Source organism: Amycolatopsis pithecellobii (assembly GCF_009707865.1).
Lineage (GTDB): Bacteria > Actinomycetota > Actinomycetes > Mycobacteriales > Pseudonocardiaceae > Amycolatopsis_E > Amycolatopsis_E pithecellobii.
The window spans coordinates 1-55,557 of sequence record NZ_WMBA01000040.1; the positions used below are offsets into that span (position 1 = coordinate 1).

The 55,557-nt window shown below is 67.0% G+C and carries 63 protein-coding genes and 2 tRNA genes (1 of these 65 only partly in view); 47 read left to right on the forward strand and 18 right to left on the reverse strand.

From position 1 onward, the window contains the following. Nucleotides 1-140 precede the first annotated feature (140 nt). From GKO32_RS40225 to GKO32_RS23165, 4 genes are all read left to right on the forward strand, one after another. Nucleotides 141-719, forward strand: coding sequence for a hypothetical protein (locus tag GKO32_RS40225; protein WP_154758996.1), 579 nt, complete (start codon nt 141-143; stop codon nt 717-719). A gap of 217 nt (nt 720-936) precedes the next feature. After that, a complete protein-coding gene (locus GKO32_RS23155) occupies nt 937-5,871 on the forward strand; it encodes an NAD-glutamate dehydrogenase (protein WP_154758997.1) in 4,935 nt (1,644 codons plus the stop codon). 4 nt (nt 5,872-5,875) lie between these two features. Next, nucleotides 5,876-6,292 (forward strand): acyl-CoA thioesterase, encoded by a 417-nt coding sequence (locus tag GKO32_RS23160; protein WP_312868404.1) that lies wholly within the window; start codon nt 5,876-5,878, stop codon nt 6,290-6,292. Continuing rightward, the gene (locus GKO32_RS23165; protein ID WP_154758998.1) at nt 6,285-6,944 is read left to right on the forward strand and encodes a DUF8010 domain-containing protein; all 660 of its coding nucleotides are present in this window, start codon (nt 6,285-6,287) and stop codon (nt 6,942-6,944) included. Before GKO32_RS23160 ends, GKO32_RS23165 begins: the two co-directional genes overlap by 8 nt. An 8-nt stretch (nt 6,945-6,952) precedes the next feature. Here GKO32_RS23165 and GKO32_RS23170 read toward each other — a convergent pair whose 3' ends face one another. Further along, on the reverse strand, nt 6,953-7,342 hold the full coding sequence (locus tag GKO32_RS23170) for a globin (RefSeq protein ID WP_312868405.1): 390 nt from the start codon (nt 7,340-7,342) through the stop codon (nt 6,953-6,955). Nucleotides 7,343-7,347: 5 nt separating this feature from the next. Then, nucleotides 7,348-8,328, reverse strand: coding sequence for a mechanosensitive ion channel family protein (locus tag GKO32_RS23175; protein ID WP_312868406.1), 981 nt, complete (start codon nt 8,326-8,328; stop codon nt 7,348-7,350). Nucleotides 8,329-8,701: 373 nt separating this feature from the next. Here GKO32_RS23175 and GKO32_RS23180 point away from each other — a divergent pair, with 373 nt between their 5' ends. Beyond that, on the forward strand, nt 8,702-9,199 hold the full coding sequence (locus tag GKO32_RS23180; protein ID WP_312868431.1) for an HNH endonuclease: 498 nt from the start codon (nt 8,702-8,704) through the stop codon (nt 9,197-9,199). Nucleotides 9,200-9,261: 62 nt separating this feature from the next. Here GKO32_RS23180 and GKO32_RS40780 read toward each other — a convergent pair whose 3' ends face one another. Beyond that, on the reverse strand, nt 9,262-9,558 hold the full coding sequence (locus GKO32_RS40780) for a hypothetical protein (RefSeq protein ID WP_154759000.1): 297 nt from the start codon (nt 9,556-9,558) through the stop codon (nt 9,262-9,264). A 264-nt stretch (nt 9,559-9,822) separates the two neighbouring features. Between GKO32_RS40780 and ctaJ the strand changes: the two genes are divergently transcribed. Both ctaJ and GKO32_RS23195 read left to right on the forward strand, forming a co-directional pair. Further along, nucleotides 9,823-10,062, forward strand: a complete 240-nt coding sequence (ctaJ, locus tag GKO32_RS23190; RefSeq protein ID WP_312868407.1) for an aa3-type cytochrome oxidase subunit CtaJ — start codon at nt 9,823-9,825, stop codon at nt 10,060-10,062. Then, nucleotides 10,049-10,543 carry a DUF5130 family protein gene (locus GKO32_RS23195; protein WP_312868408.1) on the forward strand — a complete coding sequence of 165 codons (495 nt, stop codon included), beginning with the start codon at nt 10,049-10,051 and terminating at the stop codon, nt 10,541-10,543. Before ctaJ ends, GKO32_RS23195 begins: the two co-directional genes overlap by 14 nt. Nucleotides 10,544-10,595: 52 nt before the next feature. Here GKO32_RS23195 and pepN read toward each other — a convergent pair whose 3' ends face one another. Next, nucleotides 10,596-13,160, reverse strand: a complete 2,565-nt coding sequence (gene pepN, locus GKO32_RS23200; RefSeq protein WP_312868409.1) for an aminopeptidase N — start codon at nt 13,158-13,160, stop codon at nt 10,596-10,598. A 128-nt stretch (nt 13,161-13,288) separates the two neighbouring features. Between pepN and GKO32_RS23205 the strand changes: the two genes are divergently transcribed. Then, a complete protein-coding gene (locus GKO32_RS23205) occupies nt 13,289-13,897 on the forward strand; it encodes a mycothiol-dependent nitroreductase Rv2466c family protein (protein ID WP_154759001.1) in 609 nt (202 codons plus the stop codon). On the opposite strand, the gene GKO32_RS23210 is transcribed toward GKO32_RS23205, so the two are convergent. After that, nucleotides 13,884-14,546, reverse strand: a complete 663-nt coding sequence (locus GKO32_RS23210; RefSeq protein WP_154759002.1) for an MBL fold metallo-hydrolase — start codon at nt 14,544-14,546, stop codon at nt 13,884-13,886. The genes GKO32_RS23205 and GKO32_RS23210 overlap by 14 nt on opposite strands. A 45-nt stretch (nt 14,547-14,591) precedes the next feature. Here GKO32_RS23210 and GKO32_RS23215 point away from each other — a divergent pair, with 45 nt between their 5' ends. Together GKO32_RS23215 and GKO32_RS23220 are read left to right on the forward strand one after the other, a co-directional pair. Next, nucleotides 14,592-15,062 carry a ribose-5-phosphate isomerase gene (locus GKO32_RS23215; RefSeq protein WP_312868411.1) on the forward strand — a complete coding sequence of 157 codons (471 nt, stop codon included), beginning with the start codon at nt 14,592-14,594 and terminating at the stop codon, nt 15,060-15,062. Further along, a complete protein-coding gene (locus GKO32_RS23220; RefSeq protein WP_154759004.1) occupies nt 15,062-15,865 on the forward strand; it encodes an Fpg/Nei family DNA glycosylase in 804 nt (267 codons plus the stop codon). The genes GKO32_RS23215 and GKO32_RS23220 overlap by 1 nt, the downstream gene beginning before the upstream one ends. 4 nt (nt 15,866-15,869) lie before the next feature. Here GKO32_RS23220 and GKO32_RS23225 read toward each other — a convergent pair whose 3' ends face one another. The 3 genes from GKO32_RS23225 to GKO32_RS23235 all read right to left on the reverse strand — a co-directional run bounded on the left by GKO32_RS23225 (nt 15,870) and on the right by GKO32_RS23235 (nt 17,665). Further along, nucleotides 15,870-16,646, reverse strand: a complete 777-nt coding sequence (locus tag GKO32_RS23225; protein WP_154759005.1) for a hypothetical protein — start codon at nt 16,644-16,646, stop codon at nt 15,870-15,872. 80 nt (nt 16,647-16,726) lie between these two features. After that, the gene (locus GKO32_RS23230) at nt 16,727-17,206 is read right to left on the reverse strand and encodes a VOC family protein (RefSeq protein WP_154759006.1); all 480 of its coding nucleotides are present in this window, start codon (nt 17,204-17,206) and stop codon (nt 16,727-16,729) included. Nucleotides 17,207-17,290: 84 nt separating this feature from the next. Beyond that, complete coding sequence (locus GKO32_RS23235) at nt 17,291-17,665, reverse strand: hypothetical protein (protein ID WP_154759007.1); 375 nt, start codon at nt 17,663-17,665, stop codon at nt 17,291-17,293. Nucleotides 17,666-18,365: 700 nt separating this feature from the next. Here GKO32_RS23235 and GKO32_RS23240 point away from each other — a divergent pair. After that, a complete protein-coding gene (locus GKO32_RS23240) occupies nt 18,366-19,430 on the forward strand; it encodes a Shedu anti-phage system protein SduA domain-containing protein (RefSeq protein ID WP_154759008.1) in 1,065 nt (354 codons plus the stop codon). Between the two features lie 622 nt (nt 19,431-20,052). Further along, nucleotides 20,053-20,940: a hypothetical protein gene (locus tag GKO32_RS23250; protein ID WP_154759010.1), complete on the forward strand. Its 888-nt coding sequence runs from the start codon at nt 20,053-20,055 to the stop codon at nt 20,938-20,940. A 12-nt stretch (nt 20,941-20,952) separates the two neighbouring features. Here the strand turns inward: GKO32_RS23250 and GKO32_RS39925 are convergent, their stop codons facing one another. Further along, nucleotides 20,953-21,204 (reverse strand): helix-turn-helix domain-containing protein, encoded by a 252-nt coding sequence (locus tag GKO32_RS39925; protein WP_312868412.1) that lies wholly within the window; start codon nt 21,202-21,204, stop codon nt 20,953-20,955. Nucleotides 21,205-21,448: 244 nt separating this feature from the next. Between GKO32_RS39925 and GKO32_RS23260 the strand changes: the two genes are divergently transcribed. The 3 genes from GKO32_RS23260 to GKO32_RS23270 all read left to right on the forward strand — a co-directional run bounded on the left by GKO32_RS23260 (nt 21,449) and on the right by GKO32_RS23270 (nt 23,050). Then, nucleotides 21,449-21,751, forward strand: coding sequence for a winged helix-turn-helix domain-containing protein (locus GKO32_RS23260; protein ID WP_154759011.1), 303 nt, complete (start codon nt 21,449-21,451; stop codon nt 21,749-21,751). An 81-nt stretch (nt 21,752-21,832) separates the two neighbouring features. Then, nucleotides 21,833-22,468 carry a hypothetical protein gene (locus GKO32_RS23265; protein WP_154759012.1) on the forward strand — a complete coding sequence of 212 codons (636 nt, stop codon included), beginning with the start codon at nt 21,833-21,835 and terminating at the stop codon, nt 22,466-22,468. Nucleotides 22,469-22,492: 24 nt separating this feature from the next. Beyond that, nucleotides 22,493-23,050, forward strand: a complete 558-nt coding sequence (locus GKO32_RS23270; RefSeq protein WP_154759013.1) for an HD domain-containing protein — start codon at nt 22,493-22,495, stop codon at nt 23,048-23,050. On the opposite strand, the gene GKO32_RS23275 is transcribed toward GKO32_RS23270, so the two are convergent. Beyond that, nucleotides 23,029-23,499, reverse strand: a complete 471-nt coding sequence (locus tag GKO32_RS23275) for an NUDIX hydrolase (protein ID WP_154759014.1) — start codon at nt 23,497-23,499, stop codon at nt 23,029-23,031. The genes GKO32_RS23270 and GKO32_RS23275 overlap by 22 nt on opposite strands. Then, nucleotides 23,486-24,253 carry a DUF5919 domain-containing protein gene (locus GKO32_RS23280; RefSeq protein ID WP_154759055.1) on the reverse strand — a complete coding sequence of 256 codons (768 nt, stop codon included), beginning with the start codon at nt 24,251-24,253 and terminating at the stop codon, nt 23,486-23,488. The genes GKO32_RS23275 and GKO32_RS23280 overlap by 14 nt, the downstream gene beginning before the upstream one ends. 166 nt (nt 24,254-24,419) lie before the next feature. Between GKO32_RS23280 and GKO32_RS23285 the strand changes: the two genes are divergently transcribed. The 7 genes from GKO32_RS23285 to GKO32_RS23310 all read left to right on the forward strand — a co-directional run bounded on the left by GKO32_RS23285 (nt 24,420) and on the right by GKO32_RS23310 (nt 29,096). Beyond that, on the forward strand, nt 24,420-24,749 hold the full coding sequence (locus GKO32_RS23285) for a hypothetical protein (protein ID WP_246244478.1): 330 nt from the start codon (nt 24,420-24,422) through the stop codon (nt 24,747-24,749). A 385-nt stretch (nt 24,750-25,134) separates the two neighbouring features. Beyond that, nucleotides 25,135-25,884 carry an FtsK/SpoIIIE domain-containing protein gene (locus GKO32_RS23290; RefSeq protein WP_312868413.1) on the forward strand — a complete coding sequence of 250 codons (750 nt, stop codon included), beginning with the start codon at nt 25,135-25,137 and terminating at the stop codon, nt 25,882-25,884. Nucleotides 25,885-25,925: 41 nt separating this feature from the next. Next, nucleotides 25,926-26,177, forward strand: a complete 252-nt coding sequence (locus GKO32_RS23295) for a hypothetical protein (protein WP_246244481.1) — start codon at nt 25,926-25,928, stop codon at nt 26,175-26,177. Nucleotides 26,178-26,199: 22 nt separating this feature from the next. Then, the gene (locus GKO32_RS39265) at nt 26,200-26,376 is read left to right on the forward strand and encodes a hypothetical protein (protein WP_246244484.1); all 177 of its coding nucleotides are present in this window, start codon (nt 26,200-26,202) and stop codon (nt 26,374-26,376) included. Then, nucleotides 26,373-27,686, forward strand: a complete 1,314-nt coding sequence (locus tag GKO32_RS23300; protein ID WP_246244486.1) for a replication initiator — start codon at nt 26,373-26,375, stop codon at nt 27,684-27,686. The genes GKO32_RS39265 and GKO32_RS23300 overlap by 4 nt, the downstream gene beginning before the upstream one ends. A 4-nt stretch (nt 27,687-27,690) precedes the next feature. Beyond that, nucleotides 27,691-27,915 carry an excisionase family DNA-binding protein gene (locus GKO32_RS23305; protein ID WP_376765992.1) on the forward strand — a complete coding sequence of 75 codons (225 nt, stop codon included), beginning with the start codon at nt 27,691-27,693 and terminating at the stop codon, nt 27,913-27,915. Next, nucleotides 27,915-29,096 carry a tyrosine-type recombinase/integrase gene (locus GKO32_RS23310; RefSeq protein ID WP_154759016.1) on the forward strand — a complete coding sequence of 394 codons (1,182 nt, stop codon included), beginning with the start codon at nt 27,915-27,917 and terminating at the stop codon, nt 29,094-29,096. Before GKO32_RS23305 ends, GKO32_RS23310 begins: the two co-directional genes overlap by 1 nt. Before the next feature lie 90 nt (nt 29,097-29,186). On the opposite strand, the gene GKO32_RS23315 is transcribed toward GKO32_RS23310, so the two are convergent. After that, nucleotides 29,187-29,260, reverse strand: a tRNA-Gly gene (locus tag GKO32_RS23315). A gap of 79 nt (nt 29,261-29,339) precedes the next feature. Between GKO32_RS23315 and GKO32_RS23320 the strand changes: the two genes are divergently transcribed. The 14 genes from GKO32_RS23320 (at nt 29,340) to GKO32_RS40240 (ending at nt 40,221) form a co-directional block, all read left to right on the forward strand. Then, nucleotides 29,340-29,413 (forward strand) — tRNA-Pro (locus GKO32_RS23320). Between the two features lie 438 nt (nt 29,414-29,851). Continuing rightward, nucleotides 29,852-30,952 carry an acyl-CoA synthetase family protein gene (locus GKO32_RS23330; protein ID WP_166459701.1) on the forward strand — a complete coding sequence of 367 codons (1,101 nt, stop codon included), beginning with the start codon at nt 29,852-29,854 and terminating at the stop codon, nt 30,950-30,952. Continuing rightward, nucleotides 30,942-32,303, forward strand: coding sequence for an aldehyde dehydrogenase family protein (locus GKO32_RS23335; protein ID WP_312868416.1), 1,362 nt, complete (start codon nt 30,942-30,944; stop codon nt 32,301-32,303). The genes GKO32_RS23330 and GKO32_RS23335 overlap by 11 nt, the downstream gene beginning before the upstream one ends. Before the next feature lie 93 nt (nt 32,304-32,396). After that, entirely contained in the window at nt 32,397-33,197 is an 801-nt protein-coding gene (locus GKO32_RS23340; RefSeq protein ID WP_154759017.1) for a GntR family transcriptional regulator, read from the forward strand. Nucleotides 33,198-33,393: 196 nt separating this feature from the next. Beyond that, nucleotides 33,394-34,305 carry a VOC family protein gene (locus GKO32_RS40235; protein ID WP_312868418.1) on the forward strand — a complete coding sequence of 304 codons (912 nt, stop codon included), beginning with the start codon at nt 33,394-33,396 and terminating at the stop codon, nt 34,303-34,305. A gap of 23 nt (nt 34,306-34,328) precedes the next feature. Further along, nucleotides 34,329-35,225: a fumarylacetoacetate hydrolase family protein gene (locus GKO32_RS23350; RefSeq protein ID WP_208024518.1), complete on the forward strand. Its 897-nt coding sequence runs from the start codon at nt 34,329-34,331 to the stop codon at nt 35,223-35,225. A gap of 44 nt (nt 35,226-35,269) precedes the next feature. Beyond that, nucleotides 35,270-36,160, forward strand: a complete 891-nt coding sequence (locus GKO32_RS23355; RefSeq protein WP_154759019.1) for a VOC family protein — start codon at nt 35,270-35,272, stop codon at nt 36,158-36,160. Nucleotides 36,161-36,169: 9 nt separating this feature from the next. Continuing rightward, nucleotides 36,170-36,637: an SRPBCC family protein gene (locus GKO32_RS23360; protein ID WP_154759020.1), complete on the forward strand. Its 468-nt coding sequence runs from the start codon at nt 36,170-36,172 to the stop codon at nt 36,635-36,637. Nucleotides 36,638-36,657: 20 nt separating this feature from the next. After that, nucleotides 36,658-37,050: a nuclear transport factor 2 family protein gene (locus GKO32_RS23365; protein WP_154759021.1), complete on the forward strand. Its 393-nt coding sequence runs from the start codon at nt 36,658-36,660 to the stop codon at nt 37,048-37,050. Continuing rightward, complete coding sequence (locus GKO32_RS23370; RefSeq protein WP_154759022.1) at nt 37,050-37,781, forward strand: SDR family NAD(P)-dependent oxidoreductase; 732 nt, start codon at nt 37,050-37,052, stop codon at nt 37,779-37,781. The genes GKO32_RS23365 and GKO32_RS23370 overlap by 1 nt, the downstream gene beginning before the upstream one ends. Then, the gene (locus GKO32_RS23375) at nt 37,778-38,425 is read left to right on the forward strand and encodes a class II aldolase/adducin family protein (RefSeq protein ID WP_154759023.1); all 648 of its coding nucleotides are present in this window, start codon (nt 37,778-37,780) and stop codon (nt 38,423-38,425) included. The genes GKO32_RS23370 and GKO32_RS23375 overlap by 4 nt, the downstream gene beginning before the upstream one ends. Before the next feature lie 13 nt (nt 38,426-38,438). Continuing rightward, nucleotides 38,439-39,257, forward strand: coding sequence for an alpha/beta fold hydrolase (locus GKO32_RS23380; RefSeq protein ID WP_154759024.1), 819 nt, complete (start codon nt 38,439-38,441; stop codon nt 39,255-39,257). Then, nucleotides 39,254-40,030: a 2-keto-4-pentenoate hydratase gene (locus tag GKO32_RS23385; RefSeq protein ID WP_376765993.1), complete on the forward strand. Its 777-nt coding sequence runs from the start codon at nt 39,254-39,256 to the stop codon at nt 40,028-40,030. The genes GKO32_RS23380 and GKO32_RS23385 overlap by 4 nt, the downstream gene beginning before the upstream one ends. Nucleotides 40,031-40,032: 2 nt before the next feature. Next, the gene (locus GKO32_RS40240) at nt 40,033-40,221 is read left to right on the forward strand and encodes a tautomerase family protein (protein WP_312868419.1); all 189 of its coding nucleotides are present in this window, start codon (nt 40,033-40,035) and stop codon (nt 40,219-40,221) included. 91 nt (nt 40,222-40,312) lie between these two features. On the opposite strand, the gene katG is transcribed toward GKO32_RS40240, so the two are convergent. From katG to GKO32_RS23420, 6 genes are all read right to left on the reverse strand, one after another. After that, complete coding sequence (gene katG, locus GKO32_RS23395; protein WP_312868421.1) at nt 40,313-42,538, reverse strand: catalase/peroxidase HPI; 2,226 nt, start codon at nt 42,536-42,538, stop codon at nt 40,313-40,315. After that, on the reverse strand, nt 42,531-42,983 hold the full coding sequence (locus GKO32_RS23400; RefSeq protein WP_312868422.1) for a Fur family transcriptional regulator: 453 nt from the start codon (nt 42,981-42,983) through the stop codon (nt 42,531-42,533). The genes katG and GKO32_RS23400 overlap by 8 nt, the downstream gene beginning before the upstream one ends. Nucleotides 42,984-43,089: 106 nt before the next feature. Further along, nucleotides 43,090-43,332 carry a DUF2630 family protein gene (locus GKO32_RS23405; RefSeq protein ID WP_312868423.1) on the reverse strand — a complete coding sequence of 81 codons (243 nt, stop codon included), beginning with the start codon at nt 43,330-43,332 and terminating at the stop codon, nt 43,090-43,092. A 39-nt stretch (nt 43,333-43,371) separates the two neighbouring features. After that, nucleotides 43,372-44,079, reverse strand: coding sequence for a PP2C family protein-serine/threonine phosphatase (locus GKO32_RS23410; RefSeq protein WP_154759027.1), 708 nt, complete (start codon nt 44,077-44,079; stop codon nt 43,372-43,374). Nucleotides 44,080-44,175: 96 nt separating this feature from the next. Further along, complete coding sequence (locus GKO32_RS23415) at nt 44,176-46,023, reverse strand: glycosyltransferase family 39 protein (protein ID WP_154759028.1); 1,848 nt, start codon at nt 46,021-46,023, stop codon at nt 44,176-44,178. Beyond that, complete coding sequence (locus tag GKO32_RS23420; protein ID WP_312868424.1) at nt 46,020-46,973, reverse strand: histidine kinase dimerization/phospho-acceptor domain-containing protein; 954 nt, start codon at nt 46,971-46,973, stop codon at nt 46,020-46,022. The genes GKO32_RS23415 and GKO32_RS23420 overlap by 4 nt, the downstream gene beginning before the upstream one ends. Nucleotides 46,974-47,115: 142 nt before the next feature. On the opposite strand from GKO32_RS23420, the gene GKO32_RS23425 reads away from it, so the two are divergent. From GKO32_RS23425 to GKO32_RS23475, 11 genes are all read left to right on the forward strand, one after another. Beyond that, the gene (locus GKO32_RS23425; protein ID WP_154759029.1) at nt 47,116-47,340 is read left to right on the forward strand and encodes a hypothetical protein; all 225 of its coding nucleotides are present in this window, start codon (nt 47,116-47,118) and stop codon (nt 47,338-47,340) included. Then, a complete protein-coding gene (locus GKO32_RS23430; RefSeq protein ID WP_154759065.1) occupies nt 47,340-48,269 on the forward strand; it encodes an FAD:protein FMN transferase in 930 nt (309 codons plus the stop codon). The genes GKO32_RS23425 and GKO32_RS23430 overlap by 1 nt, the downstream gene beginning before the upstream one ends. Continuing rightward, entirely contained in the window at nt 48,266-48,808 is a 543-nt protein-coding gene (locus GKO32_RS23435) for a ferric reductase-like transmembrane domain-containing protein (protein ID WP_154759030.1), read from the forward strand. The genes GKO32_RS23430 and GKO32_RS23435 overlap by 4 nt, the downstream gene beginning before the upstream one ends. Beyond that, nucleotides 48,805-49,989, forward strand: coding sequence for an NADH-ubiquinone oxidoreductase-F iron-sulfur binding region domain-containing protein (locus GKO32_RS23440; protein WP_154759031.1), 1,185 nt, complete (start codon nt 48,805-48,807; stop codon nt 49,987-49,989). Before GKO32_RS23435 ends, GKO32_RS23440 begins: the two co-directional genes overlap by 4 nt. Next, nucleotides 49,986-50,189, forward strand: a complete 204-nt coding sequence (locus tag GKO32_RS23445) for a ferredoxin (protein WP_312868425.1) — start codon at nt 49,986-49,988, stop codon at nt 50,187-50,189. The genes GKO32_RS23440 and GKO32_RS23445 overlap by 4 nt, the downstream gene beginning before the upstream one ends. A gap of 105 nt (nt 50,190-50,294) precedes the next feature. Continuing rightward, nucleotides 50,295-51,710 carry a trigger factor gene (gene tig, locus GKO32_RS23450; RefSeq protein WP_154759033.1) on the forward strand — a complete coding sequence of 472 codons (1,416 nt, stop codon included), beginning with the start codon at nt 50,295-50,297 and terminating at the stop codon, nt 51,708-51,710. Nucleotides 51,711-51,853: 143 nt separating this feature from the next. Beyond that, nucleotides 51,854-52,468, forward strand: a complete 615-nt coding sequence (locus GKO32_RS23455; protein ID WP_312868426.1) for a ClpP family protease — start codon at nt 51,854-51,856, stop codon at nt 52,466-52,468. Nucleotides 52,469-52,495: 27 nt separating this feature from the next. Then, entirely contained in the window at nt 52,496-53,122 is a 627-nt protein-coding gene (locus tag GKO32_RS23460) for an ATP-dependent Clp protease proteolytic subunit (protein ID WP_154759034.1), read from the forward strand. A 194-nt stretch (nt 53,123-53,316) separates the two neighbouring features. Continuing rightward, complete coding sequence (clpX, locus tag GKO32_RS23465) at nt 53,317-54,612, forward strand: ATP-dependent Clp protease ATP-binding subunit ClpX (protein WP_154759035.1); 1,296 nt, start codon at nt 53,317-53,319, stop codon at nt 54,610-54,612. Nucleotides 54,613-54,682: 70 nt separating this feature from the next. Further along, the gene (locus GKO32_RS23470; RefSeq protein WP_154759036.1) at nt 54,683-55,075 is read left to right on the forward strand and encodes a hypothetical protein; all 393 of its coding nucleotides are present in this window, start codon (nt 54,683-54,685) and stop codon (nt 55,073-55,075) included. A 115-nt stretch (nt 55,076-55,190) separates the two neighbouring features. Beyond that, nucleotides 55,191-55,557, forward strand: the 5' portion of a protein-coding gene (locus tag GKO32_RS23475; RefSeq protein ID WP_154759037.1) for a tryptophan dimethylallyltransferase family protein. Its footprint extends 689 nt past the window's final position; only the first 367 of its 1,056 coding nucleotides appear in the window; its start codon is at nt 55,191-55,193; its stop codon lies beyond the right edge, outside the window.

Consider the following 55,557-nt stretch of genomic DNA (forward strand, 5'->3'; position numbering starts at 1 on the left):
GGAGCGAGAGTGGTGGCGCGGTGGACACCGGGGCTGGGCTTGGCGCGGCGGCGCGGGGCAGCAGTGAGACTGGCGCCGCGGCTGGTCGTGGGGCCCTAGCGCATGGCGGCGGGGCTGACACCACGGCTGGCGATGGCGCGGTGAGGCACGCTGGGCGTGGCATCGCACCTGGGGACGAAACGCTTACGCACCCCGGAGAGTCGGGCACCGCGACCGGGCGTGGTGGCCGGACAGCTGACCAGGACAGCCGGCGAGATGAGCTCGGCGAGGCGAAGTCCGGGCCGGAAGCGGACGGCGACGATCAGGGGAGCAACACCGAGCCGACGACTCGCGCTGCCGCGGGTGGCAATTCGCTTGCGGTCAACGATCCTTGGCTGCCACGGCTGAAACTCCCGCCGTCGCTGGAGCCGTTCGAGGAGTACACCGACCAGGCGCTGGCGTCGGCGTCCGCGACGCCGTTCACCAGTAAGCCGGTCATTGAGGACGGTGACCTCGGTGAGCCGTTCCGCAGCGAGTACCCCGACGACCTTCCTCCCGACGCCGGGTTGGCCGATCTCCTCGCGCGTGCACTCGCGGAGCACCAAGCCGGCACGTCCAGCGCAGCCGCCCTGGTGAAGCGGCTCGGCAGCAACTCCACCGACGACCGCCGCACTGTCAACGGGCATGGACGCAACGGGGAGCCACCGGCGAACGGGCGGCACCGTGGTGGTGACCACTGACTCCGCGGAGGTACTGCTGGGCGCAGTCGAGCAGCCCAACAGAACCCAGTACCGATCTCCGCCGGGAGGGACCGCCGCGACCATGCGGAAGTTCGTGAGGGTTAGCACCTGTGCGGGCCACGATGTGTGCCCGTACGGGAATGTCCCCCGAAACACCGCACTATGGTGGGTCTGTTCGGCGTGATCGCGTGATCAAGGCTCAGTGGAGTTGCTTGAAATGAGCTCGACCAGTGTTTCGTCCCGTCCCGGCACCGGCGCCGCGCGGGAAGATCTTCAACGGCGGCCTGCCAGCCCGGAGCAGATCCGGGACGAACTGATCGAGGCCGCCGCCGCCAACGCACCCGACATCGCCGAGCTCATCCGCCTCTACTACCGCCACCTGCCTGCCGAGGAAGTCGTCGGCGACGACCCCGTCGACCTCGTCGGCGCCGTGCGCTCCCACAGCCAGTTCGCCGCCCAGCGCATACCCGGCCGCCCGGGCGTGCGCCTGCTCAACCCCACCACCACCGAGGACGGCTGGACCCGCGAAGCCACCGTCGTCCAGATCGTCACCGACGACATGCCGTACCTGGTCGACTCGGTCACCGCCAAGCTCGCCCGTGACGGCAGCCAAGTGCACCGCCTGGTCCACCCCATCGTCGTCGTCAGTCGCGACCTCACCGGCAAGCTGCTCGACATCCACCCGGACGCCGACGTCGCCGAGCCACCCGAAGGCGCGGCCGCCGAGTCGTGGATGTACGTCGAGATCGATTTGATCACCGACCCGAACCGGGCCCGCGAACTCGAAACCCACCTCACATCCGTCCTCGGCGACGTCCGCGAGGTCGTCGAGGACACCGACAAGATGGTGCGCGCCGCACGGGACGTCGCCACCGAGGTGAGCGAAAAAACCAGCGGCGAACTCCTCGAATGGCTTGCCTCGGGACACTTCACGTTCCTCGGCTACCGCTACTACCAGTTGGCCGAAGGCGAACCGGGTGACGACGGCCCCGCCCTGCGCCCGTCACTCGCGTCCGGCCTCGGGGTGCTCAGGCACGACAACCTCGCCGCCCGCAGCCTCACCAAAGGCCCGGACGCCACGTTCGACACCCGCGAGCCCCAGCCACTCGTGCTGACCCAGGCCAGCGCCCCCTCGACGGTGCACCGCCCGGTGTACCCGTACTACGTCGGCGTCCGCACGTTCGACGAGCACGGCACGGTCACCGGGGAGCACCGCTTCCTCGGCATGTTCACCACCAGCGCGCTGCACGAAGACGTCCTGGACATCCCGGTCGTCGCGCAAAAGGTGCGTGAGGTCATCCACCGCGCCGGTTACCCCATGGAATCGTTCTCCGGCCAGCGGATGCTCGAAGTCCTGCAGAACTGGCCGCGCGCCGACCTGTTCTCCGCCGACTCCGATTCGCTGTACTCCACCGCCATCGGGGCCATCACGCTGTCGGACCGCCGTCGCCTGCGCCTGTTCCTGCGCCGCGACCCCTACGGCCGCTTCTACTCGTGCCTGGTGTTCCTGCCGCGCGACCGGTACACCACCCGCTCCCGCCTGGCGATGCAGGAGGTGCTGCTCGCCGAACTCGAAGGCACCCACCTGGAGTACGCCACCCGCGTCGGCGAGACCGCGCTCGCGCAGATCCACTTCACCGTGCACACCGCACCGGGCAGCAGCCTCGAACCGGACACCCTGCGCATCCAGGAACACCTCAACTCCGTCGTCCGCAGCTGGGACGACCGGATGGTCGACGCGATCCTCGCGGAACGGCGCGAGTCCGGCCGCGGCGCCGGTTCGCTCGGCGAGGAGTCCGCGACCGAACTGGGCCAGCGCTACGCGAACGTGTTTCCCGAGGCGTACAAGGAAGACTTCTCCGCCGTCGAAGCCCTCGCGGACCTGCGGAGCCTGGAAGGCCTGCGCAGCGAGCAGGACCTGACGATGTCTTTCTACGTGCCGGCGCACGCCGAGCCGGGGGAGCGACGCTTCAAGCTCTATCTCCTCGGCGAGGGTGTCACGCTCACCGCGGTGCTGCCGGTGTTGCAGCGGATGGGCGTGGAGGTCGTCGACGAGCTGCCGTACGAGCTGCGCCGCGAAGACGGAACCCGTTGGTGGATCTACGATTTCGGGCTCCGGATCAGTCAGCGTTTCCTCGACGAGCTGACCGGGGAAGCGGAGCGGGACCTGCGCGTGCGGTTCCAGGATGCGTTCGCCGCTGCGTGGCGCGGTGACTGCGAGGTCGACGGCTACAACTCGCTCGTGCTGCGTGCCGGGCTGACCTGGCGACAGGCGTCGGTGCTGCGCGCGTACGCGCGGTACCTGCGCCAGGCCCGCACGCCGTACTCGCAGGAGTACATCGAGTCCGCCGTGCTGGCGCACACCGACATCGCTACCAAGCTGGTAGAGCTGTTCGAGCACCGGTTCGACCTGGCCACCGATCCGGAGACCGACACGCAGGCGGACGCGCTCGTGGGCGAGATCACCGAGATGATCGACGAGGTGACGAGCCTCGACGAGGACCGGATCCTGCGCCGCCTGCTCGCCGTCATCTCCGCGACGCTGCGCACGAACTACCGGGTCACCGACACCGACGGCAACCTGCGCCCGTTCCTGTCGTTCAAACTCGATCCGCGCACCGTGCCGGATCTGCCGGAGCCGCGGCCGAGGTTCGAGATCTTCGTGTACTCGCCGCGGGTGGAGGGTGTGCACCTGCGGTTCGGTGCGGTCGCGCGTGGCGGGTTGCGCTGGTCCGACCGTCGTGAGGATTTCCGCACGGAGATCCTGGGCTTGGTGAAGGCGCAGGCGGTGAAGAACGCCGTGATCGTGCCGGTCGGGGCGAAGGGCGGGTTCGTGGTCAAGCGCCCGCCGGCGCTGACCGGTGATCCGTCGGTCGATCGCGACGCGCAGCTGACCGAGGGCATCGCCTGCTACCGGATGTTCATCTCGGGGCTGCTGGATCTGACCGACAACCGGCTGGAGGGCCGCACCGCTCCGGCGAAGGACGTGGTCCGGTATGACCCCGACGACACGTATCTGGTCGTCGCGGCCGACAAGGGCACTGCGACGTTCTCCGACATCGCCAACGAGGTCTCCGCGAACTACGAGTTCTGGCTCGGGGACGCGTTCGCTTCCGGTGGTTCTGTCGGCTATGACCACAAGGCCATGGGGATCACCGCGCGTGGCGCGTGGGAAAGCGTCAAGCGGCACTTCCGTGAGCTCGGCTTGGACACCCAGCGCGAGGACTTCACGGTCGTCGGCATCGGTGACATGGCCGGGGACGTGTTCGGCAACGGGATGCTGCTGTCCGAGCACATCCGGCTCGTCGCCGCGTTCAACCATCTGCACGTCTTCCTCGACCCTGACCCCGACGCCGCGGCCTCCTTCGCCGAGCGCAAGCGTTTGTTCGCCTTGCCGCGTTCGTCGTGGGAGGACTACGACCGTTCGAAGATCAGCGAGGGCGGCGGCATCTATTCGCGCAATGCCAAGACGATCCCGGTGTCGCCGCAGGCCCGGCGCGCGCTCGGGCTCGGCGAGGACATCACGCACCTGTCACCGGCCGAGCTGATCAAGGCGATCCTGCTCGCTCCGGTGGACCTGCTGTGGAACGGCGGGATCGGTACCTACGTCAAGGCCGGCGGGGAAACGCACGCCGACGCGGGCGACAAGGCCAACGACGCGGTGCGTGTCAACGGCGGCGATCTGCGGGTCAAGGTCGTCGGCGAGGGCGGCAACCTCGGGCTCACCCAGCTCGGCCGGATCGAATTCGCCCGTGCGGGCGGCAAGATCAACACCGATGCGCTGGACAACTCCGCCGGGGTGGACTGCTCCGACCACGAGGTCAACATCAAGATCTTCCTCGACCATCTGGTCACGACGGGGGAGCTCGACCGCGAGCAGCGCAACGAACTGCTGCACGAGATGACCGACGAGGTCGGTGAGCTGGTGCTCGCGGACAACTACCACCAGAACGCCGTGCTGGGCGTCGCCCGTGCGCACGCGTCCGCGATGCTGGGCGTGCATGAGCGGCAGATCGCCGCGCTGGAGTCCTCGGGTGCGCTGGACCGCAAGCTGGAGGCGCTGCCGAGCGAGGCGGAGTTCCGGGCGCGGCAGAAGGCCGGTCACGGCCTGACGTCGCCGGAACTGGCGACGTTGCTCGCGCATGTGAAGCTCGACTTGAAGGACGAGCTGCTCGCGAGCGACCTGCCCGACGGGGAGGCATTCGCGCATCGCCTGCCCGAGTACTTCCCGAAGGCATTGCGGGAGCGCTACGGCGCGGTGGTCGACGAGCATCCGCTGCGCCGCCAGATCATTTCCACGATGCTGGTCAACGAGGTCGTCGACGGGGCCGGGCTCTCCTACGCCTACCGGCTGGCCGAGGAGATGAACGCGACCGCGACCGACGCCGTGCGCGCGTACACCATCGTCACCCGCGTGTTCGGGCTCGACACGTTGTGGCGGGACATCCACGCGCTCGAAAATCAGGTCTCCACGGACATCACCGACGCGATGATGCTCGAATCGCGCCGCCTGCTGGACCGGGCCGCGCGCTGGTTCCTGGCCAACCGGCCGCAGCCGCTGGCGGTCGGCGCGGAGATCAGCCGGTTCGGCGATGCGGTCGCGCAGCTCGCGCCGAAGGTCGGCGAGTTGCTGCGTGGCCGCGAAGCCGAGGCGGTCGAGGCGCGCACGGACCGGTTCTGCGGCGAGGGTTGCCCGCGTCAGCTGGCCCATCAGGTCACGCTGCTGCTGGACGCCTACGGTCTGCTGGACGTCATCGAGGTCACCGAGCTCGCCGAGCGGGAGGCCAGGGTCGCCACCGAGCGCAGCCCGCAGGAGACCGCCGAGCTGTACTACGCGCTGTCCTCGCACCTGAGCGTCGACCGGCTGCTGACCTCCATCAGCGCGCTTGAACGCGGTAACCGCTGGCATGCGCTCGCCCGGCTTTCGCTGCGTGACGACGTGTACTCGTCGCTGCGGGCGATCACCCTGGATGCCTTGCGCCACAGCGATCCTGAGGACTCCGCCGACGAGAAGATCGCGCAATGGGAGAAGGCGAACGCCTCGCGCCTGGCGCGGGCGAGGGTCACCCTCGACGAGATCGGCCAGTCGGGCAGGCTGGACCTGGCGACCCTGTCGGTCGCCGCACGGCAGCTCAGGAGCACGGTGAGGTAACGCGGTGTACGTCGCGATGGTCCGGCCTCGTTGGTCGGACATGGACTCCTTCGGGCACGTCAACCATGCGCGCATGGTGACGTTGCTCGAAGAGGCCCGCATTCCGCTGGTGTTCACCGATGCGGTCAAGGCCGGGCTCCCCGGGTTCGCGGCCGGGATGGTCGTCGTCAAGCTGTCCGTGCACTACCGGGCGCCGGTCGTGGTGAATTCGACGGATCTGCGGGTCGAGATTTCCTTGCGGGACTTGAAGTTTGCCTCGATCACGCTCGACTACACGGTCTACAGTGGATCGTCTACAGAGGACACAATCGCCGCCGTCGCGGACACCGTGCTGGCACCCTACGACGTTTCGACCGGCCGGCCGCGGCGGTTCACCGACGAGGAGCGCGAGTTCCTGAAAGACAGGCTGGCCGATGACTGACAGCACCAAGGCACCGGCGACCGGGTTGCACATTCCCGACGGCGCGGACCGCGAGACGCTCAGTGCGTTCGTCGCCCGCGCGGTCCGGCTGGACGGGATGTGCGCGGTACGGCTGCGCAACCGGGACGAGCAGGTCGTGGAGGCGTGGGTGGTGACGCCGTTCGAGGTGCTGGCCACCCGCGCCGTGCACGGGCAGGTCACCCCGCGCGATGTGACGGTGTCGGGCAACGAGCTGCTCGCCGCGCTGACCGTCGCGCCCGGCGAGCACATGGACCCGGGGCCGCCACGGGATCTGTTGTGGCATGCCGAACTGCCGGCGGGCGGGCAGTGGCGGCACGTGGACGATCTGCCGATCGGGGTCGTGGGGGAGCTGACCGAGCGAGGCGTGGCGCTCGCGCATGACCACGTCGGCCCGCACGGCACGCCGCCGGCGTCGCTGATGGACCAGACCGTGATCACCGTGACCGGCGGCGGACTCGAGGTCAAGATCCCGATGCGCTGCCTGTTCGCGTTGTCGGGTATGGGTTTTGCCGACTCGTCGATCTCCGGTGACCGGGTCCGGGTGACCGCGACGGGCTCCTGGCTGCGTCTGGACGCCCGTTACGGCGCGGTGCTGCGGCGACGGCAGGCCCTCCTGCCGCTGGTGTTCTGACGAGCGGGTCAGCCCCAGCTGTTCATCATGCTCTGCGCGGCCATTTCGAGGTACTGCCACAGTTGCCGGTCGAGTTCCGGTGGCAACTGCGCCTCGTCCACGGCCACACGCATCGCACGCAGCCACGCGTCGCGCTCGATCGGGCCGATCGTGAACGGCGCGTGCCGCATCCGCAGCCGCGGGTGGCCGCGGCGCTGCGAGTAGGTCTGCGGGCCGCCCCAGTACTGCATCAGGAACAGCCGCAACCGCTCCTCGGCGGGGCCGAGATCCTCCTCGGGGTACAGCGGGCGCAGCACCTCGTCGGTCGCGACCTCGGCATAGAACCGGGCGACGATCTTGCGGAAGGTGGGCTCGCCGCCCACGGCGGCGTAGAAGGACTGCGCTTCTGGTTCGGACACGCCTTCTATTGTGCCGCCCCGGGCTGAGTGAGGAACCGGCCCATGGGTGGCTCGAACCCGGCCTCCTCGAGCCCGGAGATCACCTTGGCCCGCAGCGCGCGTTGCACCGACCACTGTTTGCCGGGCCGGACCTTGACCGTCAGCCGGATCGTGATGCCTTCCGGGGTGACGGTTTCCACACCCAGCACCTCCGGCGGTTCCAGTACGTCGGCGGACAGCGGTTCCGCGGACACCGCCCCGTTCGCGACGATGGTGAGCACCTCGACCGCGCGGTCGATGTCGGCGGTGTAGTTGAGTGGCACGTCCACCACCGCGTTCGCGTGGCCCTGGCTGGAGTTACCGACCCGCAGCACCTCGCCGTTGCGCACGTACCAGACGGTGCCCTTCACATCGCGCAACGTGGTGATGCGCAAGCCGACCGACTCGACGGTGCCGCTGGCCGCGCCGATGTCGATCACGTCACCGACGCCGTACTGGTCTTCGAGCATCATGAACATTCCGGACAGGAAGTCCTTGACGAGGTTCTGCGCGCCGAACCCGAGCGCGACGCCGACGATCCCGGCCGAGGCGATGATCGGCCCGAGGTTGATGCCCAGCTCGCCGAGTATCTGGATGAACGCGAGCCCGTAGACGATGAACGACGTCAGCGACTTGAGCACCGAGCCGATCGTCTTGGCCCGCTGGCGGCGCCGCTCGATCACCACAGGGCCGAGCAGTTCCGGCGCGCGTTCCCGCAGCGGGCGCAGCAGCGCGGGCATCCGCCGGCCATTGCCGCGCGGGATTTGCGTGACCCGGTCGATGAGCTTGCGTAACAGCAGCCGGATCAGGAAGGCGACGAGCAGGATCAGGATGATCTTGATGGGCTTGGCCACGAGCCAGCCCGCCGACGCCGCCAGCCACTCGTTGTGCGTTACCTGATACACCTGGTAGCACCATGTGCCGGGGTCGGAAATACAGGTGGGCGTCTCGGTCAGCAGCGGGATCACCGGGTTCTGCGCTCCCTTTCTCGCATCTTGTGCCCTTGTTCACGTGAACGTCCGACGGATGTCACAGGACACGTCTTCTAACACAGGTGCATTTCGGGTGTGATCTGTGGTCGACTATGACCGCACCGGTGGAGGTGGTCGAGTGCCAGACCGACAACCGAACCCTCCCGGCGCCGACGACCACAATCCCGTGGCCGGACCGGCGCCGGAGGTAGTTTTGTGTGCCTATCCGGGTGGGGCTGCCGCAAGTGGCCACCATGCCAGTGGGCCACCTTCGCGAGGCGGCGCAGGACGTGGCTCCCGTCCGCCCGGACAGCGTAGAGGGCGGGATCCGGCGGTCGGCATGGCCCCCATGGGCTGGGGGCGACGGCGGGTGCTCTTGCTCAACGCCACCTATGAGCCGTTGACGGCGCTGCCACTGCGGCGGGCCGTGGTGCTCGTCATGTGCGGCAAAGCCGATGTGGTGCACGGAGATCCGGCCGGGCTGACCCTGCACGCGGCCACCGTGTCGTTGCCGGTGCCCTCGGTGATCCGCCTCTCCACCTATGTCCGGGTGCCCTACCGCGCGCAGGTGCCGCTCACCCGCGCCGGTTTGATGCACCGCGACCGGTACCGCTGCGCCTACTGCGGGGCCAGGGCCGACACGATCGACCACGTCATCCCGCGCAGCCGCGGTGGGCAGCACAGCTGGCAGAACTGCGTGGCCTGCTGCGCGAAATGCAATCACCGCAAGGCCGATCTGCTGTTGTCGGAACTGGGCTGGCATCTGCGAGTGGTGCCGACGGCACCGCACGGCCCGCATTGGCGGCTGCTCGTCCACAGCGGCGAGGCCGACCCCCTGTGGCGACCGTATCTGGGTGTCGCCGCCTGAGAACACGGTGCCCCGGCCGTTTTCGCGGACGGCCGGGGTGATTCTGGTGCCCGGAATCCGGTTCAGGCTGCGGTGACGCGGGTCCCGCACGTCACGCGTGTCCCGCGGGTGACCCTGGTGCCGCGCGTGACCCGGGTACCTGCAGTGACCCTGGTCCCCGGCGTGACCCGGTTGCCCCGCGTGACCCGTGTACCCGCCGTGACCCTCGTGCCCCGCGTCACCCGGTTGCCCCTGGTGACCCGCGTACCCGCGGTAACCCTCGTCCCACGGGTGACCCTCGTACCCTGGCACTCAAGCAAGTCGATCAGTGACAGAACGTGGTCGGCGTTGGGCTGAGCGAGGGTAAGCGCGAGGTTCATGATGTGTCCTCCGGGGACCCAGTGCGTTACTTGGCGGGTAAGGGAGCGGGGCGCAAGGCCCGTACAGGTGAAAAACTACGAGGATTTCACCCCCGGGACAAGCCAATAGCGTTCGGTGCGGCCGGCCGTACGGTGCGTTGCCACCTTTCGCGGAAGGGCCATTCGGCCCTACGCGTGAACCGAATATCGCCACACGGCCGACCTTGGGCCGCCCAAGGTGGATGGTCCGGCTGAGGCCGGTGGCCCATCGGTTAAGGTGCTGACGTGAGCATCGTCCAGACGATTCTGATCTTCGCGTTGATCCCGGGGGTCATCTACGGCATCGTCGCGCTGTTGACGCTGCGGTCGAAGTTCGCCGCGACCCCGCGCTACCGGCCGGGACAGCCGTGGGAGTACCCGCCGATCTGGTGGAGCGCCAACCCCGAAGGCGTCGGTACGCATCGGCAGGTGAACCCCGGCGAGGCGTCGGGGACGGCAGTGGGAGGTGCCCGTGGCAGCTGGTGAACTGGTCGGAGAGAGCCCGGCTGAAGTCGCCGCACCGGAGCCGGAGTTCGGCGTGGGCGTGCTGTCCACCGGGCGCCGCTCGGTGGCCAAGATGTACGAGCCCGCCGCGCCGGCCACGCCGTTCAGCGTGCAGCAGCTCGCCCGTCTCGACGAGGCCCTCACGCTCGCGAGCCGGGAGACGGGTCTCGATTTCAGCGTGTACCTCGGCGAGCTGGGCGGTGACGACACGCGCGTCGCGGCCGAGCGGTTGCACGCCTCGATCGGCGAGGCCGCAGCCAACGCGGTGCTGATCGCGGTCTCACCCGGCGAGCGGGTGGTCGAGATCGTCACCGGCGCGGACGCGTTCCTGCGGCTGCCCGACCGCGCCGCGAAGCTCGCGGTGATGAGCATGGTCGCTTCGTTCAAGGAGGGCGACCTCGTCGGCGGCCTCGTCTCCGGCCTGCGCATGCTCGCCGACCAGGCCGGGCACGCCCCGGCCTGACCCACTGGCACCGCATCAGCCGGCCTCCCGCGCGGGAGGCCGGCTGATGTCGTTACCGGCTCTCGTCGAACTCGCGGGCGGCGAGCGCGCGGACGATCCCCGCGCGCCCTTCCGACACCAGTCGCCGCAACGCGGCAGGACGCTCCTCGGCGAGCCACACATCCGCGGCGTCCACAGTGGACTGATCAACGGCCCACGCCGGGAACAACCCGACCACCACCGGCTGTGCCCGCTCGCTGGACCGCCGCTGCCACACCTCGTCGATCACGTCGAAGTACGTCGCGACATAGCCGCTCAGCAGGTTTTTCTGGCCAGGATGTGAGAAACCACCGATGATCGCGTTGCTGATCGCGTTGGGCAGCTCGTCGTCGTAGACCGCGCGCCGCCACGCCTCCGCCTTGCCTTCCGCGCTCGGCCGCAGCGCCCGCGCGTGCTCGGCACGCCGCCTGCCCGTCGCGGTGTCGTCACGGGCCAGCTCGACGTCGATCTCAGCATCGCCGGTTTTTCCGTGTGCCACCAAGGCATTCAGCAGCCGCCACCGCAGGTCAGCGTCCACGGTCAGGCCCGGCAGCGGAGCCGAACCGTCGAGCCACCCGGCGAGTACGGCGAGCTGTTCCTCGTCCAGCACCGAGCCGGCGAGCGAGTTGACGAACGCCAGCTGGTGATCCGACCCGGCCTCGGCCGCCCGCGCCAGCTCGAGCAGCCGTGCGGTGAAGTCCGGCCAGCCGCGTTCGGTCGCCCACTCGCGCTCCGCGTAGGAGTTCAGCGCGGTCTGCGCCTGCAGCAGAAGTCGTTGCACCACACCGACTTCGGTCTCGGCGTGAATGCCGTGCGAAACGATCGCGACGAAATCGCGTGCCTTGAGCTCGGCCTCCCGCGTCATCTCCCACGCGGCCGACCAGCACAGCGTGCGCGGCAACGGTTCGGTGATATCGGCGATCCGGTCGACCAGCGTGGTCAGCGAACCGGTGTCGAGCCGCATCGTGCAATACGTGAGGTCATCGTCGTTGACCAGCACGAGTTTCCCCGCCGGAGCGCCGATCAGGTCGGGCACCTCGGTGACCTCGCCCTCGACGTCCAGCTCGACCCGCTGCACCCGCACCAACTTGCCGTTGACGTCGTCGTAGACGCCGACCGCGATGCGATGCGTGCGCAGCTCGCCCGCGCCCGGCTTGGCGCCGGTCTGCACGACGGCGAACGACGTGAACCGGCCCTCACCATCGGTGTCGAAACGCGGCCGCAGCGAGTTCAGGCCGGTGGTTTCCAGCCACTGCGCGCTCCACCCCGACAGGTCCCGGCCCGAGGCCTGTTCCAGCGCGGCGAGCAGATCGGCCAAGGTGGCGTTGCCCCACGCGTGCTTGCCGAAGTACACCCGCAGGCCGGCGAGGAAGTTGTCCAGCCCGACGTAGGACACCAGCTGCTTGAGCACGCTCGCGCCCTTGGCGTAGGTGATGCCGTCGAAGTTCACCTCGACCGCCTGCAGGTCGACGATGTCGGCCGCGATCGGGTGCGTCGAAGGCAACTGGTCCTGCCGGTACGCCCAGGACTTCTCGATATTCGCGAAGCTTGTCCACGCGTGCTCGTACTCGGTCGCCTCGGCCTGCGCCAGCACGCTCGCGAACGTCGCGAACGACTCGTTCAGCCACAGGTCGTCCCACCAGCGCATGGTGACCAGGTCGCCGAACCACATGTGCGCCATCTCGTGCAGCAGCGTCTCGGCGCGGCGTTCGTAGGAGTAGCGGGTGACCCGGCTGCGGAACACGTAGTCCTCGAGGAACGTGACCGCGCCGGCGTTCTCCATCGCGCCCGCGTTGAACTCCGGCACGAACAACTGGTCGTACTTGGAGAACGGGTACGGCGTGGCGAAAGCCTTGTGGTAGAAGCCGAATCCCTGCTTTGTCTCGGTGAACAGCCGGTCGGCGTCCATGTGCTCGGCGAGCGACGCGCGGCAGTAGATGCCCAGCGGGATCGTGCCGTGCTCGTCGGTGTACTGATCGTGCCATTCGGCGTACGGACCGGCGACCAGCGCGACCAGATACGTAGAAATGCGTTCCGACGTCGCGAAAACGGTCTTCGTCGCGCCTTCCGGCGTCTTCTCGGTGGACTCGACTCTGGCGTTGGAGACGACCTTCCAGTCGCTCGGCGCGATCACGGTCAGCCGGTACACCGATTTCAGGTCGGGCTGGTCGAAACAGGCGAACATGCGCTTGGCGTCCGCGGTCTCGAACTGGGTGTAGAGGTAGACCGCGTCGTCCACCGGGTCGACGAACCGGTGCAGGCCTTCGCCGGTGTTCATGTACCGGCAGTCGGCGCGCACGACGAGTTCGTTGGCCGGGGCCAGTTCCGGCAGTGCGACTCCGTCGTCCTCGACATAGCCGGACACGTCGAGTTCGCGGCCGTTGAGCGTCGCGGCCCGCACCCGAGCGGCCACGATGTCGACCCACGAGCCGGCACCGGGGCGCGCACTGGCGAACCGGATCGTGGTGGTCGAGTCGAACGTCTTCTCCCCGGGCGCACCGTTTCCGTCGGTGAGATCGAGGAGGATGTCGTAGGACTCGACTTCCAGCAGCTCCGCGCGCGCTTTGGCTTGGTCACGGGTCAGGTTAGGGGCGGGCACAGGCACCTCGTAGCACTAGCGATGGGCAGTTGGATCTGTCTTGCTATCCAATCACGGATGACCGGGGGAACAAGCGGAATGCGCAAGCTGTTGGCGTGGGTGACGATGGCTCACAAGGGAGGACTGCCATGCCTGATCGCGCGCGTGTCGACTTCTACTTCGATCCGGTCTGCCCGTTCGCGTGGATTACGTCGCGCTGGATCCTGGAAGTCGAACAACATCGCGATCTCGATCTGCGGTTCAAGGTGATGAGTCTCGCGGTGCTCAACTCCGGCCGTGACCTGCCCGAGGAGTACCAAGAGATGATGAAGAAGGCGTGGGGTCCGGTGCGGGTCGCGACCGCGCTCGCCCAGTCGAAGGACCAGGGCGTGTTGCGTGACTTCTACACCGAATTCGGTACGCGCTACCACAATCAGGCGAACAAGGACATTCCCACGGTTCTCAAGCAGACCCTCGAAGCGGTCGGCGCGTCGGCGGATCTGGCGGCTGCCGCCGAGTCCACCGAATACGACGAGGCGTTGAAGAAGAGCCACCACGAGGGCATGGACCCGGTCGGGATGGACGTCGGCACGCCGACGATCCACGTCAACGGGGTCGCGTTCTTCGGCCCGGTGCTGAGCTCGATCCCGCGTGGCGAGGACGCGCTGAAACTGTTCGACGGCACCGTGGCGCTGGCTTCGTACCCGGACTTCTTCGAGTTGAAGCGGACCAGGACCGGCGAGCTCAACTTCGAGTGACCTGTTGACGCCGCACGAACGCGGCGTCAACAGGTTCGCCGTGCCCCGGCACGACGGTGCCGGGGTGCAAGGCGAGCAGCTCGTCGATCGCGGACGGCCAATCCGCGGGGTACCCGATCTCCGGTGGCGCGCCCTGCTCGACGAGGTCACCGGCGAACAACACGCCCGCGTCGGGCACGTGGACGGCGACGTCGTGGTCGGTGTGACCGCGCCCGGGGTGCAGCAGCGTCACCTTGCGGCCGCCGAGGTCCAGGGTGACTTCGGCGGTGAACAGGTGACTCGGGGGCACCAGTTCGGCCTCTTCGAGCAACCGGGCGAGTTCGTGTTTGTGTTCGCGGCGAAAGGTTTCCACCCAGGTTTCGCGATCGGCGCCCATCGCGGCCCGGCATCGCTCGTGCGCCCACACCGGGCACGGCAGGAACGGCTTCGTGCCGAAGTGATGATCGAAGTGGGCGTGCGTGAGCACGACGAGCCACGGCACGGTCGTGATTTCCCGGATGGCCGCGGCGAACTCCGCGCCCTGGACCTCGTCGCCGCCGGTGTCCACGACGAGACACCGTTCGGCGCCCACGACAAGGCCGAGCGTCTGGTCGAGGTGGGTGTAGCGCCGGGCGTACACGCCTTCGCCGAGCTCGGTCCATCGCGCCATACCCAGAGCATGCCCCTGCCTGAGCGGGATGGCAGACTCCAGCCCGTGCGTGTCTACTTGGGATCCGACCATGCCGGTTTCGAGCTGAAGAACCACCTCGTGGCCCACCTCAAGGGCCAGGGGCACGAGGTCACCGACATCGGGCCGTTCGTCTACGACGCGGCCGACGACTACCCGGCGTTCTGCGTCGAGACCGCGCGGCGGGTCGTCGCCGACGAGGGCAGCCTCGGCATCGTCATCGGCGGCTCCGGCAACGGCGAGCAGATCGCGGCGAACAAGGTGCCCGGTGCCCGCGCGGCGCTGGCCTGGAAGCCGGAGATCGCGCAGCTGGCCCGTGAACACAACCACGCCCAGCTGATCGGGATCGGCGCGCGGATGCACTCGACCGAGGAGGCGACGGCCATCGTGGAAACCTTCCTCGCCACCCCGCCGTCACCGGAAGAACGGCACGCCCGCCGGATCCAGCAGCTGCTGGACTACGAGCGCACCGGCACCCCGCCCGCGTTGCCTGCCTGATGCCCGAAGGTCACACGCTTCACCGGCTGGCTCGGTTACATCAGCGCCGCTATGCGGGCAAGCCGGTGGAAGTGGCCAGCCCGCAAGGGAAGTTCACCGATGCGTCCACTGTGGACGCATCGGTGCTGACCGGGGCCGAGGCGTACGGCAAACATCTTTTCCACCATTATCCGTCGGCCACCGTGCACATCCATCTCGGGCTGTACGGGACGTTCACCGAGGGAAAGCTGCCGGCGCCGCCGCCGGTGGGGCAGGTCCGGCTGCGCCTGATCGGCAGTACACATTGGACGGACCTGCGGGGCCCGAACCGTTGTGAGCTCCTGACTCCGGACCAGGTCGACGCCATCAAGGCGAGGCTGGGTCAGGACCCACTACGCCGCGACGCCAAGCCGGACGCGGCGTTCGAGCGGATCTCGTCGTCGCGGACGTCGATCGCCGCGCTGCTGATGGACCAGACGGTCGTCGCGGGTGTCGGCAACGTTTACCGGGCGGAGTTGTTGTTCCGCCACGGAGTCGCCCCCATGTTGCCGGGCCGGTCGCTGGATCCGGTGCTGTGGAAGGAAATGTGGGCCGACCTGGTGACGTTGATGCGCTACGGCGTGCGCACCGGGCAAATCGACACGGTCGCCGACGGGCACCTGCCGGAGGTCACCGGCCGTGCCCCGCGCCAGGACCGGCACGGCGGCGAGGTGTACGTGTACCGCCGCGCCGGTCAGCCATGTCTGGTCTGCGGCACGCCTGTCGCGCATCAGGAACTCGCAGGGCGCAACCTCTACTGGTGCCCGGTCTGCCAGCCCGCTTAGGCGCTCAGAAGTCGAAGCCCCCGCCGCCGAAATCGCCGCCGCCGAAGTCGCCGAAGTCGCCGCCGCCGGGGTCGCCACCGTCGTTACCACCGTCGAAGCCGTCACCGCCGGCGTCGCCCATCGCGTCCTGCTGGCCGGCGTCGTACCCGGACTCCCAGGCTGACGCGCTCGCGATCCCGCTCATCCCGGAGAACATGGAGCTGAACAGCAGCGCCGAACCCAGTCCCCACGCGCCGGCGACCAGCGCGGGCTTCCACCACGGCTCGCTGTACCAGCCCTGGGGAACGGGACGCCCCGCGACGCGGCCGCCGGGGTAGTAGTAGGGCGTGTTCGAGCCGGGGTCGGGGGAGGCCTCGTAGCTCTGGCCTTCGACGTCGACCTTGCGATGCTCGGTGACTTTGCCCGCGCGCTCGCGCTCGAGTTCCTCCGGCAGCTTCGGGCCGGGGTCGATCCCCATGGCGGTGCGCGCCGCGCGGACGTAGTAGAGCCCCTCGAGCGCGGTTTCCTTCACCAGCTTGGCCTGCTCGCCCGTGCGCGCCTGGTCGAGCTGCGAGCCCGCGGCGTTGTAGCGCTCGGAGGCGTCGGCCAGCGCCTGCTGCGAGGCGAGGTCGGTGCCGGTGAGGTTGAGCACCTGCCCGCCGAGCCGCTCGACCAGGCGGCGCGCGTCGGCTTTCGCGTCCTCCAGTTCGCGCTGCCGTCTCTGCGTCTGTGACTTGGCGAAAAACGCCACGCCACCGATGATGATCAGGAGGAGCACGATCAACGTGATCGCGGTGCCCATCGGTTTACTCCCACGAGTTCTGGTGTGTTGAACCGGACAACGCGGACACTACGCGGAGAGTTCCCGGAGCATGTGCCGGCTCAGCCCGCGTAGGCCTTCTCGAGCTCGGCGATGTCGAGCTTCTTCATCTTGTACATCGCCTGGGTGGTGCGCTCGGCTTTGACCGGGTCGGGGTCGCTGATCAGCGCGATGGCCTTGGTGGGTACGACCTGCCAGGAAACGCCGAACTTGTCCTTGAGCCAGCCGCACGGCCCTTCCTCGCCGCCGTCCGCGCTGAGACGTTCCCAGTAGTAGTCGACTTCGGCCTGGTCGGCGCAGGGGATCTGGAACGAGATGGCTTCGTTGAACTTGAACTGGGGCCCGCCGTTCAGCGCGATGAACTTCTGCCCGTTGAGCTCGAATTCGATCACCATGACAGAGCCGGGCGTCCCGGGGCCGGCGTCGTTGTACCGGCCGATCCGGCCGATCTTGGAGTCGGTGAACACGCTCGCGTAGAAGTTCACGGCCCCCTCCCCGTTGCCGTCGAACCACAGGCAGGTCGTGAGCGGTGCGCTGGTCATAGGTCCTCCTCGTAGTTGTCGGTGACATCAAGGTGGACCCGCGCGCTGCGGAAAACTCATCGGTCGTGCGCGGCGTGCCCGGGGTTAGCCCATACTGTCGAGGGCGACGGAGAGCATGTAACCAGCACCAGCGGTGAAAACGAGATACGCACCGAAGGCGGCGACGGCAGCCTGACCGGCGCGGGTGAACAGGCGCGCCATTCCATAAACCACAGCGGCGACGATCACGCCCAACAAGGCCATCCACGCCGCAAAATACCAACCCAGCGCGAACGCAAGACCCGCCATTGCGGCGGCCAGTTTGGAATCCCGCCCACTCACGCGGCGGCGAATCAGCAGGAACACCACGCCGGCAGCGATCACACCGCCGACCATGGCAGGCACCACCAGGGCAACCGAGTAAGGCATCTCACCGGTGTAAGGCATCTCGCCTCCGTCACGTCCGATCTCGTCGAACACGCAGACGTACCGCGAGTCCCAAGGTTGCGCAGATGTGTTCAGGCGTGTCCGATCGTGCCCCCAGAGGGGCCCGTTGTATCGGATTGTGGGTCTGACCTGCGCCGCAGGGTGAGAGCGGGCGACGGGAATCGAACCCGCGTAGCCAGTTTGGAAGGTTGCCGGATGATCGTGGATCACGCCGCTGACCTGCGTTTGCTGGGGTCCGGCGTGGCCTGTGTTGACCTTGGTTGACCGCCTCTAATGGCACGCTAATGGCACGCGCGCGGCCCTATCTGACACCGCGCACCAACCACGCCGCACTATTCCCGCGATCCAAAGCCGCCCACAGCCGGGACGGGCGCCGTCAACCCTGTAACCGATCACGCCTCCGCGACGACCTACGTTCCGTGACCTTCTGGACGCAGAGCGACCACCCGGGGCGTGATCGGCGCGCAGCGGGGTTGACGGCGCCCATCCCGGCTTTGACCATCCGGCGATCGCGGGGATGGTGCGCCCTCCGGCGGCGGCCTGCCTTTGGTGAGTCTCTTGCTTCCTGCGCCCTTCGTTGTGTGCGCGCGGTGGCCGACGGCGTTCTGCGCGGCCGGGGCGAGCGCAGCGGGACTGCTCGGCCGCGCGCCAGTTCGGCCCGCGCGCCCGCCCGTTAGAGGGCGGCTTGAAGACGTAAAGAAATTCCTCACATCGTTTCGAAGACCAGGTGACTATGGAGAACGGTGACAAGATCGAGAGCTTCAAGGCTTGGGCCAATAGTCAGACGACGGGATCCGCTAGCCTAGGCAACTCTGGCGCTGTGATCAAAGACGGACGACGCGTACGCAAAACAGTTACGTTATCGGCTTACGGGAACCCCAAGACTGGAGCCGTTCGCAAGCGCGAGCTTCGGTTTCGAACGTTTGAGAAGGCCCCGGACGCGCCTGAGGTCGATTTTGTCGCCAGCGGCGCCAAGAACACCTGGTGGTGTGAAAACGAAGAAATTGACCGCCTGCTTGGTTTCCTCACTGCAGAATTTAAGGAGCCGGGTCGCTACAGCGTTATCGACCGGCAGTCACCGCTCGCAATGTTCACAGACGCACTCAACGGCAACCAAATGGAACTGAGCGCGGTCGCTAAGGTGCTGGCCGAGGCCGGGCATGCGGCGCGCATAATTGAATTCCTCACTACATCCGCTGCGGGCGTTTCGGCTGCGGAGCTAGCGGTTATTGCGAAGAGGCGGAAGACTGTCGAGGAGCTTGCCAGGTTAGCGGGTGATCCGAACGTTACCGAAACTGATGTTCAACGCCTTATTGAAGGAGAATATTGGCTTTTTGGCGGTCAATACGTCGGGGTGGCGAAACGATCGATCCTCCCTCTTGATCAGTATGATATCCCGTTGCTCGACGCGAACGGCACGCTACACCTTGTAGAACTGAAGGGGCCAGTTGTACCTAGGCTGGTGCGACGTCATCGGAACCACGTGATCGTCGGCAACGAGGTCCATGAGGCGGTTTCTCAAGCTATGAACTATTTGAGATCGTTGGATGAGCTTGGTGCGGGCATAACTTCGTATTATCGCAATGAATTATCATTCGATTTCGATTTGCGGAGAGTATTTGCGACGGTGGTGATCGGTCATCCAACCCATGTCTCGGAGATAGACCGACGAACAATCCGGCAAACCTTCAGATCTTACAATGCACACTTGAGTAGGGTCAATGTCCTAACTTACGATGACCTAATCGAGGTCGCTGACCGTTCGCTCGCCTTTCAAGAACGCGACAAGCGCTATTGAGCGGCATAGTTTGGAGTGGAGGCCGAGTGTCTGAGATCGAAAACGTTAAACGTGCTGTGGCATTGGCAGGCTATGCTGTTGTGGGCGATTCAGACATAGCTGATTCGGTTCTGTCTTCGTTCACTTCCGTCTCTCCTCCGCAGGTGCTAGACGCTCGACCGCCGGATTCGAGCTGGAGTCTGTCGGGCACTTATGGGTATAACGAGTTTCCATGGCATACCGATGGTGCTGTTTCGACGGTGGTGCCGAGATGGTTCGCATTGCGCGCAATCGAGATAAATGAAGAGACAGCAACAGAGTTGCTAGAGCCTTCGAAGCTATTGCTTAAGAGGCTGAAGTCTGTCGTCCTTAAGGTTAGGAATCGTCGGGGTCTAGCTAGATATTTCCCTGCGGTTCTACCGTTATCGAACTGTTCTTATCAACTTCGATGGGATCCTCGGATATGTACACCGAATGAACAAGGGTTACTGGATGAAATTGATGACCTCGATCCAATGTTCCGGGTGGACTGGAGAGTGGGTCTTACCCTTTTTGTTGACAACTATCGGCTTTTGCATAGACGCCCTAGGGTTTCGTCAGGAAGTCGTCGACGTCTCGAGCGAACATATATATGGAGTATCTGATGTGGGACTATGCGACACTCTATGGGAAGGCGTCTCTCTACTTCAATCGCGCCCAAAGTCACCCCCGCTTTGATGATGACGAATTTGGTATATGGGCACTTTTAGGCCTGGAATTTCTTTTACGAACACCTTTGGCAAAAGTACACCCGAGTCTTCTTGCCGCCCCTGACGGGAACAGTATCCTGCACTCCGTCGGAATCCTTATTGATGGCGACCTGAAGTCAATTCCTACTCACACTGTTATTTCTCGACTTCCGCACATTGTCCCTGACTTCGATTCGGGCAGGGTGCGTGACGCAACGGTGCTAATGAATCTTAGAAACTCGGAGCTTCATACAGGTGAGGCAGCAATTGCCAACGCCCCTATCAGTCTCTGGTTGCCACGCTTCTTGCGTGTGTCGGAGGTAGTCTGCAGCTTCCTTGAAATTGACGTAGAGTCGTTACTTGGCGAGTCCGTAGTTGCTCACGCTCGCAGCTTGGTGGACGAGCAAGACAAGAAAACTCAGCATGAAGTTGGAAAGAAGCTCAATCAAGCGTCAACATTTTTTGAGAACCTGCAGAAACCGGAAATTGATGCTAGGCGTGACGCGCTGCCCAAATTTGTACTCGATGGAAGATTTGTTGAATGTCCGACATGTGAGTCGCAAGCTATTCTTCGCACCGAGTATGTGCGTACTAGCGGTGAGCGAATCGAAGATGACATTATATACACTGATAGAATTCTGGTGGCTAAGTCGTTTGAATGTTCGGTCTGTGGCCTACAGCTAGAGGACACTCGGGAGACGGCAACCGCAGGCCTTCCTCAGCAATTTGTAGAGACTACGGAGGAAAGTCTAGATGAAAGATATGCCGAGGCTGTTGTTGATTGGGATTACGGAAATGATTAATGTCAAACGGTATTAGTTCGAATTTGTCCGGTCGGCGCCAAGCCTTGCAAGGAAAAGCGATAAGGAACCGCCAAGCGCTTCTATTACATGCCGCAGTTCAACAATGTCAAGTCGTCGCTGGCCGGACTCGTACTTGCTGACGAAAGACTGGGGTACTCCGAGGGCGTCGGCTACCTGAACTTGAGTCAATCGTGCCTCGCGCCGCAGTTGGCGTAGTAGGTCGCAGACCTGTTGGTACTCGGCCGAGTAGATCGACTTCTCCACGCAGTTAGGCCACCGTAGTTCTTGCAGATATCCCAAGATGGGATATTCTGGCGGTGCGTCCTGGTGCGGCGGGTCTGGTTACCGCGCGGAGCACGGCGCTTGTTCGTCCCGTGGTGGATGGGGCCGCACCGTGGCTTGTGTTCAGCTCGTGGCTTGTGCGGCGATATGTCGTGCCGACGTGGTGGAGCTGGGCCGACGGTTGGCGGCAGTTGATGTCCGACTGCAACCAAACGGAGGTACGTCCATGTCGTTCATGCTCGACCCCGATAAGCCCGGCTACCTGTACAACCAGGTGGCCGAGCACATCGAGGCGCGGATTAGGGCTGGTGAGCTGCGTCCCAACGAGCCCTTGTACGCGGAGAACAAGCTGGCGAACGAGTACGGGGTATCCCTGGGGACATCCCGGCACGCGGTGCGGATTTTGTGCGAGCGAGGGTTACTGCGGGTGGTCCCGAGCAAGGGCGTGTACGTGGTGCCGCTCGATCAGGTTCCGGACGCGGACGAGGTGGCTTCGGGGGTGGCGTCTTGTAGCTGCGCTCGTTCCTAGGTCGAGAAAAGTCCCGACACGCCAAAACCCCGGCCGCTTGAATCAGAGGCGTGCCGGGGTCTTCGTAGATCATGGTACACGATGTCTGAGCTGAGTCACCTCGAATCGTGGTTCTCACACGATCGCCTGGCCCCCTACCGTGCCGCGACCAACAGCCGCAGGGACGCGATGACCCTCTACGAGTGGAACGCGGAGGTGTCGGCGGCGTTCTGGCGCACGTTGGGGCACGTCGAGGTGCTTCTGCGTAACGCGCTGCATCGTGAGCTGACGGCCTGGTCGCGAGAGCGGTATGGCACCGATCGGTGGTATGCGGCGATCGAGCCGACCGTGAGTCAGCAGACGCGCAAGGACATCCGGGAAGCCATCCGCCGGGGCACGCGCAACGGGCGCGCCGAAACACCGGGGCGGGTGGTTGCGGAGCTGAATCTCGGGTTCTGGCGGTTCTTGCTCGCCCGTCGCTATGACGGCACGCTGTGGCGCTTCTGCATGTACCGCGCCTTCCCCGGCAAGCGCCGTGCCGATGTCGAGCGCGCGGTATCGACGTTGCATGTGCTGCGCAACCGCATCGGGCATCACGAGCCGATTCACAACCGGCCGCTGGATGAGCTGCTTGGGCTCTCGCTGGAAGTCGCGGGCTGGATCGACACCGATGCTCGGGACTGGATCGCGGCCGGCGACCTCACGCCGGGACTGCTCGCACAGCGAAGTGGGGTGTAGCAGCCAGACGGGTACTCTCCGCGCATGTCCTTGGTGAGCTGGGCGCATGATGTGGCGGCCGACAAGCTGGCCGAGCCATTGCCGCGTCGGTGGGCGCATGTGCAGGGCGTGGCTCGGCAGGCTCGTCGGCTCGCGGGGGTGCCTGGCCTGGATGCGGAGTTGGTCGAGGTGGCGGCGTTGCTGCATGACGTCGGCTATGCCCCGGATCTCGCGGTTCTCGGCTTCCACCCGGTTGACGGGGCGCGGTATCTCGCGAGCATCGGCACACCGGCCCGGCTGGTGAACCTGGTGGCTCACCATTCGGCGGCTCGCCAGGACGGCGCGGTCGCTGGTCTCGCGCATCTTCTCGATGCCTACGAGGACGAGCAGACCCCCGAGCGGGATGCATTGTGGTGGGCGGACATGACGACCGGGCCGGATGGGGAGAGGTTGACGTTCATTCAGCGCATGACTGAGGTCAAAGAACGCTACGGCCCGGAACACGCGGTCAGCAAAGCCATCGATTTGTCGTGGCCGGAACGGCTCCGAGCGGTTGAACGCACGGAGGCCCGGTTGGCGGTTCAGGTGAAGAACGCTGACTGACGGTTCTCGTAGCCGTGTTGGATGCGGAGCCGGATCGATGGGTGGACGTTGAGGTCGGTGATCTTTTCGCGTGGGACCCAGTGGACTTCTTTGCTTTCGGAGCTGGTGCGTAGGTCGCCGCTGGTTGGCTGGGCGCGGAAGCAGAGCGAGAACTCCTGGCGGACTTCGCCGTCGTCGTAGGCGATGACGTGCTTCGGGTTTGAGTACGCGCCGATCAGTTCGACCACTTCGATGGTGATTCCGGTTTCCTCCTGGACTTCGCGAATCACGGCTTCGCTGAGTGTCTCGCCTAGCTCGAGGTTTCCGCCTGGCAGGGCGTACAGGTCGTTGTCGGTGCGCCGGATCATCAGCAGTTCGCCGCGCTCGTTGAGGGTGAAGGCGCTGACGGCCACGCCGATGCTGTTCGCGGTCGGGGCGTTGGGGTCGTTGAAGTAGTCAGTTCGCGTCAAGGTTCACTTCCTCGAGTGTGGCGGGCTTGGAGGTCCTCCAGACCTCTTCGAAGCTCTGAACGTAGGTGTCGAACAGGCTGCCTGAGGACAGCCGCCGTAGGTGCATCGCGGGCGCGTGGGCGCCTTGGATGCCGTACACGTGGGTGTTCACGATCATTTCGTCGTCGAACCGGAAGATCGAGTTGTACAACGTGGTGCGGTGAAAGCGAATCTCCGGTTCGGCCATCTCGAACAGAGGGCGGTAGAACGCCAGGGCGTTGCGGATGCGTCCGGCGAGGGTGTGCTTGCCCAGGCGTTCTTCCTCGCTCCGGCGTGTGACTTCACGGCTTGTGGGGTCGCCGAATGTCAGCCTGACGCTGCAGCCATTTCGCGATTTCGCGACGAGTAGCTTGACGAAGTTTGGGCGCTCCACGAGGAAAAGCCCCGCATGAACAACAACATCGACTCGTTCGGTCGCGTCGGTGATCACGCGGTCCCAGAGTTCGGTGGGAATCGAGTTGCGGTGCGGGAAGAATGTCACGAGTTCCGATTGGCTGACCGTGGCTGCTTCTTCGCGGCTCAACGCGTCCGGCCATAGGTAGTTCTCGGTTGTGTGCAGGCGGGCGGCGATGTGGCTGCGGTACTTCCGGTACGGCACCCGGCCTTTCGTGATCCACCGTTCGACCGTTTTCGGGTCCACGGCAAGCTCTTCGGCCAGCGCATCGGCAGCGACCCCGGCTGTTGCCAGGGCATCCCGAAGCCGTTCATTTCGCATGGGGACGACTCTAGGACGTCCAAGACGTCCTGAGAAGTCCTTCGTTGTGGTGAAGTGGTCCCCGTGTCCGGAGGCATCTTGGTTCAGCGCACCGCGACCCACCGCGTCATACCGCGGCGCGCTGAGGATCAAGTAACTGCCTTGGAGGCCAGTAGATATGCGATTGATGATCGACACTTCCCAGGTCACGTTCACCGTGGGCCGTGAGGCTCAGCCGAAAACCGACCAGAACGGGGTGCAGCGCGTGGAGCGCAGCACGAACATTCCGATGTGGACTGTGCAGCTGGTTGCCATGGACAACGGCGGGGCTGAGGTGATCAGCGTGACCGTAGCGGCCCCACAGCCGCCGAAGGTCCCGACTGGTGCACCTGTCACCCCGGTGGAGTTGCAGGCGATTCCGTGGGCACAGAACGGCCGCAACGGCGTCGCTTTCCGCGCCACCGACATCAAGGCCGTGTCTGGTTCGAAGTCCGGTTCGAGCACCTCGGGTTCCTGAGGGGCGACCGATGCGATCCGGTGACGTTCACTACCCCGTAGATCCCAAAGAGAAACCCGAGCACACCCACCTCACTGTCAGCTTGATCGAGGATGTGGCCGAACTCCTGGCCAGCAAGGGATTCCCGAGGGTCGACGACAGTCGGGACTTCGTCCGACTTCACCAGGCACTGTACGAGTTCTTATACAGCACCGAATTCTGGCACTACTTCTGATTGATCACGAGAGTGCACGGGACCGGTCTGGTTCTTGGCGGTTCCTCCCCGGCCCCGTGCCTCTCGGTCTGCTAACTCCGCCTTGGAGGAGTCAATGGCCAAGTCTATTCGCCGTTCGCGTGGAGCGCGACGGCTCGATGTGATGGAAATCTGGCACGATCCGAAACGGTCGTGGTTCGTGCTCATCGTCGGCGTCCTCGTACGCTGATCTGGCGGAACATCCTGCTTGCCGGGGAACCGGGGGCGGGAAAGTCCGTGGGGCTCAACAACATCGTTGCGCATGGAGCCTTGTGTCCGGACCTGTCGCTGTGGTTGTTCGATGGCAAGCAGGTCGAACTCGGGCTGTGGCGTGACATCGCTGACCTGTTCGTCGGCCCGGACATCGAAGCCGCCTTGCTGGCGCTGGAACAGCTCCAAGCGGAGATGGACCGCCGATACCGCGAACTCGACCGAGTGCGGCGTCGCAAGATCGACCGCCGCGACCCGATCGACGTGATCATGGTCGTGATCGACGAACTGGCCCTGTTCTCCGCCACCATGGGCGGCAAGGACCAGCAGGAGAAGTTCGTGCGACTGCTGCGGGATCTCGTCGCACGTGGCCGCGCGGCCGGGGTCATCGTCGTCGCCGCCACGCAACGTCCGTCCGCCGACATCATTCCGACATCGCTGCGGGACTTGTTCGGCTATCGCATGGCGTACCGCTGCACAACTGATTCGTCGTCCGACATCATTCTCGGACGCGGCTGGGCCAGCCAGGGTTACGACGCGTCCACTATCGCCCCGCAGGAACGGGGAGTGGCGCTGCTGCTGGCCGAGGGCGGCGTGCCTCGCCGCATGAAGACCGCCTACCTGACCGACACGCAGATCTATTCCCTCGTCGACTACGCACGAGAACTGCGCAGCCGGAAAACCACTGCCTGAAAGCAATTACGCATTCGTCTCGCAGGAGAGGACTGTCCACAATGCTCACCGCAAGCATGCCGATCTCGACCACCCCGGATCATGTCTGGGCGTTCGTCTCGGCGTCCAACGGTGCGGTCGACGTCGTTCGACTCGCGCACGCACCCGACCTCGAACGGTTCATCGGACTGCCCATCGAGGCGTTCGACCCGTACGCCCTGCTACCCACCTACAGCCCGACCGGCGAACTCGTGACCGGGTTCCGCTGGGCCACTACGGCCGACGTCGAGGCATACGCCTACCTGTTCGGCTGAGGAACCCGTGACCGTCTCGACCATGACTCCGAGCCCCACCACCCAAGCCGTGGTGGGGTTGGGAGCCCTTGCCGAGGCGCAGATCGTGGCTCGGGTCGCTCAGCCCGGCTACCGGTGGTGGCTCGCGCACGTCATGCCCGCCGCCGCGTGCTCACGGCCCGTCCGGCTCCGGCTCGAAGCCACTTGGGCGACGGCATGACCGAGCGGCCGACCGACGACATGCCCGACGGCCGGTTGTACGTCGCCTGTAAGAACCGGCGCGCCTCGGTCTGCCCTGCGTGCGCGGAGACCTATCGGGCCGACACGTATCACCTCGTCAAGGCGGGACTCGTGGGCGGCAAGGGCGTGCCCGCGACCGTGACGGAGCATCCGTGCTTCTTCGTCACGCTCACCGCGCCTGCCTTCGGCACAGTGCACGCGCGCGTGGTCGGGGCCAACGGTGAGGTTCGGCCGTGCCGTCCCCGGCGGTACGCCCCGCTGTGCCTGCATGGCCGTCCGACAGAGTGCCGGGTCCAGCACGGCGAGGATGACCCGTGCGTGAGTGAGCCGATCTGCCGGGACTGCTACGACTACGACGCTCAAGCCGTCTGGAACTTCCACGCGGGGGAGTTGTGGCGCCGGACCGTCATCACGCTCAACCGGTACCTGGTCGCTGCGGCGAAGGACCGGTGCGTCCGCGTCCGGCTCTCGTACGCAAAGGTCGCCGAGTACCAACGGCGCGGGACTGTGCACTTCCACGCGTTGATCAGGCTTGATGGCGTCAACCCGGATGATCCGGATACCATCATTCAGCCGGACGCTTCGATCACGCCGGAGCTGCTGAGCAGCCTTATCGACACTGCTGCGACCGTCACGCGCTTCACCACGGCGTCCCACCCCTGGTACCGCATCGGCTGGACCCTGACTTGGGGCACACAGACCGACATCCGTCGGGTCCGCCTCAACGCCGGTGATCACGACGACCACGGCGCTCTCACGTCGACCGCCGTGGCGGCGTACCTCGCCAAGTACGCCACCAAAGCCACCGAGGAAGCCGGGCACGTATCGAGGAAGTTGACCCAGCAGACCGCCAATGTCTACGCCGACCAGGACACTCACCAAGCCCGGCAACTCACGGCCTGCTGGTCCCTCGGCCAACGCCCCTGGTACTACACGTCAGAAGCCCAGCGCGAAGCCTGGGACGAAGGCTGGGGCCGTCTCCAGAAATGGGCACACATGCTCGGCTTCGGCGGCCACTTCTCCACCAAAAGCCGCCGCTACTCCACGACACTGACAGCCCTGCGCGCGGTCCGAAAAGCGTTCCAGCGCGGCGAAAACCACCCGGAGGACACCCCGCCGGCCGATCTCGACCAGTTCGGCGACGAAGCCGCGGTAACGCTCAACTGGATCTTCGACGGCGTCGGCTGGCTCACCGTCGGCGATGCCGCTTTAGCCAATTCGGCTGCCGCGAAGGCCCGCGAGCGCAGGCGCGTCGCGCGCGAAGAGATGGAGGAAATCATGGCCAGTTAGCGAGGTGGCGGCGCTGAAAACCTATGTGGGAGTTGAGGAAGCGGCTGCGCTTCTCAAGACGTCAGTCCGATTTGTACGGCGCCTGATCGCGGAGCGCCGGATCACGTTCTATCGCGTCGGGCGGCACGTCCGTCTGGCTGTCGAGGACCTCGAATCGTTCGTGGAAGCCGGAAAGGTCGAGCCGATCGTTCGATCGGGTCGGCGCAACGGGCTCGAAAGGTTTGTGTAATGGCCAACAAGAAAGGACATCGCCGGTTCGGTAGCGTGCGGCAACGGAAATCGGGTCGGTGGCAAGCACGTTATATCGGGCCGGACGGTCTGGTACACGTCGCACCGCACACGTTCCCCGGCAAACGGGACGCGGAGCAATGGTTGTCCGTCGTGGAAGCGGAGATCATCCGGGGTGACTGGATGAACCCCGAACTCGGCCGGGTCCCGTTCTCCGAGTTCGGAGCGAACTGGATCAGGCAGCGGAAGGTGTCGCAGCGGACGCGGGAAGAGCACGCGAGCGTCTGGCGGAACCACATCGAGCCGTTCCTGGGGCGGTTCCGGGTCAATGAGGTCACTCCCGAGATCATCCGGGCATGGCGGGCTGACCTGCTTGACAAGGGGCGGTCCGAGGATCGGACGGCCAAGGCGTACCGTCTCGCCCGTTCGATGTTCGCGACGGCGGTGGATGACGGGCGCATCAAGCGCAACCCCTGCCGGATCAAGGGTGCTGACCAGCATCGCACGCCCGAGCGGCCGCACGCGTCTGTCGATGAGGTCTACAGGCTGGCCGATGTGGTGCCAGGGCGGTACCGGTTCCTCGTGCTGCTCGCGGCCTTCTCGGGCCTGCGTTGGGGTGAGTTGATCGCCTTGCGGCGTCGGGACATCGATCGGAAGACGATGATCGTCCGGGTCGCCCGGCGAGTCGCTCAGCTGAAGGACGGCGAGATGAGCATCGGCCCTACCAAGTCGGCGGCCGGGGTGCGAACGGTCGCGCTGCCCAAGTTCTTGGCTGAGGATCTGACGCACCACCTAGCGGAGTTCGCCGAGGGCGGGCGTGACGGCCTGCTGTTCGTCGGCAAGCGCGGCGGCGTCCTGCGGCGGGGCAACTTTCACCGCGAGACCGGCTGGACCAAGACGGTGGTCAAGGCAGGGTTGCCGAAGGGCTTCCACTTTCATGACTTGCGTCATACCGGCAACCAGATGGCGGCGGAGGCAGGGGCGACCACGCGTGAGCTGATGCAGCGGATGGGGCAGAGTTCCGTTCGGGCGGCATTGATCTACCAGCACGCGACCAGCGTCCGTGACCAGCAGATTGCCGACGAGCTGAATGCTCGTGTGGAGCGCCACCGCCAGGGGGCATCGGAAGAGGACGATGGCCCGGAGGAGGGGACTGCTGGTGTGCTGGCTCCCGTTGGCTAATGGCCCGTTAATGGCCCAAATGACACGAGCGACGGTCCCCACGGAAGGGTTCCGCCGCCTGGATTGTGCCTCTGACCGGCCGTTGTGCACTGGAGCGGGCGACGGGAATCGAACCCGCGTAGCCAGTTTGGAAGACTGGGGCTCTACCATTGAGCTACGCCCGCATGCGCCCCGACCACCCGGGGTGCGCGATCAGTTTAGCGGGTCAGGCTAGAGTGATCGCAGCGCCCCGCCGGGGGCGATCGGGATGTGGCGCAGCTTGGTAGCGCATCCGCTTTGGGAGCGGAGGGTCGCAGGTTCAAATCCTGTCATCCCGACACCATCACGCAGCCTGCGAGCGTCGCCCTGCCGCGCGGGGGCGGCGGGGCGACGTCGGCTCACCCGGCCGCTCGGTCTCGGGGCTCCGCCTCCAGGTCGGTGAGCCTGTGTAGCACCTTGTCCGGGTTGGTCGGTACGCAACGATCCCGGTTGTAGGCGCCGCAGCGGCACACGTTGCCGCTCATGCTTTCTTGATCTCTGCGCGGCTCGACGGCATTCGCGTTGATCGCGGAGCAGATCTGTCCCGGGTCGCGACCAGCACTGTACGCACGCCGCGGCCGCGCAGAGACTTTCAGGTAACTCCCGGTGCATATCCGCGCACTTTGTGTGGCCGATCATGCTGTGCGTGCGCCCGTTGAACTAGCTTGTGGCACGCCGAATCCGGTGGGTCGTGGGCTTGATCGCGGCTCGCGTCGATTCCATTTTTGCGAGGGCTGATGCTGGGCGCTGCCACCGTTCCCGATGGGAACCACGACCGCGAGTGGACCGAGACCGAGTTCCTGTCCGCCATGATGCAATGGCATTTCGATCCGGGTACCGGCTCGCCGTTCTGGCTGGAACGGGCACGTTCACTCGACTTCGATCCGCGCCGGGACGTCCGAACCCATGCGGATCTACGGCTGTTCCCCAACGTGGCCAACGAACTCAGAGTCGTCCCCCTGGAGGATCTCGTACCACGCGGGTACGGCGATCATCCGGACATCATCGGGGCTTACGACAGCGGCGGAACGACCGGTGCACCCAAACGCGTGCTGTTGCTGTCCGACTGGTTCACCAGCCTGCTGGCTTGGAAGTCCGGCCGGATGGACGCGTTGGGATTCCCCCACAGGGCGAACTGGCTGACGCTCGCCCCGACCGGGCCCCACATCTTCGGCAGGCTGATGGCGGAGCTGCCGCGCATGCGCGGAGGCATCAACTTCACCGTCGACCTCGACCCGCGCTGGGTACGCCGCAGCCTGCAGGAGGGGCGGGGCGACGAGGCCGGACGCTATGCCGAGCACGTCGTCGACCAAGCGGAATCGGTTCTGCTGCACCAGAAAGTAGGCGTGCTCGTGGCCACGCCACCGCTGCTGGAACGGATGGCCGAGCGGGATGAGCTGGTCGCGGCGATCAACGAGAAGGTCTCGGTGATCATGTGGGGTGGCGCCCACCTGGACGCCGATACGCGCGCGGTGCTGCAACACGACGTCTTCCCGAACGTGCGGCTGTGCGGGCAGTACGGCAGCACCATGATCCTGGGCGGCACCATGGAACGGCCGGCCGGCGACGGTGGTTCGGGTCCGTGTGTGTTCGACTCGTTCTCGCCCTACGTGACCTTCGAGGTGGTCGATCCCGGCACCGGTGCGGCCGTCGCCGACGGTGAACGCGGTCAGGTCGTCATGCACCACCTCAGCAAGTCCATGTTGCTGCCCAACAACCTCGAACGCGACGAGGCCACCCACGTGCCGGCGCAGCCGGGAGCGCTCGGTGTGTCCGTGGCCGACGTGACGCCGGTCGCCGTGTTCGAACAGGCGCAGGTGATCGAGGGTGTCTACTGAGCCCGCGCGCTTGGACGCGCTGGGGGTGCGTGGGCCTCTCCGCACCGTGCGCACCGCTGATGTGTCCGATGTGGACGGATCGGTGCTCGCCCGGCTGAGCGTGGCGCCCGCGTTGTCTGTCAAGCAAAACCTCAAGGCACTGCGCCGGGCGCAGCCGCTGCCGCGCGCCGGCCGGATCGCTGCGCTTGCCGCCGCGGGCGAGCTGTTCACCGGCACCGTGGACGGAGTGACGCTGGACGAGCACGAGCGTCTCGTGTGCCGGGCTTCCGGTGTCGCGCTGCCGGTCGTTCGTGCGGCATCGCGCGCGATCGCGAACAGCGCCGCGTGCGCCGGGGACGCCGTGGAGAAGGCGCGACCGGTGTCCTCCGCGCAGGACTGGCGGAACGTGCGGGACGAAGGGGCGGTATGGGTGCGGCGCGCCGAGGTGCTCGCCGTGCTGGCACCCGGGAACCATCCCGGCACTCATACGCCGTGGCTCGAAGCACTTGCCTTGGGCTATCGCGTCGCGGTGCGGCCATCGCAACGCGAACCGTTCACCCCGCATCGGCTGGTGAGTGCGTTGCGTGCCAGTGGTTTCGGCGATGACCAGGTCGTGTTGCTGCCCACCGACCATGCCACGGCCGGCACCTTGGCCGATGCGGCGGACCTCGCACTGGTATACGGCGGGGACGACATCGTGGCGAAGTACGACACCCGTGGCGACGTGCTGGTTCAGGGACCGGGGCGGTCCAAGATCCTGCTCACCGCCGATGATGACTGGCGTGATCACGTCGACACGATTGTGGACTCTGTCTGTGGTTTCGGCGGGACGGCGTGTGTGAACGCTTCGGCGGTCTTCGTCGAGGGCGACGCGGCTGCGGTGGCGCAGGAGCTCGCCCGCAGACTCGGTGAGATCCCGGTTCGCCCGCCGCTGGACGAAGCGGCAGTGCTGCCCGCTTTCCCGCTCGACCGGGCGAAGGCGATCGAGGCACGGTTGAACTCCGAACTCCCTCATGCCCAACTCATCTCGGGCGAAGACTTGGTCGTCGAACTCGAGGGCGGTGGCGCGGTGCTGCGTCCCGCGGTTGCGCTGCTGGACCGGGCCACCGCGCCACAGGCTCGCATCGAACTGCCCTTTCCCTGCGTGTGGGTCGTTCCGTGGTCACGCTCGGACGGCACCGGCCCGCTGCGGAACACTCTCACCCTGACGGCATTCACCACTGATCCCGGGCTACTGACGGAGCTGGCCGGGGACGGCTCGATCAGTAACCTGCACATCGGTGATCACCCCACCCATCACATGCGACCGGGGCTGCCGCACGACGGGCACCTGGCGGAGTTCCTGATGAAGAGCAAATCGGTACTCCGCTGACTGACCTGCCCGCCGCGGGCCGAGTACGGCGATCGCTGGTCTTTCTGCATACACCAGTGGGTAAACTGGACTCGATCGACATCGGGAGGGAACGTGGACAACGAGACGTCGGCGGTGCGCCGGGGCCGGAAGCCCGCGCCCGCGCCTCCCGAAATCGAAGCGCTGACCATCGAAAACCGGCGGGAATCGTCCCTCGCCGTGCACGCCTACCTGCGGGATCTCATCCTGAACGGCACGCTCCGGCCGGGGGTGGTGCTGGCCCAGAGTTCGCTGGCCGAGGCACTCGGGGTGAGCCGCACGCCGGTGCGTGAGGCGATGCGGATGCTGATGGAAGAAGGTCTGCTCCAAGGCCAGGTCAACCATCAGGCGCGGGTCAGCGGGTTCGACGCGACCGACCTGGACAGCCTGTTCGCCAACCGGATCATGATCGAGACGCTTGCGATCCGGGTCACCGCCCGGCAGCTCGGGCCCGACGACGCCGACGTGATGGGCAAGGCGCTGGTGCGGATGGCCGAGGCGACCGACCGGCAGGCCTGGCATACGGCGCACCGGGCGTTGCACGACCAGGCTGTCCGCGCCGCGGCGCCGCACCTGCGCGAGTCACTGCGCGCGCTCGGCGACCGCTGTGAGCAGTACATCGAGCTCCTGCGCTCCAGTATCGACCGCGAGCAGCTCGACAACGCCCGCCACCGCGAGCACCAGGAACTGGTCGACGCGGTGCGCGAAGCCCGCTTCGACGACCTCGAAATCGAGACCGCCCGCCACCGTGCCCGCACCGCGACGATGCTGCTGGCCGAGATCGCGCCGGAGTTCGATCCGGTGTCGATCCGGGCCGCGCTGGCCGTGATCATGGGGCGGGCCGGCGGCGTCGGCAACGGCTTCTTCCCCGCCTAAAGGTGTATGCAGTAATCCTCCGGCGTCTTCCATTGCTGTAACTAGCCGCGTGTCCTCGGCATACCTCCTGGTGGAGGCGATGTGTGCGCTGCGCTCAGGTGAACGGCCGTATGGACAGCCGGTAATTTGTGTGTACACTTTCATCTGTGAGTGCACTGAAAAGTGCATATAGGGTCAACGCAGACAGGAGGGCACCGTGACGGACCCGAATGCCCAGCCGGCGGTTCGTGTTTCGAAGCTCAGTTATGTGGGGTTCGAGACCCCTGACGTCGATCGGCTGGCCGAGTACTACAACCGGGTGCTCGAATTCGAGCTGGTGGACTCCTCGCCGAACGGCGCCTTCCTGACCACCGGCCCCGACCACCACTGTGTCGTACTGACGAAAAAAGAAGCTTCCCGTGGCCGCGCGGTTGTCGGGTACGAGATCTGGGAGGACCTCGACTCCGCGCAGCAGCGCCTCAAGGATGCCGGCTATGAAACCCAGCGGCGTTCCGACATCGGACCCGGCACGCCGGACGTCCTCGTGCTGGAAGAGCCCAACACGGGCGTGCCGCTGCACCTGATCACCTCGCAGGATCCCAGTGGTGCCAACGAAAGCACGCCGCTGCGCCCGACGAAACTCGGCCACATCGCGTCGTTCACCACATCGCTGGAGCCGATGCAGAAGTTCTACCAGGACCTTCTGGGCTTCCGCTGGTCGGACACCATCGGCGACTTCTTCGTGTTCCTGCGCTGCAATGCCGACCACCACGCGGCGAACTTCCTGGCCACCACCAAGTACGAGGGTATGCACCACATCGCGTACGAGATGCGCGACCCGGCGCACCTGATCACCATGATCGACCACCTCGCCAAGAACGACTACCGCCTGCACTGGGGCCCGGGACGGCACGGCGCCGGGCACAACCTGTTCACCTACCACAAGGACCCCGACGGCAACACGATCGAGCTATTCACCCAGCTCGACGTCATGCACGACGAGGCGAAGGGGTACTGGGAACCACGCCCGTGGCATGAGACCTCACCGATGGGCCCGCGTACCTGGGAGGTCGACCTGGCCGCGGTCAACCACTGGGGCCCGATCAACTTCGACATGATCGACCACTGATGGGGCAGCCCGTGTGGAGTCTGGTGAACACACTGTCCGAAAAGGACGGTGCGATCAGGGTGGGCGTGCTGACCGAAACCGGTGTCTTCGCGATCCCTGCCCTCGCGGACTATTCCGAAGTGGACGAAGTGCTGCGGGACTGGGCGTCCGTCGCGCCCGTACTGGAGAACTGGACGCCGGCCGGCGCCGAACCGCTCGGCGAAGTCCGGCTGCTCGCGCCGGTGCGCTCGCCCCGCAAGCTGCTGTGTGCCGGGGCGAACTACGTTGGCCACGCAAAGGAAATGGGCATCACCGAGCTGCCGTCGGGGCTCGAACCGTTCTTCTTCATGCTGCCTCCGACCTCGCTCGCCGGTCCTGGTGAGCCGATCGTCATCCCCGGCGACACCGCGGCCAGAGTGGACTGGGAGGCCGAGCTGGCGGTGGTGATCGGCAGCGCCGGACGCGACATCGACGTGGCGGACGCGCTCAGTCATGTCGCGGGCTACACGATCCTGAACGACATCTCCGCCAGGGGACTGCATGCGCGTCCCGCCCCGCTGGCGCCGCCGTTCGTGTATGACTGGCTCGCCTCCAAGGGGCGGGACTCGTTTTCCCCAGCAGGGCCCGGCATCACCCCGGCCTGGCTCGTGCCGGACCCGCAGGAGTTGCCCGTTCGGTTGTGGCGCAACGGAAAGATCGAGCAGGACGGTAACACCGCCGACATGATCTTCACCGTGGCGGAACTGATCGCCGCCGCCAGCGCACTGATGACATTGGAACCCGGCGACGTGATCGCCACCGGAACCCCCGCGGGTGTCGGTGTCGCACAAGGCAAGTCACTCGCCGACGGTGATGTCGTCCGGGTCGAGATCGGCCCCCTGGGCGCACTGGAGAACCCGGTGCACGCCGCGGCCACCATTCCGTTGGCCACGGGAAGCTGACCGATGGTCGCGCGGGGTTACCGGACTACTGAAGGGATTTGAGCATGATCGAACTCGAAGACATCGGCTATGTCCGCTCAGGCGTCGCGGATTTCGCCACGGCTGTCCACTTCGCGACCGACATCGTGGGCCTGGAACTGATGGACAGCGGTGAGCCCGGGGTTGCGCATCTGCGGTCGGATTCCCACCACCACAGCCTTTCGCTCGTCGAAGGCGTTTCCGGGGTCATCGCTTCCGGTTTCACACTGGCCACCGAAGACGCGCTCGTGGCGGCGGAGTCCGAATTGGAGCGTCGGGGCTTTCGCGTCACGCGTGGTGATGAGAAGGAGGCCCGGTCCCGCCGGGTGGCCGAGTTCATCGGTTTCGACGACCCGTTCGGCAACCGGATCGAGCTCGCGTTCGGCAGGCAGACGATTTCCCGGCCGGTACGGCTTTCGCGTGGCTCGGGCATCACCGAGTTCGGCCACCTCTGTCTGGACGCGCCGGACGTGCGGGAGGCGTACCGCTTCTGGTCCTCGACGTTCAACGCGCGTGTCTCGGACTGGGTCGGCGACGGCGCCTGCTTGATGCGGATCGACGAGGTGCATCACAAGATCGCCGTGTTCCAGGCCGACGAACCCGGTATGTGCCATATGAACTTCCAGGTCGCCGAACTCGACGACGTTTTCCGTAACTGGCACTTCCTGGTCGAGCACGGGGTCGAGATCGAGATGGGCCCGGGGCGGCACCCGCAGTCGGGCGCGATCTTCCTGTACTTCCTGGGGCCGGAGAACTTCACCTACGAGTACTCGTTCGGGGTCCGCCGAATCACCGACGAGGCGGCGTGGCGGCCGCGTTTCTTCGATCCCGACGAGATCGGCGCGATCGACATGTGGCTCGGCCCGAAGGCACGCACCGTGAGCCAACCACAACTTCGGCTTTCCGATCCGGCATAAGGAGATGTCATGCTTTTCGTGACGCGGAGCCTGCAGGTGAACGAGCCGGGCGAACCGGTCGTCACCCGGGAGATGCTCTGGGACGGGCTGGTCGCCAAGGCCGGCAACGCCCTGCCGTTCGTCAAGGTCATGTCGCACTGCGACGTCATCGAACGGCACAGCGACACGGTTTTCGACCGCGAGATCACGCTGCACGGTTCGCAGTTCACCGAGCGGATCACCCTGGAGAAGCCGCACCGTGTCGTGTTCACGCGGCTGGCAGGACCGGTGCTCGGGGTGATCACCAACGAGATCGAGGGCGCGGGCACCGACGATCTGGCGCTGCGGTTCAGCTTCGCCCTCGCCGTCGCCGATGCCCCCGCCGGGTCGCCGGCGGAGAAGGACTACGCCGACACGATGACGCAGGACTACCTGGACGCGGTCGCGTCCACCCTCAGCGCCGTGCGCAGGATCGCGCGCGGCGAAACAGCGGCATAAAACTCAACGAGGAGTTTGCCATGTCTGATTGGGTAACCGACTATTTCGCGGACGTCGACGCCATGCGCCTGGACGCCTACGTCGCACGGCACACCGAAGACGCCGTCGTCGTCTTCGGCAACAACCCGCCGGCGGTGGGCAAGACCGCCATCGGCGAGGCGATCGGCGGGTTCTGGTCGATCATCGGCGGGCTGCGGCACGAACGGATCCACCTGTGGTTCGTCGACGACGGTGACACGGCGGTACTGGAGGCGCTGGTGCACTACCAAACCAAGGGTGGTCACGAGTTCGCGTTCCCGGCCGTGTCTATTTTGGACCGCAAGGACGGGCTTGTCAGCTCGCTGCGGATACACATCGATCTGGGCCCGCTGTTCGCCCAGATCGAGCAGGAGTCCACTGTGGAGGCGGTCTGATGGGCGGACGAATCGCGGTAGTCACGGGTGGCGCGAACGGGATCGGGCGCGCCTTCGCGCGGCGGCTGGCCGCCGACGGCGTGTCGGTGGCGGTGCTCGACCGGGCACCGGCTGAGGCGGTGCTCGCCGACATCGAGGAGGCGGGCGGCAAGGGCATCGGCGTCCAGGTCGATTTGACCGACCCGGCCGAGATCGCCACCGCGGCGGAAGAGGTCGGGGCTCGCCTCGGCACCCCGCAAGTGCTGGTGAACAACGTGGGAATCTACCCGTTCAAGCCGTTCGAGGACGTGACGTTCGAGGAGTGGCGGAAGGTCTTCGAGGTCAACGTCGACACACTTTTCCGTGTGACACAAGCGTTCCTGCCCGGGCTCACGGAGGGCGGCTGGGGCCGGATCGTGAACGTGACGTCGAACTCGGTCAGTCTCGTCATCCCCAGCGCGACGCCGTACATGTCGAGCAAGATGGCGATCATCGGGTTCACCCGGGGACTGGCCACGGAACTCGCCGAGCAAGGCGTCACGGTCAACGCCATCGCCCCGAGCTTCACCCGCACTCCCGGCACCGAGGCAGGACCGGCCGAGTTCTTCGACATCGTGCCGCAGCTGCAGGCCATCAAACGGTTGCAGCAACCGGAGGACCTGGCCGGTGCACTGTCCTTTTTGGTCTCCGACGACGCGGGGTTCATCACGGGGCAGACGTTCTACGTCGACGGCGGGCTGGTCCGTTCATGACGGAGCTCGTCGAAGCCGCGCACGTGCTGGCGCGACTGGGCCTGGTCACCGCGTTCGGCCACGTTTCCGTGCGTCAGGGCGAAAATGTGCTTGTCACCCCGCCGGCCGATCTCGGGACCGTGCGGGAGGATGAGCTCATCACGGTCCCGCTGGACGCCACCGAGTTGCCCGCGGGCGCGCCGCCGGAGGTCTGGCTGCACCTGGCGATCTACCGGCGCAGGCCGGATGCCGGTGCGATCGCCCGAGCCCAGCCCGAAGCGCTGTTCGTGGCCGGGGCGGTGACCGACGAGTTGCGCCCGCTGCACGGGCAGGCCGCCTGGCTCGGTGCTCGCGTCCCGGTGCACCCGGTTCCACGTCTGCTGCGTTCGGAGGAGCTGGCGACCGCGGCCGCGGAGACGCTCGGCGACAGCGAGGCGATCGTGTTGCGCAGCAACGGGGGAGCGGCGCTCGGCGCCACTCCCGGCCTCGCCGTCGCGCGGATGTGGTTGCTGGACGTCGCGTGTCGCGTGTGGACACAGGCGCACCAAGGCGGGAAACCGGAGCCGCTCGGCGAAGACGACATCACGGCCTGGCGGGCGGCGGAAGGACCGTTGCTCGAACGGTTGTGGCAGCACCTCAAACGGAAAACCGAGCAATCGCACTGAAAGGGGAACTGCGTTGACCAAGCCGGAGATCGGCCGGAGCGTCGAGGCCGCGGGCATCACCACGAACTACCTGGAGGCCGGTGACGGCCCGGAAACCGTGGTGCTCATCCACGGGTCCGGTCCCGGTGTCACTTCGTATGCCAACTGGCGGCTGGTGATCCCGGAGCTCGCGAAGCGGTTCCGGGTGCTGGCCCCGGATATGGTCGGCTTCGGCTACAGCGACCGTCCGGACGGAGTCCGGTACGGCCTGGAAACCTGGGCGCGGCAGACGGTCGGCTTTCTCGACGCGCTCGGCATCGAGCGGGCGCACCTGATCGGCAACAGCTTCGGTGGCGCGATCGCGTTGCGGATCGCGGCGGAGCACCCGGAGCGGGTCGGGCGCATGGTGCTGATGGGCAGCATGGGCGTGGACTTCCCGCTCACCGAAGGTCTGGACCGGGTGTGGGGTTACGAGCCGTCGCTGGAGAACATGCGCAAGGTGCTCGACGTGTTCGCGTACTCGCGGACGCTGGTCAACGACGAGCTCGCGCAGGTCCGGTACGAGGGCAGCATCCAGCCCGGCTTCCAGGAAGCGTTTTCCGCGATGTTCCCGGAGCCGAGGCAGCGCTGGGTGGAAGCGATGACGACGCCGGAGGATCAGCTCAAGAAGCTCCCGCACCGCACGCTGGTGGTGCACGGCCGGGAGGACCAGGTCATCCCGCTGGCGAACTCGTACCGTCTCGCGGAGTTGCTCGACAACGCGGATCTGGCGGTGTTCTCCCACTGCGGGCACTGGTCGATGATCGAGCGTACTGCCGATTTCAACCGGCTCGTGGGAGACTTCCTTTCGTGACACAGTGGACGGTCGAACGGGTCGCGGGCGAACTGCTGGCGCGCGAGCATGACCGGCGCGACGGCGGGCGGCTCGTCGACGACTGGCCCGAACTCGATCTCGCGACGGCGTATGAGGCGCAGGATGTGTTGCTGCGCAAGAAAATCGACGCGGGGGAGCGGGTCGTCGGGGTGAAGCTCGGGCTTACCTCACGGGCGAAGCAGGAACGGATGGGAGTGCATTCCCCGATCACCGGCTGGCTCACCGACGGCATGGTGCTGCCCGCCGGCGCGCCTGTCCCGCCGTTGATCCATCCCCGGGTCGAGCCGGAGATCGTGTTCGTGCTCGGGAAACCGTTGCGGGGCCCGGGAATCACGGGCCCTGTCGCGCTCGACGCCGTCGCCTCGGTGCACGCCGGGTTCGAGGTGATCGACAGCCGCTACACCGATTTCCGGTTCACACTGCCGGATGTGGTGGCCGACAACGCCTCCGCCGCGCGGTTCGTCGTCGGTGCCACGGGTGTTCCGCCGACTGCGCTCGACCTACGACTCGAGGCGTGCGTGCTGAGCGTGCAGGGCGAGCCGGTCGATTCGGCGACCGGTGCCGCCGTACAAGGACATCCGGCCGAAGCACTGGCGCTCGCGGCGAACGACCTCGGGCGGCGCGGCATCACGCTGGAAGCGGGATGGCTCGTGCTGACCGGTGGGCTCACCGACGCCGTTCCGTTGCGGCCCAAGGAAACAGTGACCGCGGAGTTCAGGCATCTGGGCACCGTGTACATCGAGGGAGGCTGACCGTGCCCATTGTCGAGATCAACCTGATCGAAGGGCGCCCGCCGGAGAAGATCCGCGAACTGATCCGCCGCGTGCACGACGCGGTCGAGGGTGCGCTGGAAGCCCCGGCGAGCTCGATCCGGATCCTGGTCCGCGAGATCCCGCCCGCACACTGGGCAGCCGGCGGCGTGACGAAGGACGAAAAGAGCTGACGCGTCCGATGTGGACAGTCGCCCGGCGGGCAATCGAGCCAGCCGACGGAGTCCGGGCCGGCAACAATCGCCGGCCCGGACCCGTTTCACGTCAGACGAGGTCGTACCGGTCCAGCATCATGACCTTGTCCCACGCGGCCACGAAGTCGCGCACGAACTTCTCCTTGGCGTCATCGGCGGCGTAAACCTCGGCCACCGCACGCAGTTCGGAGTTCGAGCCGAACACGAGGTCGGCGCGGGTACCGGTCCACTTGACCGCGCCGGTGGCGCGGTCGCGGCCCTCGAACGTCTCCGCGTCTTCGGACGTGGACTTCCATTCGGTGCCCATGTCCAGCAGGTTCACGAAGAAGTCGTTGGTCAGCGACCCCGGCGTCGAGGTGAACACGCCGTGCGAGGACTGCTGGTAGTTCGCGCCCAGCACCCGCAGCCCGCCGACGAGCACGGTCAGCTCGGGCGCGCTCAGGTTGAGCAGGTTGGCGCGGTCGATCAGCAGGTACTCGCTCGGCAGCCGGTGGGCCTTACCGCGGTAGTTGCGGAACCCGTCGATGGTCGGCTCGAGCGGGGCGAACGACTCGGCGTCGGTCTGCTCCGCCGTCGCGTCGGTGCGGCCAGGGGTGAACGGCACGGTGACCTCGACCCCGGCGTCCTTCGCGGCCTTCTCCACCGCGGCCACGCCACCGAGCACGATGAGGTCGGCCAGCGAGATCTTCTTGCTGCCGGCGTTGAAGGACTCCTGGACACCTTCCAGCGTGCGCAGCACCTGGGCCAGCTGGTCCGGCTCGTTGACCTCCCAGCTCCGCTGCGGCTCCAGCCGGATGCGCGCACCGTTGGCGCCACCGCGCTTGTCACCGATGCGGAACGTCGAAGCCGACGCCCACGCGGTCGAGACCAGCTGCGCCACGGTCAGGCCCGAGTCGAGGATCTTCGCCTTGAGGTCCGCGACGTCGGCCTCGTCGACGAGCTCGTGCGAGACGGGCGGGACCGGGTCCTGCCAGATCAGCGTCTCCTGCGGCACCAGCGAGCCGAGGTAACGCCGACGCGGGCCCATGTCGCGGTGGGTCAGCTTGAACCAGGCGCGGGCGAACGCGTCGGCGAACTGGTCCGGGTTCTCGTAGAACCGGCGCGAGATCTGCTCGTACACCGGGTCGAAGCGCAGCGCGAGGTCGGTGGTCAGCATGCCGGGCGCGCGGTTGAGCTCACCGGTCTCCGGGTCGGGGACGGTGTTCGCCCCGGCGCCGTCCTTCGGCCGCCACTGGTTGGCGCCCGCCGGGCTCTTCGTCAGCTCCCACTCGTACTCGAACAGGTTCTTGAAGAACCCGTTGCTCCACTTGGTGGGCGTGGCGGTCCAGGTGACCTCGAGACCACTGGTGATCGCGTCGCGGCCCTTGCCGCTGCCGAACTTGTTCTTCCAGCCGAAGCCCTGCTCTTCGATCGGCGCGCCCTCGGGTTCGGCCCCGACGTTGGCGTCGGCGTCGGCCGCACCGTGGGTCTTGCCGAAGGTGTGCCCACCCGCGATCAGCGCGACGGTCTCTTCGTCGTTCATCGCCATCCGGCGGAACGTCTCGCGGATGTCCCTGGCGGCGGCCAGCGGGTCCGGGTTGCCGTTGGGGCCTTCCGGGTTGACGTAGATGAGGCCCATCTGCACGGCGGCCAGCGGCTCTTCGAGCTGGCGGTCACCGGAGTAGCGCTCGTCGCCGAGCCAGGTGCGCTCGGGGCCCCAGTACACGTCCTGGTCGGGTTCGTAGACGTCTTCGCGGCCACCGGCGAAACCGAAGGTCTTGAAGCCCATGGTCTCCAGCGCCCGGTTGCCGGCGAAGACCATCAGGTCGGCCCACGAGATCTTGCGGCCGTACTTCTTCTTGACCGGCCACAGTAGACGGCGGGCCTTGTCGAGGTTTCCGTTGTCCGGCCAGCTGTTCAGCGGCGCGAAGCGCTGCATGCCGGCGCCCGCGCCCCCGCGGCCGTCGTCGATGCGGTAGGTGCCGGCGCTGTGCCACGCCATGCGGATCATGAACCCGCCGTAGTTTCCGAAGTCGGCGGGCCACCAGTCCTGCGACGTCGTCAGCACCTCGTCAACGTCGGCGGCCAGCGCGTCGAGGTCGAGGCTCTGGAACTCCTTGGCGTAGTCGAAGCCGTCGTCCATGGGGTTGGCCACGGGCGAGTGCTTGCGCAGGATCGAGAGGTTCAGCTGGTTCGGCCACCAGTCACGGTTGCTGCCACCCTCGGTCGGGTGCGCGAAACGTCCGGTGTGGACCGGGCACCCGCCCGCGCTTTCCACGTTGAGTTCGCCGACTTCGGCATTGGGGCTGTCAGACACGGGAATCCTTCCAGGAATCGGAATCAGCGGTGAAACAGGCAGGGCACAGGCCCCAGTAGATGATCTCGGCCTCGTCGATGACGAAACCGTGGTCGTCGGACGCGGTCAGGCACGGCTTTTCGCCGATGGCACAGTCGACATCCTCGATGGCACCGCACGAGCGGCACACGACATGATGGTGGTTGTCCCCGACGCGCGCTTCGTAGCGTGCGACGGAGCCGGTCGGCTCGATGCGCCGCACCAGACCGGCCGACGTCAGTGCGTTCAGCACGTCATAGACGGCCTGGTGAGAGACCTCCCCGAGATCCGCACGCACGACCTCGATGAGCGAGCCGGTGTCGGCGTGCGGGTGCCGGTGCACGGCGGACAGCACAGCCAGTCGCGGGCGGGTCACTCGGAGAGCCGCCCCGCGCAGCATGCGCTCGAAGTCCGCAGTCGCCGGCACGCCCCGAAGTGTGCCGCATAATCTGGAATGAATCAAGATTCGGCGCTCGATGGAGTGTCGAGGTCCCTACCAGGCGTGTTCGAGCGCGTGCGGGAGAAACCCCGTGTTACTGCTGGTAGTGCTCGACTTCGCTGGCCGGCCGGACCTCGGCCGCGCCTTCGTCCTCACCGAACTCGCGGCGCGCGCGGCGCTGGCGCAACAGGTCCCAGCACTGGTCCAGCTGCTGTTCGAGCTGCCGCATCCGGGCGCGGTCGGCGTCATCGAGGCCGGGGCCACCGGCCTTCTCCCGCAGCTGGTGCTCCTCGGCGATGAGCTCGTCGATGCCGCCGATGATGTCCTTGTCGCTCACCCGGCAACGGTACCTCGCCCGCGGCCGTCCGACCGGATGTCAGGCGGCGGCGCCGAACGGGACGGTGTCGACCTCGGCGGGGGCGAACTCCACGAACACCGCCGTCGCGTTGTCCGAACCACCGGCCGCGACGGCGGCTTCGGTGAGCGCGGCGGCCGAATTCGCCGGCTGCCGCAGGAGTTCGGCCATCGCCGCGAGCGTCAACGTCTTGTGCACGCCGTCGCTGGTCAGCAGCAGACCGGCGGGGAAGGGGATCTCGGCGCGGCCGATCTCGCCGGGGCCCGCCGTGCGCACGGTCGTGGTCACCAGGTGCTCGAAGCGCGGTCTCGGTGTGGCGCCGTGGTCACGGAAGTACTGGGCGAGCGTGTGATCCCTGGTCAGCTGGGTGAGGCCGGCCCCATTCCACGCGTACGCGCGGGCGTCGCCGACCCACGCGAGGCGATATCCGCCGTCCGACGGCAACGCCACGACGAGGACACAGTCACCGGCGGTGGGATCGGCCTGGACCGCTCGCCGCGCGGCCAGCATGGCTTCGACAGGACCGTCGGCGGCCGGCGCCCGCACCGCGGCCGCCGCGGCGAGCCGGGCCGCGCGTGCGGCATCCGCGGTGTCACCGACGCCGTCCGCCAGCGCGAAGGTCACCCGGTGGCTGCCGGGATCGGCATAGGCGTCCACTGCGTCGGCGTTGACCGTGCGGGGGCCTTGTGCGCTGGCGGTCTGCCAGACCGGAGTCTTCGTGGAGTTCATCCCGTCCCTCCTTCACCCTCCAGTCTGGCTCGTTCGCCTGTGGTGTGGCTGAGGATTCCATGAAACTGCCCTAAAATACTTCGCTCGGCGACCGTTTCACCTGGTGAGGTCGTAGACAGTGGTCCGGTCCACTGTCATCGCGGGATAGGTCTGCGCGACCCAGTCGGCGATTTGCTGCGCGTCGTCGCTGCCGGAGGTGCTCCGCATCGCCGAGTCGCCGAGGAAATAGTGGATCTTGCCCGCGCGTACGTATTCCTGGAACTGGGCGAGCGTGGGTGCGGGATCGGTGCCGTTGAACCCGCCGACGGCCATGACCGGCACGTCCGCCGCGAGCTGGTAACTCGCCGCCGGATTGGAACCGACGGTCGCGGCCGCCCATTGGTAGGCTGAACTGTCGTTGCGCAGCAAGGAAACCAGAGTTTCACCCGGCGTCGTGGTGCCGAGCAGACTGCCCATCCCACCCCGGAAATTGCCGCCGAACATGCCGCCACCGAAAGCGCTTCCATTCGGTCCTGCGGCGGGAATAGCCCCCGAATGTGCAGTCGCCGCGGTGGCCATTGTGTACGCACCGGTGCCGGAAAGTGTGGCGACGAGCGCGAGTACCGCCACCGCGCGCGACACTGTCCGCGAGAGCTGACCGGCAACCACCAGCAGCGCCGCCGCGCCGAGTCCTAAAAGGAGCGAGGAATACCGGAGCCACGGCTGCCAGTCCGATTTCTGGTTCAGCACGAGGAAAGTCGTCAGCGTGGTCACCATGACCCCGCTCGAAAGCAGCCCCGCCGCGACGGGATGGACGCGCAGCCGCCACAACCGCGTCGCGCCCATCCCGGTGAGCGCGGCGACAGCGGGCGCGAGCGCCACCGTGTAGTACGGGTGGATGATCCCGCTCATGTAGCTGAACACGCCGGCGGTCACGAGCAGCCAGCCGCCCCAAGCGATCGCCGCCGCGCGCGTGAGGTCCGTCCGCGGTGAGCGCCAGGTGAGCCAGATCAGCGCGCCGAGCGCCAGTACCGCCGCGGGCAGCAACCACGCGATGCCACCGGCCATCTCCGTGCCGAACAACCGGGCCCAGCTGCCGCTGCTCTGCGCGCCGCCGAGGCTGCCGACCTCATCCCCGGTGATCCGGCCGAAACCGTTGTAGCCCAGGGTGAGTTCGAGAATGCTGTTGGTCTGCGAGCCGCCGATGTACGGGCGGGAAGCCGCGGGCCACAATGCGACGACGGCGAGGTACCAGCCGGCCGAAACGACCACCGCCACCAACGCGCCGAGCAGATGCAGAAAGCGCTTACCAAGCGAGACCGGCGCGGCGAGCACATAGGCGAGCGCGAAGCCCGGTAATACCAGGAATGCCTGCAACATCTTGGCCAGGAAACCGAATCCGACCGCCGCCCCGGCCAGCACTATCCACTGTGGACTCCCCTTTTCGATCGCGCGGATCGTGGCATAGGCGCCCGCGATCAGCAGCAGCACGAGCAGCGCGTCCGGGTTGTTGAAGCGGAACATCAGCGCCGCCACCGGGGTCAGCGCGAGCATGGCGCCGGCGAGCAGTCCCGCGCCGGGCCCGCTGACCCGCCGCACCGTGGCATACAACAAGGCGACGGACGCGATTCCCAGCAACGCCTCGGGCACCAGGACGCTCCACGAGCTGAGCCCGAAAATCCGCACCGACAGGCTCATCAGCCACAGCGCGGCCGGGGTCTTGTCGACCGTGATCGCGTTCGACGGGTCGGTGGCGCCGAAGAACAACGCCTTCCAGCTTTCCCCGCCCGCCTGCGCGGCGGCGGAGTAGAAGGCGTTGGCCCACCCGGAAGCGTTGAGATTCCACAGATACAGCGCCGCGGTCGCCGCCAGCAGACCGGCCAGCGCGGGCCGCACCCAGCGCGGGTCACCGGCTCGGCGGGAGGTCGTGCGATCGGCGGACACGGGGCGAGCCATCGTCGTCATGAACTCACCTTCTCGGCGCGACCTTGGCCATTGTTGTGGCGGTCCTGTGGGAATCCTGTGCGTGCCCGCAGCAGGAGCTCGTCGACGAGCGTGCCCATCCGGGCGGCCTCAGCCTCGACCTGCTTCATCGCGTACCCGATGTCGGGCGGCACGCGGTCGCCCGAAAGCCGGGTCAGTTCGGCGTAACCGCGGATCGCGGCCAGCGGGGTGCGCAGTTCGTGACTCGCATCGGCGACGAACCGGCGTGTGCGGGTCTCGCTCGACTGACGCGCCTCCAGCGCGTGGGAGATGTGCCCCAGCACGCGGTTCAGCGCCTCGCCGACCTGCGCGACCTCGGTCGCCGTGCCGGTGACCGGAACCCGCACTGACAGTGCGACTTCACCGCGGTCGAGTGGAAGTCCGGTGACTTTCGCCGCGGCCGCCGCGACTTCGTCCAGCGGGCGCAGCGTCCGCCGCACCAGCAGCGCGCCGGCGACCCCGGCACCGAGCACGCCCACCGCCGCGACGCCGGCGAGGACGAACCCGGCCGTCACCACCGTCGCGTCCGCCTGCGCCAGCGGCAGGCCGAACACCTCGGCGCCGGCCGCGAGTACGCGATAGCGCCCTACTGAAAGGGAAACGGTCTGCGCGGGCGCGTCCGGTGCGATCTCCCTGAGCACGGCCAGATCCGCGGCTCCCAGTGGCTGAGGGACCGGCACCTGCGCACCGGGGGCGGTCGCCAGGATCTCTCCAGACGTGCCACCGGCCCACGCGTGCACGGTGCCCAGGGTGGTGCCCGCGGTTTGGAGCGCCGCACCGGTCACTCGCGAGCGGGCCACGGTGTCGTGCAACTGGCCGTCGACCTGCCTGGTCAGGAACGCGCTCAGGGCGAACTCGCTGAGCACGCCGATCACCAGGCACACCACGGCGAGCAACGTGACCAGCACGGCGATCAGCTTCGTTCGCACCACACCCCTGACCGTTGTCGCCGTTCGTGTGGGGTGCTTGTGTGCTCACTGTGAGGTGGCTGTGCGCTGCGAAACGCCCACTGCCACAGCAACACCTCATGCCGTACACAGGAAGGTCAAAGGAACCGGCCGAAAACTGAGTGGCATGGGTATCCGCGAAACAGGCATCCGGCGGGTCGCGCTCGTGACCACCGGGATCGCTGTCGCCGGGGTGGCGGGCGCGACGATCGTGGCCATCGCCGTCACGGACGATGCGCAAGCGAGCACCAGTCAATCGTCCACTTCGGATAGTGGAACGTCGCCGGATTACAGCGGTGGCGGGCTTTCCTCGGGCGGTGGCTCCGCACACGGTCATTCTGGCGGCTCGTGATGACCGCCTTGCTCACCGGCGACACCGTTGCGCAGTGGCGGGTGTGGAGCACGACCGCGCGTGTCGTGGTCCTCGACCCGGCGGCACTGGCGGATGCGCGGGCGCTCGTGGAAGCGGAGCTGGCCGCCGTGGACGCGGCGTGCAGCCGCTTCCGGGCGGACTCCGAACTCGCCCGTGCCGAGCGCGCCGGGACGGCTGAGGTCTCCGAACTGCTGGCCGGTCTCGTCGCCGCCGCCCTGACCGCGGCCCGCCGCACCGGTGGCACCGTCGATCCGACCGTCGGGGACGCGCTCGCCGAGCTCGGCTATGACCGCGATCTGGCGCTGGTCCCGCTCGACGGTCCCGCGGTCCCGGTGCGGGTGCGCCCGGCGCCGGGCTGGCAGCGGGTCACCCTCGACGGGCGGCATCTGACCATCCCGCCCGGGGTCCACCTCGATCTGGGCGCGACGGCGAAGGCATGGTCGGCGGACCGGTGCGCGCGGCTGGCTGCGGGCGCACTCGGCACCGGCGTGCTCGTCGAACTGGGCGGCGACCTCGCCACGGCGGGTCCAGGCCCGTCCGGCGGCTGGCGGGTGCTGGTGGCGGATCAGCCGGGCGATCCCGCGTCGGTCGTCGGGCTGCCGAGCGGTGCGGCGATGGCGACTTCGAGCACGAACAGCCGCAGCTGGCGGCGGGGCGACCGGCTGCTGCACCACGTTCTCGACCCGCGTACCTGCCAGCCGGCGCCGCGGGTGTGGCGCAGCGTCACCGTGGTGGCCGACCGCTGCGTGGACGCGAACACGCTGACCACCGGTGCACTGGTGCTGGGCGCGGCGGCGCCCGAGTGGCTCGGCGCCCGTGGCGTGCCGGCCCGGCTGGTGGATTCCTCGGGTGGGGTGCACGCGCTGGGCGGCTGGCCGGAGGAACCTGCGCGCGGGGTGGGCGCATGAACACCACCGCGCTGTGGGACTTCGGCCGTGGCAGTGGTGTCGTCGCGCTCGTGCTGCTGACCGTCTCCACCGTCCTCGGCATCGCGACACGCTCGGGGCGTCCGGCGCCGTGGCTGCCGAGGTTCGCGGTCACCGAGTTGCATCGCAACGTCAGCCTCCTCGCGGCTGTTTTCCTTGCCCTGCATGTGGGTCTGCTCCTGTTCGACCCCTACGCGATGCTGCGCCTGTTCGACCTCGTGGTGCCCTTCGCCGGCCGGTATCGCCCGTTCTGGCAGGGCCTCGGCACCGTCGCGCTCGACCTCCTCCTCGCCATCGTGGTGACGAGCCTGCTGCGCCACCGGATCGGCCGCCGCACCTGGCGCGCGATTCACTGGGCCGCCTACGCGCTGTGGCCGGTCGCCCTGTTCCACGCGCTCGGCACCGGCACCGACAGCTTCACCCCGTGGTTCCTCACCATCGCCGTGCTGTGCGCCGCCTGCGTGGTCGGGGCGGTGTGCTGGGGCGTGTCCACCCGCACACCCCTGGAGGTCTCCAGATGACCACCGCCGTCCGGGAAATGACCGGGTTGCTCGAGGCCGCCGCGCCGGACCTCGCCACCCACCTCGCCCGCAACGGGCCCATCCCGTGGCGCCGCAAACCCGGGGCGCTCATCGCCGACCTCCGGGCCGCCGCACTCACCGGCCGTGGCGGCGCGGGATTTCCCATGTGGCGCAAGCTCGCGACCGTCGCCGAGGGGCACTCCGCCGTCGTCATCGCCAACGGGGCCGAGGGGGAGCCGGCCAGCAACAAGGACCACACGCTGCTCGTCCGCGCCCCGCATCTCGTGCTCGACGGGCTGCAGCTGGCCGCCGAGACGGTCCGCGCCGCCGAGGCCTACCTCTACGTCCCGGCCGGTGCCGCCGCCGATGCCGCCCGCGCCGCGCTCGCACAACGCGCCGGATGGGACGCGTTGCCGGTGACGATCGTGCGCGCGCCCGGACACTTCGTCGCGGGCCAGGAATCGGCGGTCGTCGCCGCGGTCGAGGGCCGGCCCGCCCTCCCGGCCGACCGGCTGGAACTGACCGCACGGTCCGGGGTGCGCGGCCGCCCGACGCTCGTGCAGAACGTGGAGACCCTGGCGCATCTCGCGCAGATCGCACGGTACGGCCCTGCCTGGTTCCGGCGCCGCGGCACGGCCGAGGAGCCGGGCACGTTCCTCGCCACGGTCAGCGGCGCGGTCCGCGAAGCCGGGGTGTACGAGGTGCCCATCGGCATCCCGCTCGCCCGCCTGCTCGACCGGGCGGGACGGGTGGGCGACGTGCGCGCCGTCCTGGTCGGCGGCTATCACGGCACCTGGGTCACCGACCTGTCGCTTCCGTTGTCCCGCAAGGGACTCGGACCCGCCGGCGGGTCGGCCGGGGCCGGGGTGGTGCTGGCACTCGACACCGTCCACTGTGGACTACAAGCGGTCGCCGGCATCATGACCTACCTGGCCGGTCAGAGCGCCCGGCAGTGCGGGCCGTGCCGGCTCGGCCTGCCCGCGATGGCGAGTGCGATGACCGCACTCGCCGAGGGGGGCTCGCCGGACGAGGCGTGGCGGCTGGCCGGCCTCGTCGACGGCCGCGGTGCCTGCCACCACCCCGACGGCGCGGCCCGGTTCCTGCGCAGCAGCCTCGCGACGTTCTCCGACGAGATCGCCCGGCATCAGCACGGTGGTTGTGTGGCAAGGGGGACACGGTGAAACTGCACATCGACTGGACGGCCTGCGACGGCCGCGGCCTCTGCACGGAACTCCTTCCGGAGCTGCTCACCCGGGATCCATGGGGTTTCCCCGTCCCGCGCGACGGCTCGCGGGAACCCGCCGTGCACCCCGGGCTGGCCTCCTACGCCGAACGCGCCGTCCGGCTGTGCCCGGTGCTCGCGCTGCGGCTGCGCGGGTAGCAGACGGGGCCAGGCCGGAGCTGTCAAGTCGCTGGCCTAGACTCGGACGTCAGGCGTGCGCGCGCATGCCTGTCAGCCATCCATGTACCGCTCGAGGAGAACACGTTGAAGAGCACCGTCGAGCAGCTCAGCCCGACGCGAGTCAAGATCAATGTCGAGGTGCCGTTCGACGAGCTGAAACCGAACTTCGACCGCGCCTACCGCAAGATCGCCCAGCAGGTGCGCATTCCGGGCTTCCGGCCCGGCAAGGCGCCCGCTCGCGTCCTGGAAAGCCGGATCGGCCGCGCGCCGGTGCTCGACGAGGTCGTCAACGAGGCCATTCCGGCCAAGTACCTGGAGGCGGTGCGCGCCGGTGAGGTGCGCACCCTCGGCCAGCCCGATTTCGAGGTCACCAAGCTCGAGGACCGTGAGGTGCTGGAGTTCACCGCCGAGGTGGACATCCGGCCCGAGATCGCGCTGCCCGAGCTCGAGGGCCTCGCGGTGAGCGTCGACGACGTCGAGGTCACCGACGAAGAGGTCGCAGCCGAGCTCGACCAGCTGCGTGCCCGCTTCGGCACGCTGACCGGTGTCGAGCGGCCCGCCGAGAACGGGGACTTCGTCTCGATCGACCTCGCGGCCACCGTCGACGGCGAAGAGGTCGAAGAGGCCGCCACCACCGGGCTGTCCTACGAGATCGGCTCCGGCCAGCTCGTGGACGGCATCGACGAGGCGATCGTCGGCGCGAACGCCGGTGAGACCAAGACGTTCGGCACCAAGCTCGTGGCGGGCCAGTTCGCCGGCCGCGAGGCCGACGTGTCGGTCACCGTGCAGAGCATCAAGCAGCGCGAGCTGCCCGAGCCGGACGACGAGTTCGCCCAGCTGGCCAGCGAGTTCGACACGATCGACGAGCTCAAGGCCGATCTGCGCGAGCGGCTCGCCAAGACGAAGAAGGTCCAGCAGGGCGTCCAGGCCAGGGACAAGATCCTCGACGAGCTGCTGGAGACCGTCGAGGTGCCGCTGCCGGAGAAGGTCGTCGAGGCCGAGGTGGAAAGCCGCAAGCATGACGCGATCCACGACCTCGACCACAGCGAGGAGGCCCTCGCGAAGGTCCTCGAGTCGCAGGGCCGGACCCTCGAGGAGTTCAACACCGAGCTGCAGGCCGAGGCCGAGAAGGCGGTGCGCACCCAGCTGCTGCTGGACACCATCGCCGACAAGGAGGAGACGAGCGTCAACGACGCCGAGCTCACCGAGCGCATCATCTACCAGGCGCAGCGGTTCGGGATCAGCCCCGACGAGTACGTCCAGCGGGCCCAGCAGTCCGGCCAGCTCTCGGCCATCTACGCCGACGTCCGTCGCGGCAAGGCGCTGGCGTCGGTCGTGCGCCGGGCCAAGGTGACGGACGCTTCCGGTACCGAGATCGACCTGGAGGAGCTGTTCGGCAACGACGAGGCGGACGAGGCCCCGGCCGTGGTCGACGCCGCCGAGACCGAGGCCCCCGAGACCGACGTCACCGGGCAGGCGGACGCTTCCGGCGAAAAGTAAAGCTCTCAGCGAACTCGGGCGGTGTCAGGACTTCTGCGCCGCCTGAGTTCGTTAGGGTCGATTGCAAGATCTGAATCTCTCGTTATGAGTCCACAGTGGATCTCCAGGGCAAGGAGTCCACGGCGGCGAAAAGGCAGGCAGACGTGACACAGCACAAGCCCGAGGCGCGGACCAGCACCGCGGGGCTCAACCTGACCGACTCGGTGTCCGAACGGCTGCTCCAGGAGCGCATCGTCGTGCTCGGTTCCGAGGTCAACGACGAGGTCGCGAACCGGATCACCGCGCAGCTGCTGCTGCTGGCGGCGGAGGACTCCGAGTCCGACATCCGGTTCTACATCAACTCGCCGGGTGGCTCGGTCACCGCGGGCTTCGCCATCTACGACACCATGCAGCTCATCGAGCCGGACGTGGCGACATACGCGATGGGCCTGGCCGCCTCGATGGGGCAGTTCCTGCTGTCCTCGGGCGCCCCCGGCAAGCGGTACTCGCTGCCGCACGCGCGCATCCTGATGCACCAGCCCTCGGCCGGCGTCGGCGGCACGGCGTCGGACATCGCGATCCAGGCCGAGGTGTTCGGCAAGTGGAAGCAGGAGCTGGCCAGGATCACGGCCGAGCAGACCGGTCAGTCCGTCGAGCAGATCATCCGCGACGGCGACCGGGACCGCTGGTTCACCGCTGAGGAGGCCCGCGAGTACGGCTTCGTGGACCACGTGCTCAGCCGGGAGAACCAGCTTCCCTCGCCCAACGGCAGCCGCTGACCGGGCGCGGACAAGGAGAACAGGACAATGAGCGAATTCCAGCTTCCGCAGTCCCGGTACATCCTGCCCTCGTACGTCGAGCGCACGAGCTACGGGATCAAGGAATCCAACCCGTACAACAAGCTGTACGAAGAGCGGGTCATCTTCCTCGGCGTGCAGGTGGACGACGCGTCGGCCAACGACGTGATGGCCCAGCTGCTGCACCTCGAGCACGAGGACCCGGACCGCGACATCACGATCTACATCAACTCCCCGGGTGGCTCGTTCACCTCGCTGATGGCGATCTACGACACGATGCAGTTCGTGCGGCCCGACATCCAGACCGTGGCGCTGGGCCAGGCGGCCTCGGCGGCGGCGGTCCTGCTTGCCGCCGGCACCAAGGGCAAGCGGCTCGCACTGCCCAATGCCCGCGTGCTGATTCACCAGCCCGCCACCGAAGGCACCTACGGCCAGGTGTCGGACCTGGAGATCCAGGCCAACGAGATCCAGCGGGTGCGCCGCCTGATGGAGACCACGCTGGCCAGGCACACGAACAAGACCCCGGACGAGGTCCGTGAAGACATCGAGCGCGACAAGATCCTGACGGCCGACCAGGCCAAGGAGTACGGGATCATCGACGAGGTGCTGCCCTACCGCAAGGCCTCTGAAGGCTGAGCGGGCTGATCCGTGCGGCAGGCCGGTGCGTGTCCTCCCGGAGCGCACCGGCTCACCTCGCTAGGGTCCTCCCGCCGGGCGCTTGAGGCGGGTACCGTCAGTGGCGAGGTTCGCAATTCCGCTGTCTCGGCGGCGAGGGCAGGTACACGGACAGGTGCGCCATCCGGCGCTCCGGAGGGGACAGGTCAACGATCATGGCACGGATCGGCGACGGCGGAGACCTGCTGAAGTGTTCTTTCTGCGGGAAGAGCCAGAAACAGGTGAAGAAACTCATTGCCGGTCCCGGCGTGTACATCTGCGATGAGTGCATCGACCTGTGCAACGAGATCATCGAGGAAGAGCTGGCCGAAGCCGGTGACGTGAAGCTCGACGAGCTGCCGAAGCCGTTCGACATCCACGAGTTCCTCGACCAGTACATCATCGGCCAGAGCGACGCGAAGCGGACGCTCGCCGTGGCGGTGTACAACCACTACAAGCGCATCCAGTCCGATGACAAGAGCGGCCCCAAGGACGCGAAGGACGAGCCGGTCGAGCTGGCCAAGTCCAACATCCTGTTGCTGGGCCCCACGGGCTGCGGCAAGACCTACCTCGCGCAGACGCTGGCGAAGATGTTGAACGTGCCGTTCGCCATCGCCGACGCGACCGCGCTGACCGAGGCCGGCTATGTCGGCGAGGATGTCGAGAACATCCTGCTCAAGCTGATCCAGGCCGCCGACTACGACGTCAAGCGCGCCGAGACGGGCATCATCTACATCGACGAGGTCGACAAGATCGCCCGCAAGTCGGAGAACCCGTCGATCACCCGCGACGTGTCCGGCGAGGGCGTGCAGCAGGCGCTGTTGAAGATCCTCGAGGGCACCACCGCGTCGGTCCCGCCGCAGGGCGGCCGCAAGCACCCGCACCAGGAGTTCATCCAGATCGACACGACGAACGTGCTGTTCATCGTGGCCGGCGCCTTCGCGGGTCTGGAGAAGATCATCAACGAACGGGTCGGCAAGCGCGGGCTCGGTTTCGGGGCGGACATCCGCACCCGCACCGAGATCGAGGAGAGCGACATCTTCTCCGACACGATGCCGGAGGACCTGATCAAGTTCGGGCTGATTCCCGAGTTCATCGGCCGGCTCCCGATCGTGGCGAACGTGACCCACCTCGACAAGGACTCGCTGGTGCGGATCCTGACCGAGCCGCGGAACGCGCTGGTCAAGCAGTACAAGAAGCTCTTCGAGATGGACAACGTGGAGCTCGAGTTCACCAAGACGGCGCTCGAAGCCATCGCGGATCAGGCGGTGCTGCGCGGGACCGGGGCGCGCGGGCTGCGCGCGATCATGGAAGAGGTCCTGCAGCCGGTGATGTACGACATCCCGAGCCGCAACGACGTCGCCAAGGTGGTCATCACGGAGCAGACCGTGCGGGAGAACGTGAACCCGACGATCGTTTCGCGGCAGCCGTCTCGCCGCCGCAGCACCGAACGCGGCGAGAAGACGGCTTGATTCGACTGCGCCGCGTGGCGTAACGGCCGTTGCTCGAAAGAGTCGCGACCGGGCCGGATAAGCTGTCCGAATGAGCGTCGAGGGGACGGACTCCGGACAGGGAGCCGAAACCGCCGCGGCCGTCGCCAGCGACACGGTCGTCCCGGAAGGCCGGGATGTGCGGGGGATCAGCGATCTCACCTACCGGATCCTCACCCCATACCTGAGTCGGCCGCTGTTGCACCGTGTCGTGCGGATCGTGTTGCTCGTGCTCACCGTGGTGTGCCTCGTCGCGACCGGTGTGCGCCTGTCCCCGTTCCCGCTGCTGCCGATCCCGCTGTTCGCGTTCGCCTACTTCTCCTTGCGCCGCGCCCGCGCCGCAGGTGACGACGACCGGCCGCTGCTGGTGTGGTCCTCGTTGTGGCTGACCGGGTTGCTCGTCGGGTTCTGGGCGCTGTCCGTCGCCGGAAACCACGTGCACTGAATTTTCGTGCCGGATTCCCAGGATTTCGGGCGGCTTCGGGGCCAGAACCTGGGCCGCGGCACCGGAAGTCAGCAGCCTGGATCAGGAAGCGTTCCCTGATCCTGGAGGCTGAGCCGTGCGAACCTGGGCGAATGCCCGTCCGGCCGCACTCACGTACCGCGAGGTGGTCGCGGCGCATCTGGAGGTGCTGACGGAGTTCATCGACCCGGCGGCCGGAACCGCCTCGCAGCTCGACCTCGTCGGGTCGGTACTGGGGGAGTGGGCGGATGAGCCGGTGTCGCGCTGGGACCAGCACCATTCGTTCGCCGCGAACGACGGCTCACCGGTGGAGTTTTCCTTCGCGATGTCCCGGTGCGCGGCGGAAGCGCGACTGCTTTTCGAACCGCTGGACCCCACGCGGCCCGCAACATCTCAGGCGGGACACCAGTTCATCGCGCGGTTGGACGACGTGGGCGTCGACGTGAGCAGGTTCCGGCGCGTGG

Bases quoted from the DNA above. Each gene is read 5' to 3' on its own strand.
- GKO32_RS23155 (WP_154758997.1), top strand. From the start codon at position 937: ATGAGCTCGACCAGTGTTTCGTCCCGTCCCGGCACCGGCGCCGCGCGG.
- GKO32_RS23165 (WP_154758998.1), top strand. From the start codon at position 6,285: ATGACTGACAGCACCAAGGCACCGGCGACCGGGTTGCACATTCCCGAC.
- GKO32_RS40780 (WP_154759000.1), bottom strand. From the start codon at position 9,558: ATGAACCTCGCGCTTACCCTCGCTCAGCCCAACGCCGACCACGTTCTG.
- GKO32_RS23205 (WP_154759001.1), top strand. From the start codon at position 13,289: ATGCCTGATCGCGCGCGTGTCGACTTCTACTTCGATCCGGTCTGCCCG.
- GKO32_RS23210 (WP_154759002.1), bottom strand. From the start codon at position 14,546: ATGGCGCGATGGACCGAGCTCGGCGAAGGCGTGTACGCCCGGCGCTAC.
- GKO32_RS23220 (WP_154759004.1), top strand. From the start codon at position 15,062: ATGCCCGAAGGTCACACGCTTCACCGGCTGGCTCGGTTACATCAGCGC.
- GKO32_RS23225 (WP_154759005.1), bottom strand. From the start codon at position 16,646: ATGGGCACCGCGATCACGTTGATCGTGCTCCTCCTGATCATCATCGGT.
- GKO32_RS23230 (WP_154759006.1), bottom strand. From the start codon at position 17,206: ATGACCAGCGCACCGCTCACGACCTGCCTGTGGTTCGACGGCAACGGG.
- GKO32_RS23240 (WP_154759008.1), top strand. From the start codon at position 18,366: ATGGAGAACGGTGACAAGATCGAGAGCTTCAAGGCTTGGGCCAATAGT.
- GKO32_RS23250 (WP_154759010.1), top strand. From the start codon at position 20,053: ATGTGGGACTATGCGACACTCTATGGGAAGGCGTCTCTCTACTTCAAT.
- GKO32_RS23260 (WP_154759011.1), top strand. From the start codon at position 21,449: ATGTCGTTCATGCTCGACCCCGATAAGCCCGGCTACCTGTACAACCAG.
- GKO32_RS23265 (WP_154759012.1), top strand. From the start codon at position 21,833: ATGTCTGAGCTGAGTCACCTCGAATCGTGGTTCTCACACGATCGCCTG.
- GKO32_RS23270 (WP_154759013.1), top strand. From the start codon at position 22,493: ATGTCCTTGGTGAGCTGGGCGCATGATGTGGCGGCCGACAAGCTGGCC.
- GKO32_RS23280 (WP_154759055.1), bottom strand. From the start codon at position 24,253: ATGCGAAATGAACGGCTTCGGGATGCCCTGGCAACAGCCGGGGTCGCT.
- GKO32_RS23285 (WP_246244478.1), top strand. From the start codon at position 24,420: ATGATCGACACTTCCCAGGTCACGTTCACCGTGGGCCGTGAGGCTCAG.
- GKO32_RS23295 (WP_246244481.1), top strand. From the start codon at position 25,926: ATGCTCACCGCAAGCATGCCGATCTCGACCACCCCGGATCATGTCTGG.
- GKO32_RS39265 (WP_246244484.1), top strand. From the start codon at position 26,200: ATGACTCCGAGCCCCACCACCCAAGCCGTGGTGGGGTTGGGAGCCCTT.
- GKO32_RS23300 (WP_246244486.1), top strand. From the start codon at position 26,373: ATGACCGAGCGGCCGACCGACGACATGCCCGACGGCCGGTTGTACGTC.
- GKO32_RS23310 (WP_154759016.1), top strand. From the start codon at position 27,915: ATGGCCAACAAGAAAGGACATCGCCGGTTCGGTAGCGTGCGGCAACGG.
- GKO32_RS23330 (WP_166459701.1), top strand. From the start codon at position 29,852: ATGCTGGGCGCTGCCACCGTTCCCGATGGGAACCACGACCGCGAGTGG.
- GKO32_RS23355 (WP_154759019.1), top strand. From the start codon at position 35,270: ATGATCGAACTCGAAGACATCGGCTATGTCCGCTCAGGCGTCGCGGAT.
- GKO32_RS23360 (WP_154759020.1), top strand. From the start codon at position 36,170: ATGCTTTTCGTGACGCGGAGCCTGCAGGTGAACGAGCCGGGCGAACCG.
- GKO32_RS23365 (WP_154759021.1), top strand. From the start codon at position 36,658: ATGTCTGATTGGGTAACCGACTATTTCGCGGACGTCGACGCCATGCGC.
- GKO32_RS23370 (WP_154759022.1), top strand. From the start codon at position 37,050: ATGGGCGGACGAATCGCGGTAGTCACGGGTGGCGCGAACGGGATCGGG.
- GKO32_RS23375 (WP_154759023.1), top strand. From the start codon at position 37,778: ATGACGGAGCTCGTCGAAGCCGCGCACGTGCTGGCGCGACTGGGCCTG.
- GKO32_RS23410 (WP_154759027.1), bottom strand. From the start codon at position 44,079: ATGAACTCCACGAAGACTCCGGTCTGGCAGACCGCCAGCGCACAAGGC.
- GKO32_RS23415 (WP_154759028.1), bottom strand. From the start codon at position 46,023: ATGACGACGATGGCTCGCCCCGTGTCCGCCGATCGCACGACCTCCCGC.
- GKO32_RS23425 (WP_154759029.1), top strand. From the start codon at position 47,116: ATGGGTATCCGCGAAACAGGCATCCGGCGGGTCGCGCTCGTGACCACC.
- GKO32_RS23430 (WP_154759065.1), top strand. From the start codon at position 47,340: ATGACCGCCTTGCTCACCGGCGACACCGTTGCGCAGTGGCGGGTGTGG.
- GKO32_RS23435 (WP_154759030.1), top strand. From the start codon at position 48,266: ATGAACACCACCGCGCTGTGGGACTTCGGCCGTGGCAGTGGTGTCGTC.
- GKO32_RS23440 (WP_154759031.1), top strand. From the start codon at position 48,805: ATGACCACCGCCGTCCGGGAAATGACCGGGTTGCTCGAGGCCGCCGCG.
- GKO32_RS23460 (WP_154759034.1), top strand. From the start codon at position 52,496: ATGAGCGAATTCCAGCTTCCGCAGTCCCGGTACATCCTGCCCTCGTAC.
- clpX (WP_154759035.1), top strand. From the start codon at position 53,317: ATGGCACGGATCGGCGACGGCGGAGACCTGCTGAAGTGTTCTTTCTGC.
- GKO32_RS23470 (WP_154759036.1), top strand. From the start codon at position 54,683: ATGAGCGTCGAGGGGACGGACTCCGGACAGGGAGCCGAAACCGCCGCG.